Source organism: Maridesulfovibrio spiralis (SeqCode) (assembly GCF_048571135.1).
Taxonomy (GTDB): domain Bacteria; phylum Desulfobacterota; class Desulfovibrionia; order Desulfovibrionales; family Desulfovibrionaceae; genus Maridesulfovibrio; species Maridesulfovibrio spiralis.
Genome location: NZ_CP182344.1, coordinates 1,777,884 through 1,835,554, shown reverse-complemented (window position 1 = coordinate 1,835,554; position 57,671 = coordinate 1,777,884). Strand labels below are relative to the sequence as shown.

General features: G+C 50.4%; 48 protein-coding genes (2 of these 48 cut by a window edge). 28 read left to right on the top strand and 20 right to left on the bottom strand.

All coding sequences use genetic code 11. The annotated features are described in order from the left end of the window. From ACNI29_RS08285 to ACNI29_RS08195, 19 genes are all read left to right on the top strand, one after another. Positions 1-170: the 3' end of a glycosyltransferase family 4 protein gene (locus tag ACNI29_RS08285; RefSeq protein WP_419781732.1), read on the top strand. It extends 1,009 nt beyond the left edge of the window; the window shows 170 of its 1,179 coding nt (coding positions 1,010-1,179); its start codon lies off the left edge, out of view; its stop codon occupies positions 168-170. Further along, positions 163-1,122, top strand: a complete 960-nt coding sequence (locus ACNI29_RS08280; protein ID WP_419781731.1) for an NAD-dependent epimerase/dehydratase family protein — start codon at positions 163-165, stop codon at positions 1,120-1,122. The genes ACNI29_RS08285 and ACNI29_RS08280 overlap by 8 nt, the downstream gene beginning before the upstream one ends. Before the next feature lie 3 nt (positions 1,123-1,125). Next, positions 1,126-2,841: an ABC transporter ATP-binding protein/permease gene (locus tag ACNI29_RS08275; protein ID WP_419781730.1), complete on the top strand. Its 1,716-nt coding sequence runs from the start codon at positions 1,126-1,128 to the stop codon at positions 2,839-2,841. Between the two features lie 12 nt (positions 2,842-2,853). Then, positions 2,854-3,846, top strand: coding sequence for a UDP-N-acetylglucosamine 4,6-dehydratase (inverting) (gene pseB, locus ACNI29_RS08270; RefSeq protein ID WP_419781729.1), 993 nt, complete (start codon positions 2,854-2,856; stop codon positions 3,844-3,846). Positions 3,847-3,855: 9 nt separating this feature from the next. Further along, entirely contained in the window at positions 3,856-5,001 is a 1,146-nt protein-coding gene (gene pseC, locus ACNI29_RS08265; RefSeq protein ID WP_419781728.1) for a UDP-4-amino-4,6-dideoxy-N-acetyl-beta-L-altrosamine transaminase, read from the top strand. 3 nt (positions 5,002-5,004) lie between these two features. Then, positions 5,005-5,700 carry a pseudaminic acid cytidylyltransferase gene (gene pseF, locus ACNI29_RS08260; RefSeq protein WP_419781727.1) on the top strand — a complete coding sequence of 232 codons (696 nt, stop codon included), beginning with the start codon at positions 5,005-5,007 and terminating at the stop codon, positions 5,698-5,700. Next, positions 5,690-6,751: a UDP-2,4-diacetamido-2,4,6-trideoxy-beta-L-altropyranose hydrolase gene (gene pseG, locus ACNI29_RS08255; protein ID WP_419781726.1), complete on the top strand. Its 1,062-nt coding sequence runs from the start codon at positions 5,690-5,692 to the stop codon at positions 6,749-6,751. Before pseF ends, pseG begins: the two co-directional genes overlap by 11 nt. A gap of 11 nt (positions 6,752-6,762) precedes the next feature. Further along, positions 6,763-7,344 carry a formyl transferase gene (locus tag ACNI29_RS08250; RefSeq protein WP_419781725.1) on the top strand — a complete coding sequence of 194 codons (582 nt, stop codon included), beginning with the start codon at positions 6,763-6,765 and terminating at the stop codon, positions 7,342-7,344. 3 nt (positions 7,345-7,347) lie between these two features. Continuing rightward, a complete protein-coding gene (gene pseI / locus ACNI29_RS08245) occupies positions 7,348-8,397 on the top strand; it encodes a pseudaminic acid synthase (RefSeq protein WP_419781724.1) in 1,050 nt (349 codons plus the stop codon). A 24-nt stretch (positions 8,398-8,421) separates the two neighbouring features. After that, a complete protein-coding gene (locus tag ACNI29_RS08240) occupies positions 8,422-9,843 on the top strand; it encodes a capsular polysaccharide export protein, LipB/KpsS family (RefSeq protein WP_419781723.1) in 1,422 nt (473 codons plus the stop codon). Continuing rightward, entirely contained in the window at positions 9,840-10,706 is an 867-nt protein-coding gene (locus ACNI29_RS08235; RefSeq protein WP_419781722.1) for a polysaccharide deacetylase family protein, read from the top strand. Before ACNI29_RS08240 ends, ACNI29_RS08235 begins: the two co-directional genes overlap by 4 nt. A 91-nt stretch (positions 10,707-10,797) precedes the next feature. Then, entirely contained in the window at positions 10,798-11,913 is a 1,116-nt protein-coding gene (locus ACNI29_RS08230; RefSeq protein ID WP_419781721.1) for a radical SAM protein, read from the top strand. Between the two features lie 70 nt (positions 11,914-11,983). Further along, positions 11,984-13,021 (top strand): lipid II:glycine glycyltransferase FemX, encoded by a 1,038-nt coding sequence (locus ACNI29_RS08225; RefSeq protein WP_419781720.1) that lies wholly within the window; start codon positions 11,984-11,986, stop codon positions 13,019-13,021. 42 nt (positions 13,022-13,063) lie between these two features. After that, entirely contained in the window at positions 13,064-14,161 is a 1,098-nt protein-coding gene (locus ACNI29_RS08220) for a DegT/DnrJ/EryC1/StrS family aminotransferase (RefSeq protein WP_419781719.1), read from the top strand. A 24-nt stretch (positions 14,162-14,185) separates the two neighbouring features. Beyond that, positions 14,186-14,722, top strand: coding sequence for an acyltransferase (locus ACNI29_RS08215; protein WP_419781718.1), 537 nt, complete (start codon positions 14,186-14,188; stop codon positions 14,720-14,722). Positions 14,723-14,726: 4 nt separating this feature from the next. Further along, a complete protein-coding gene (locus ACNI29_RS08210) occupies positions 14,727-15,884 on the top strand; it encodes a glycosyltransferase (RefSeq protein WP_419781717.1) in 1,158 nt (385 codons plus the stop codon). Positions 15,885-15,988: 104 nt separating this feature from the next. After that, positions 15,989-16,603 carry an acyltransferase gene (locus ACNI29_RS08205; RefSeq protein ID WP_419781716.1) on the top strand — a complete coding sequence of 205 codons (615 nt, stop codon included), beginning with the start codon at positions 15,989-15,991 and terminating at the stop codon, positions 16,601-16,603. A gap of 4 nt (positions 16,604-16,607) precedes the next feature. Next, positions 16,608-17,600 (top strand): Gfo/Idh/MocA family oxidoreductase, encoded by a 993-nt coding sequence (locus ACNI29_RS08200; protein WP_419781715.1) that lies wholly within the window; start codon positions 16,608-16,610, stop codon positions 17,598-17,600. Continuing rightward, on the top strand, positions 17,588-18,571 hold the full coding sequence (locus ACNI29_RS08195) for a dTDP-glucose 4,6-dehydratase (RefSeq protein WP_419781714.1): 984 nt from the start codon (positions 17,588-17,590) through the stop codon (positions 18,569-18,571). The genes ACNI29_RS08200 and ACNI29_RS08195 overlap by 13 nt, the downstream gene beginning before the upstream one ends. A 51-nt stretch (positions 18,572-18,622) precedes the next feature. Here ACNI29_RS08195 and ACNI29_RS08190 read toward each other — a convergent pair whose 3' ends face one another. Then, positions 18,623-18,841 (bottom strand): YtxH domain-containing protein, encoded by a 219-nt coding sequence (locus ACNI29_RS08190; RefSeq protein ID WP_419781713.1) that lies wholly within the window; start codon positions 18,839-18,841, stop codon positions 18,623-18,625. A 151-nt stretch (positions 18,842-18,992) separates the two neighbouring features. Continuing rightward, complete coding sequence (locus ACNI29_RS08185; protein WP_419781712.1) at positions 18,993-22,706, bottom strand: DUF748 domain-containing protein; 3,714 nt, start codon at positions 22,704-22,706, stop codon at positions 18,993-18,995. Between the two features lie 149 nt (positions 22,707-22,855). Here ACNI29_RS08185 and ACNI29_RS08180 point away from each other — a divergent pair, with 149 nt between their 5' ends. The 4 genes from ACNI29_RS08180 to ACNI29_RS08165 all read left to right on the top strand — a co-directional run bounded on the left by ACNI29_RS08180 (position 22,856) and on the right by ACNI29_RS08165 (position 28,571). Beyond that, a complete protein-coding gene (locus ACNI29_RS08180; RefSeq protein ID WP_419781711.1) occupies positions 22,856-23,467 on the top strand; it encodes a DUF4390 domain-containing protein in 612 nt (203 codons plus the stop codon). A 13-nt stretch (positions 23,468-23,480) separates the two neighbouring features. Next, positions 23,481-25,673 (top strand): sensor histidine kinase, encoded by a 2,193-nt coding sequence (locus ACNI29_RS08175; protein WP_419781710.1) that lies wholly within the window; start codon positions 23,481-23,483, stop codon positions 25,671-25,673. 108 nt (positions 25,674-25,781) lie between these two features. Then, entirely contained in the window at positions 25,782-27,173 is a 1,392-nt protein-coding gene (locus tag ACNI29_RS08170) for an HD domain-containing phosphohydrolase (protein ID WP_419781709.1), read from the top strand. Positions 27,174-27,185: 12 nt separating this feature from the next. Next, positions 27,186-28,571: a sigma-54-dependent transcriptional regulator gene (locus tag ACNI29_RS08165; RefSeq protein ID WP_419781708.1), complete on the top strand. Its 1,386-nt coding sequence runs from the start codon at positions 27,186-27,188 to the stop codon at positions 28,569-28,571. On the opposite strand, the gene ACNI29_RS08160 is transcribed toward ACNI29_RS08165, so the two are convergent. The 3 genes from ACNI29_RS08160 to ACNI29_RS08150 form a co-directional block, all read right to left on the bottom strand. Further along, positions 28,568-29,266 carry a carbonic anhydrase gene (locus ACNI29_RS08160; protein ID WP_419781707.1) on the bottom strand — a complete coding sequence of 233 codons (699 nt, stop codon included), beginning with the start codon at positions 29,264-29,266 and terminating at the stop codon, positions 28,568-28,570. The genes ACNI29_RS08165 and ACNI29_RS08160 overlap by 4 nt on opposite strands. A gap of 240 nt (positions 29,267-29,506) precedes the next feature. Next, complete coding sequence (locus ACNI29_RS08155) at positions 29,507-30,652, bottom strand: lysylphosphatidylglycerol synthase transmembrane domain-containing protein (RefSeq protein ID WP_419781706.1); 1,146 nt, start codon at positions 30,650-30,652, stop codon at positions 29,507-29,509. Between the two features lie 2 nt (positions 30,653-30,654). Beyond that, positions 30,655-33,363, bottom strand: coding sequence for a bifunctional acetate--CoA ligase family protein/GNAT family N-acetyltransferase (locus ACNI29_RS08150; RefSeq protein WP_419781705.1), 2,709 nt, complete (start codon positions 33,361-33,363; stop codon positions 30,655-30,657). 223 nt (positions 33,364-33,586) lie between these two features. Here ACNI29_RS08150 and acs point away from each other — a divergent pair, with 223 nt between their 5' ends. The 3 genes from acs (at position 33,587) to ACNI29_RS08135 (ending at position 38,670) form a co-directional block, all read left to right on the top strand. Then, on the top strand, positions 33,587-35,569 hold the full coding sequence (gene acs, locus ACNI29_RS08145) for an acetate--CoA ligase (protein WP_419781704.1): 1,983 nt from the start codon (positions 33,587-33,589) through the stop codon (positions 35,567-35,569). A 2-nt stretch (positions 35,570-35,571) separates the two neighbouring features. Beyond that, positions 35,572-36,021 (top strand): pyridoxamine 5'-phosphate oxidase family protein, encoded by a 450-nt coding sequence (locus ACNI29_RS08140; protein ID WP_419781703.1) that lies wholly within the window; start codon positions 35,572-35,574, stop codon positions 36,019-36,021. Positions 36,022-36,135: 114 nt separating this feature from the next. Further along, positions 36,136-38,670 (top strand): cache domain-containing protein, encoded by a 2,535-nt coding sequence (locus tag ACNI29_RS08135; protein WP_419781702.1) that lies wholly within the window; start codon positions 36,136-36,138, stop codon positions 38,668-38,670. On the opposite strand, the gene ACNI29_RS08130 is transcribed toward ACNI29_RS08135, so the two are convergent. The 4 genes from ACNI29_RS08130 to ACNI29_RS08115 form a co-directional block, all read right to left on the bottom strand. After that, positions 38,667-39,431 (bottom strand): hypothetical protein, encoded by a 765-nt coding sequence (locus ACNI29_RS08130; protein WP_419781701.1) that lies wholly within the window; start codon positions 39,429-39,431, stop codon positions 38,667-38,669. The genes ACNI29_RS08135 and ACNI29_RS08130 overlap by 4 nt on opposite strands. A 67-nt stretch (positions 39,432-39,498) precedes the next feature. After that, on the bottom strand, positions 39,499-40,236 hold the full coding sequence (locus ACNI29_RS08125) for an adenosylcobinamide-GDP ribazoletransferase (RefSeq protein WP_419781700.1): 738 nt from the start codon (positions 40,234-40,236) through the stop codon (positions 39,499-39,501). A 284-nt stretch (positions 40,237-40,520) separates the two neighbouring features. After that, positions 40,521-41,318 (bottom strand): SAM hydrolase/SAM-dependent halogenase family protein, encoded by a 798-nt coding sequence (locus ACNI29_RS08120; protein WP_419781699.1) that lies wholly within the window; start codon positions 41,316-41,318, stop codon positions 40,521-40,523. A 5-nt stretch (positions 41,319-41,323) separates the two neighbouring features. Then, on the bottom strand, positions 41,324-42,202 hold the full coding sequence (locus ACNI29_RS08115; protein ID WP_419781698.1) for a YitT family protein: 879 nt from the start codon (positions 42,200-42,202) through the stop codon (positions 41,324-41,326). Between the two features lie 250 nt (positions 42,203-42,452). On the opposite strand from ACNI29_RS08115, the gene argS reads away from it, so the two are divergent. Together argS and ACNI29_RS08105 are read left to right on the top strand one after the other, a co-directional pair. Beyond that, the gene (gene argS, locus ACNI29_RS08110; protein WP_419781697.1) at positions 42,453-44,096 is read left to right on the top strand and encodes an arginine--tRNA ligase; all 1,644 of its coding nucleotides are present in this window, start codon (positions 42,453-42,455) and stop codon (positions 44,094-44,096) included. Positions 44,097-44,117: 21 nt separating this feature from the next. After that, entirely contained in the window at positions 44,118-44,840 is a 723-nt protein-coding gene (locus tag ACNI29_RS08105) for an SPOR domain-containing protein (RefSeq protein ID WP_419781696.1), read from the top strand. A 167-nt stretch (positions 44,841-45,007) separates the two neighbouring features. On the opposite strand, the gene ACNI29_RS08100 is transcribed toward ACNI29_RS08105, so the two are convergent. From ACNI29_RS08100 to ACNI29_RS08050, 11 genes are all read right to left on the bottom strand, one after another. After that, entirely contained in the window at positions 45,008-45,382 is a 375-nt protein-coding gene (locus tag ACNI29_RS08100) for a helix-turn-helix transcriptional regulator (protein ID WP_419781695.1), read from the bottom strand. Further along, positions 45,339-45,635: a type II toxin-antitoxin system RelE family toxin gene (locus ACNI29_RS08095; protein WP_419781694.1), complete on the bottom strand. Its 297-nt coding sequence runs from the start codon at positions 45,633-45,635 to the stop codon at positions 45,339-45,341. The genes ACNI29_RS08100 and ACNI29_RS08095 overlap by 44 nt, the downstream gene beginning before the upstream one ends. A gap of 58 nt (positions 45,636-45,693) precedes the next feature. After that, positions 45,694-46,530 carry a DMT family transporter gene (locus ACNI29_RS08090; protein WP_419781693.1) on the bottom strand — a complete coding sequence of 279 codons (837 nt, stop codon included), beginning with the start codon at positions 46,528-46,530 and terminating at the stop codon, positions 45,694-45,696. A gap of 266 nt (positions 46,531-46,796) precedes the next feature. Then, the gene (locus ACNI29_RS08085; RefSeq protein ID WP_419781692.1) at positions 46,797-48,599 is read right to left on the bottom strand and encodes an ATP-binding protein; all 1,803 of its coding nucleotides are present in this window, start codon (positions 48,597-48,599) and stop codon (positions 46,797-46,799) included. Positions 48,600-48,765: 166 nt separating this feature from the next. Then, entirely contained in the window at positions 48,766-49,458 is a 693-nt protein-coding gene (locus ACNI29_RS08080) for a response regulator (protein WP_419781691.1), read from the bottom strand. 70 nt (positions 49,459-49,528) lie between these two features. Continuing rightward, positions 49,529-51,343, bottom strand: coding sequence for a methyl-accepting chemotaxis protein (locus tag ACNI29_RS08075; protein WP_419781690.1), 1,815 nt, complete (start codon positions 51,341-51,343; stop codon positions 49,529-49,531). A 41-nt stretch (positions 51,344-51,384) separates the two neighbouring features. Continuing rightward, complete coding sequence (locus ACNI29_RS08070; RefSeq protein ID WP_419781689.1) at positions 51,385-52,572, bottom strand: SpoIIE family protein phosphatase; 1,188 nt, start codon at positions 52,570-52,572, stop codon at positions 51,385-51,387. 4 nt (positions 52,573-52,576) lie between these two features. After that, positions 52,577-53,593, bottom strand: a complete 1,017-nt coding sequence (locus ACNI29_RS08065; RefSeq protein WP_419781688.1) for a chemotaxis response regulator protein-glutamate methylesterase — start codon at positions 53,591-53,593, stop codon at positions 52,577-52,579. Next, complete coding sequence (locus tag ACNI29_RS08060; RefSeq protein WP_419781687.1) at positions 53,590-56,412, bottom strand: response regulator; 2,823 nt, start codon at positions 56,410-56,412, stop codon at positions 53,590-53,592. The genes ACNI29_RS08065 and ACNI29_RS08060 overlap by 4 nt, the downstream gene beginning before the upstream one ends. Before the next feature lie 10 nt (positions 56,413-56,422). Continuing rightward, on the bottom strand, positions 56,423-57,079 hold the full coding sequence (locus tag ACNI29_RS08055) for a chemotaxis protein CheW (protein WP_419781686.1): 657 nt from the start codon (positions 57,077-57,079) through the stop codon (positions 56,423-56,425). Next, a protein-coding gene (locus ACNI29_RS08050) for a CheR family methyltransferase (RefSeq protein WP_419781685.1) crosses the window boundary here: on the bottom strand, positions 57,079-57,671 show its 3' end. It continues 700 nt past the right edge of the window; only the last 593 of its 1,293 coding nucleotides appear in the window; its start codon lies off the right edge, out of view; its stop codon occupies positions 57,079-57,081. Before ACNI29_RS08050 ends, ACNI29_RS08055 begins: the two co-directional genes overlap by 1 nt.

The following is a 57,671-nucleotide window of genomic DNA, read 5'->3' as shown; positions in this document are numbered from 1 at the left end:
ACATCCAAAAAGAGCTGCTGGTAGCCGACAGCGCCGATGTGCCTTCCATCGCCGCCCTTGTTCGCAGGCTGGACTCAACAGAGCCCGCCCCTTTGCGTGAGGAAGGAAAGAATTACTACAACATGAACAACAGCTATAAAAACATTCGCGAGTCTCTTTTCAATGAATAATGCCAAGATACTTATCACCGGCGGCGCAGGTGCCATCGGGTTGAATTTAATACAGCGGATGATCAAGGCCGGAGTCGGCGAGATCATGGTTATCGACAACCTTTCTTCCGGCTACAAAAACTACCTGCCGGATGACAGTCGCATTACTTTTATTAAAGCCGATATCGGGGAAATTGATTCCTACGGCAAGGAAATGGACGAGTTCAAACCGGACTACGTTTTCCATCTGGCGGCCCATTTCGCCAACCAGAATTCCGTGGACCATCCCTTCAAGGATGTGCAGGCCAATATCATCGGGACCATGAACCTGCTGGAAATCTGCAAAAAGAATAAGGGACTGAAGAAATTCGTCTACACCTCTTCCTCATGCGTATACGGCAACGCCGCCATCATGAGCGAGGATGACTACATCTATCCCCACGAAACACCATACGCCATCAACAAATACACTGCCGAACTGTACGTGAAGTACTACGCTTCCATGTACCAGCTTCCCGCAGTCTCCATCCGGGTCTTCAACACCTACGGTCCCTATGAGCCGCATGGTCCCTACCGCAATGTAATCCCCAATTTCATTGTCCGAGCCATCAAGGGCGAACCGCTTTACATCACCGGGGACGGCACTGAAACCCGCGATTTCACCTTTGTGGGCAACACGGCACAGCTGCTGACCCTTGCCGCGCTTTCCGAAGTTGCGGACGGCGATATTTTCAACGGCGGAACAGGCAAACCGACCCAGATCATTGACCTGGCAAAGATGATCATCGAATACACCGGATCATCGTCTGAAATCGTGTTCAAGGAAAGACGCAACTGGGACGCGGTTAAAGACCGCCTCTCCGATATTTCCAAATCATGGAAAGTACTCGGCTACGAGCCGGAAGTCCCGCTTGCGGAGGGTCTGAAGACCACTGTGGACTGGTACATGAATGATTACGAGATTGAAGATTAAACGATGTACAAAACAATTCTGGCGATACTGACTCCGACACAAAAAAAAGGCCTCGTAAGCCTCGTTTTTGTGTCCATAGTCATTTCCTGCATTGAAACTGTAGGGATTTCAGCAATCCTGCCGTTCATTACTCTGGCTAACGATTTCACCCTTGCCCAGAGCAATGAATATTATGCCTATGTCTACAACCTGCTCGGGTTTGGCAGCGAAAAAGAATTTGTTGTCATTTTCGGACTGGCGCTGGTTTCATTCTACCTTGTCAGGGGATTGATAAACCTGGGATACATCTACCTGATCCAGAACTTCGCCCAAGGGGTTTTCCACAGCCTTTCCACAAAGCTGTTTTCCAACTACATGCATATCAAATATCAGGATATGCTGAAGCGTAACACTTCCGACCTGACCAAGAACCTCGTTTCCGAGGCCCAGTATGCAGGGGGATATTACTATTCTCTGCTGCTGTTCATCTCCGAGATATTCGTTGCCAGCTTCCTGTACGCCACCCTGCTTTTCGTGGACTACAAGATCACGCTGGCCATCACCCTTTTTCTGGGCTGCATGGTTCTTTTTCTGGTTAAAACTATTTCTACACTGATCAAGAAAGAAGGCCTTAAACGCAACGAATACCAGCATGTTTTCTACCGCATAATCAACGAGTCATTCGGTAACCTGAAGTTCATCAAGCTGCTTTCCTGCGAAGAACCATCCGTCAAAGGACTGGACGATGCCGGGAAGGGCTTTGCCCGGGCAATGGTCATGAATGCCACCTACAATACAGTCCCGCGCCTTTCCCTTGAATGCATCGGATTTTCGCTGCTAATCGCGGCTATTGTCTGCGCCATCCATTACGACATGCAGGTGCAGCAGATCATCCCCATCCTTTCACTCTACGCGCTGGCCATGTACCGGTTGCTGCCTTCGGTGAATAGGATGCTCAGCAGCTTCAATAACATGCTTTATTACAATAAAACGCTGGAACTCATCCACGCGGATTACCAGATAGATACCCACAAGCTCGGCTCCGGGCCGCTGGAATTTGATAAAGAAATCTCACTGTGCAAGCTCGGATTCAAGTACGGTGAAGATGAAAAAGAAGTGCTTGCCAACATCGACCTGACCATCCCTAAAGGCGAGAAAACCGCCCTTATCGGGGAAAGCGGAGCCGGGAAAAGCACTCTTGCGGACATAATTATCGGCATGTACACCTCCTTTTCCGGCGATTTCACAGTCGATGGAACCGGGCTGACCGAAGCGAACATGCTCAGCTGGAGAAAGAAGATCGGCTACATTCCGCAGTCCATTTATCTTTTCGACTCCAGTGTGGCCGAAAATGTTGTCTTCGGACGCGAGTATGACGAAGCCGCTCTTAAGGATGCTCTGGATAAAGCCGAACTGACCCCGTTTCTGGAAAAGAACCAAGGACTGGAAACCCCGGTCGGCGAGGACGGTTCACACCTTTCCGGTGGTCAGAAGCAGCGCATAGCAATAGCCCGCGCCCTGTACGGCAACCCGGACCTGCTGGTCCTTGATGAAGCCACTTCCGCCTTGGACAAAGATACCGAGGAAAGGATCATGCAACATATTTTTAAAGTGAGCGAGGGCAGAACCCTGCTCATTATTGCACACCGTCTCTCAACCATCGAGCGGTGCGACAAAGTATATAAAATTGAAGACCGGGGCATCAGCCTTGTTGAAGATAAAACCAGCCTCAAAGGTTAAGAGGAGAATATAATGTTTAATGGAAAAACTATTCTGATTACTGGCGGAACAGGCTCTTTCGGGCACAAATGCACTGAAATGATCCTTAAAAACTATTCTCCCCAGAGATTGATCATCTACAGCCGCGACGAATACAAACAATATGAAATGTCACGCAAATTCTCCGACAAGGAATTTCCCTGCATGCGTTATTTCATCGGTGACGTGCGCGACAAGGAAAGGCTCTACCGCGCTTTTCGCGGTGTTGATTTCGTAATCCACGCCGCTGCCATGAAGCAGGTTCCCGCTTCCGAGTACAACCCTTTTGAAGCGATCAAAACCAACGTTCTCGGCGCGCAGAACATCATCAACACCGCCATTGACGTAGGTGTAAAAAAAGTCATCGCCCTGAGCACCGACAAAGCGGTCAGCCCCGTTAACCTCTACGGCGCGACCAAACTCTGCTCCGATAAACTCTTTGTAGCCGGTAACCTCTACGCAGGTTCCGGTGACACCAAATTCAGCGTCGTCCGCTACGGTAACGTTGTGGGCAGCCGCGGCAGTGTTATCCCGCTCTTCCTCAAGCAGCGCGAAAGCGGAACCCTGACCATCACCGATCCGCGCATGACCCGCTTCTGGACCACCCTTGAAGATGCGGTACAGTTTGTTCTGGACGGCTTTGAGAAAATGGTCGGCGGTGAAATTTTCGTTCAGAAAATTCCGAGCATGAAGATCACCGATCTGGCATCAGCCATGGGACCGGATTGTGAACAGAAGGTCATCGGTATCCGTCCCGGCGAAAAGCTGCACGAGATGATGATTTCCATTGATGACGCCCGTAACACCGCGGAATTCGACGGCTACTACGTTATCAAGCCGGACACCGGATTCATGACCAAGCAGGCGGACATGATCGGCGGCGAACCCGTTGCCGAAGATTTTGTCTACACTTCCGACAGCAACGTCGACTGGGTGGATGAAGCAGGTCTGATCGAAATGGTTTCAACCCTGAAAATCGATAAATAGGCACTTTCCATGGGCGCATCCAAGAACATTCCATATGGCCGCCAGTGCATAGACGGACAGGATCTCAAAGCTGTGACAGATGCTTTGACTTCCGGCTGGCTGACCACAGGTCCCAAAGTAGCGGAATTTGAACAAACTGTGGCTGAAATGTCCGGAGCAGCTCATGGCGTGGCTGTCAACAGCGGCACAGCAGCCCTGCATGCGGCCATGTACGCATTTGATATCAAGGAAGGGGATGAGGTTATCGTCCCCCCCATGACCTTTGCGGCCTCCGCCAACTGTGTAGCCTACATGAAAGCGACCCCGGTCTTCGCCGATGTCGACCCTGAGACACTGCTCATCGACCCGGCAGAGGTGGAGAAAAAGATCACTCCCAGGACCAGGGGAATCATCGCGGTTGATTATGCCGGACAGCCCTGCGATTACGCTGCGTTACGTAAAATTGCCGACAAGCACGGAATTTTTCTGGCAGCAGACGGTTGCCATTCCATCGGCGGCAGCCTGCACGACAAAAAAGTCGGTACGCTGGCAGACATCACCCTGTACAGCTTCCATCCGGTCAAGCACATGACTACCGGGGAAGGCGGCATGGCCGTGACCGATAACGCCGAATACGACAAGCGCATGCGCATTTTCCGCAATCACGGCATCACCGCTGATTTCAGGCAGCGCGACGGCTGGTTCTATGAAATGCAGGACCTCGGCTTCAACTACCGCATCACCGATTTCCAGTGCGCACTGGGCTTGAGCCAGCTTTCCAGACTCCCGGAATGGATTGCCAGAAGGCGTGAAATAGCCGCAATGTATGATCGTGAATTCGCAGAGATGGAAGGACTTTCCCCCCTTGGCAAGCAGGACGGAGCAAAGCACGCCTACCATCTTTACGTGATCAACCTGCAAGGCGAAAACCGCAGCGAGAAGCGTAAACAGGTCTTCAACTACCTGCGTGAACACGACCTCGGCGTACAGGTCCATTACATCCCGGTCCATCTGCACCCCTACTACAAAGACAACTTCGGAACCCATGAAGGGCTATGCCCCGTTGCCGAGGAAGCATACAAGGGACTGATTTCCCTGCCCATGTTCCCGCTCATGGAAGACGAAGATGTTAAGTACGTGGTTGAAACGGTAAAGAAAGCATTGGCTGAGGTTTAAGCCATGAATATCGCGATCATTCCGGCCAGAGGCGGCAGCAAACGCATCAAGAACAAGAATATTAAGGAATTCGCGGGCAAGCCGATTCTTTACTATTCCATTGCCGCCGCCCTTGAAAGCGGACTGTTCGATAAAGTCATTGTCTCCACAGACTCTGACTCAATCGCCACCGTTGCAGAGGAATGCGGGGCAACTGTCCCTTTCCGCCGCCCTGAAGAGCTTTCCGACGACCACACCCCCACAGCCCCGGTGCTGCTGCATGCAATTGAGTGGGCGATCGATAAGGGCATGGACGTGCAGAACGGTTGCTGCATCTACCCCACCGCGCCCTTTGTGCGCTCCTCCGACCTGCAAAAAGGGCTGGAGCTGCTGCAGGAAAACAATGCCCATTCCACATTCTCTGTGACCAGTTTTCCTTTTCCCATTCAACGGGCGTTGAAGATCAATGATCGCGGATACACTGAAATGTTCTGGCCTGAACATGAGAATACCCGTTCACAGGATCTCCCCGAAGCCTATCATGATGCCGGACAGTTCTACTGGGTAAACTGCGACAGGTTCCGCAAGAATCCGCAGCTCTATTCCAGCGAAACACTTCCGGTTATCCTCCCCCGCAATCTGGTGCAGGATATTGATACCCTCGAAGACTGGGAAACCGCCGAACTAAAATTTGAAATTTTAAAGAAAAGTGCCCGATAACAAGACTGCATCAACACTGAAAACCCTGCTGATTCGTGCAGACGCAAACTCCAGCATCGGCATAGGTCATGTCATGCGCTGTCTGGCTTTGGCCGAGGAATGGATCTCCGGAGGCGGGGATGCAATCCTTGCAGGCAACATTTCGAATCCGGCCCTGCTGGAAACGGTCGCTAAATTTGGTTTGAAGTTCGTACCTATCGAGACTTCCTACCCCGATTCCAAGCTGGATGCTGAGCAGCTGATAAAAATCGCGGGAACTCTCGCCGCTGGCAGCTGGATCGTTCTGGACGGCTACTTTCTCGATGCCGGGTATCAAAATACAATCAGAAAAGCGCACCCGAATACGCTGGTAATGGATGATTACAATCATCTGGATGAGTATACCTGCGCAGTCCTGCTCAACCAGAACCTCGGCTCCGAAAGCATCAAGTACAAAATTAATCCCGATGCCCGGATTCTTGCCGGAGTGCAGTACACAATGCTGCGCAACGAATTCCGCATGGCTGCCCGAAACAAGCCCGAAACTACGGAAAATAAATTCAATATCCTGATCAGCATGGGCGGTGCGGACGCCAAAAACAGTACCGCCACCATCCTGAAAGCGTTGGAAGAAGTCCCGGCAGACATCAGGGTCAAAGTTATTGCCGGTCCGGCCAATCCCCATCTTGATAACCTGTACGAGCTTGCCGAAACTTCTGTCCATAACATTGAAATCAAATCCAACGTCAGTAACATGGCTGAACTCATCGCCGCCAGTGATCTGTTTATCGGGGCCGGAGGCTCTTCCTGCTGGGAAGTCTGCTGTATCGGCAGGCCGCTGATCATCATCACCACCGCCGACAACCAGCTCCGAATCGCCGAGCAATTGCAGGCGGCAGGAGCTGCTCTTTATCTTGGCGGAGATGAATCCGTTGAACAAATACAGATCACAAACGCAGTAAAAAACATCATCAAAGACTCCGAAAAGCAGCAAACCCTTGCACAGAATGGACATAAACTGGTCGACGGAAACGGCGTTTCCCGGATCATAAATTTTTTAAACAGAGCTTAAAAGGCATCGTCATGGCGCATAAAATACTATTTCTCGGCTACGATAAAAGCCGTACCTGCCTGATTAAAGAGCTGGAAAAACATGGCTGCACAGTAGACCAGACCGCGCTAAAACTTGATTGGGATAAAGACTACAATGACTACAACCTGATCATTTCATTCGGTTACAGCCACATAATTCCTGTTGGATTTCTGGAGAAGCACCCCCGGAAAACAATCAACCTGCACATCTCTTATCTGCCGTTCAACCGCGGGGCGCATCCTAATTTCTGGGCATTTTATGACGGAACTCCCCACGGAGTGACTATCCACGAAGTTGATCAGGGAGTGGACACAGGCGATATTATCTATCAAAAAAAGGTTTCTTTTACTGATGAAAAGAACTTCGCTGAAACTTATGCCCGGTTGATTTCCGAGATCGAACAGCTTTTCATTGAAAACATTCCCGCTTTATTGGCAGGAAACTACACCCCCGCCCAACAGCAGGGCGAGGGAACCTATCATAAATTATCCGACCTGCCGGAGTTTGACGGCGGTTGGGAAGCGGATATTGAAGCGACAATTTCAGCATTAAAAATGAGCAAAGGCAGGTAGAAAATGAGCACTATTTCTATTAACGGACGCCTCATTGGGCCGGACCATCCCGTATATATCATTGCCGAAATGTCGGCCAACCATAACCAGAATTTTGATGCCGCAGTGGAACTCATCCACATCGCCAAAGAATGCGGGGTCGATGCCATCAAGTTGCAGACCTACACCCCGGACACCCTGACCCTGAACTGCGACAACGAATATTTCAAAATCGGCAAGGGAACCCTCTGGGAAGGGCGCACCCTGCATGATCTCTACGGCGAAGCCATGACCCCCTGGGAATGGCAGCCGAAGCTCATGAAGATCGCCAATGAGCTGGGACTGGACCTGTTTTCCACTCCTTTTGATGCTACTGCGGTGGACTTTCTGGAAGAAATGGACGTTCCTGTGCACAAGATCGCTTCCTTTGAAATCGTCGATATCCCGCTGATCAAGAAGATTGCCGCCACCGGGAAACCGGTTATCATGTCCACCGGGATGTCCACTTTATCAGAGATTGACGAGGCTGTTTCCGCTTTCCGCAAAGCGGGCGGTAAAGAACTGCTGCTGCTCAAGTGCACCAGTGCTTACCCCGCGCCGCCAGAATCCATGAACCTGAAAACAATCCAGAACATGCAGCAGACTTTCGGCCTGCCCTGCGGTCTTTCCGACCATTCCATGGGCATTGAAATTCCGGTAGCGGCTGTGGCTCTGGGCGCATGCGTCATTGAAAAGCACTTCATCAAAGCCCGCTCAGACGGCGGACCGGACAGTGCTTTTTCACTGGAAGCACCGGAACTGAAAGCAATGGTCGAAGCCATCCGCAACACAGAAAAAGCGTTGGGCAGGGTCAACTACCAGATCACTGAAAAGGAAAACGCCGGGAAAATTTTCCGTAAATCTATTTTCATCAGCACAGATGCTGCCGAAGGGGATGCGGTCAGCGCGGAAAATATCCGCTGCGTCCGTCCGGGATACGGACTTCATACCCGCCACTATGAAGAATTGATCGGCAGGAAATTCAGGAAAGCCGTAAAAGCAGGAACCCCGCTCTCTTGGGATCTCGTCATTTAGCAGCAGATGCAGAAGGATAAATCAATGAACAAGCCGACAATTTTATTTCTCAGCCGCGCCAGATGTGATGCTTTCTTTATTGAAATCATCAACAATCTCAAGCAGGACTACAACATCGTCGTTGCCGTTACCGATGAAAACAGAGCACTTTATGCTGCGGTTGAAGGCATTGCCCTTGAAGACTGGCATGACGAAGCGATCAACAAAGCGGAGATTGAAAAGCTGACCGCCGGACAGTTGGAACAGGTAAAAGAGATTGAAAAGACCCTCGGCATGAACTGCTACAATTTCAATATCAACTACTTCCTGTATGAAAAATTCGTTAACCGCTACGCCAACGACCATAAAAACAAAGCCGCAAACGCGATAACTCCGCAACGTCTGTTACTCGACTACAACCTGCTGGACGCTATCATCAAGAAGCATAACGTCAAATATGCCTTTTTCGAAACCGTCGATCTGCTGAACACCACAATTCTTACCGCAATGGCCAAGCAGGGAATTATCAGGCAGGCCTTTGCCCACGAAATCAACCCCATCGGTGGTGAAATGCGGGTCAGGATAGTCTCGGGCCAGTACAGAAGAAGTACTAAGCTGGAACAGATCCTGAAGAATGACCAGATCAGTGCAGAAAGCATGAAATGGGCTGAACAGGCTGTGGCCAAGTACAGGACAGAAAAGCCCCAGACCGGATATGATGCCTATCACGCCAAGATGGGCGAAAAAATGCTGCCCTACAGCCCGAAGGAGTTTATCAGCAAGATCAAAAGATCTCTACATGGGGAATCCCTTTTTCCCGCTCTCATCAGGCTGAAAAACCGTCTGCTTTCAAAAAAATATTTTTCAAATGAACTGCCTGAAGGAAAAATTGTTTCCTATTTCCTACAGCTGACACCGGAAGCGACCATGTGTTCGCAGGTTCCTGAATTTGCCAATCAGGAACACATGCTGGAACAGATAGCCATCCACGGAAAGTACGGCTACACCGTTGTAATCAAGGAACATCCGGCAGGGTTCGGCAACAGGCCGCCTTCTTTTTACCGTGAACTCGTAAACCTGCCCAACGTGGTTATGCTGGCTCCTTCTTTTCCTACCCGCGAAGTAATACTGCGCAGTGAGGCAGTTGTGGTTGCCACCGGAACGTCTCCCGGCCTAGAAAGCATTGCCACCAACGTTCCGGTTATCTGTCTGGGCAATCCTTATTTCAACCTGTGCAAAAACACGGTCAGCATCGAGCATCCCCGTCAGGTCTGGGATGTAATAGAATCCATCAAGGCCGATTCGGCGGAAACAGTCAGATTCGTAGCCGGGCTGCATCAGGCTTCCTACGAATATTCCAACTACGTTTCCAAAGAAGAATTCATGGTCCGCAAAAACTGCGGGGAGCTGGTCGCCAAGGGACTGGCTGATGAAATTGCACTATACGAATCCGGGGAACTGAAATGATCTGGGGACCGCTCCTGAGACCATATAAAAACCGCTACGCCGCTAGGCTGATGCGCGAGTTGGTGCACCGCACCGATCCTGCCGGATATTTCGCAGGCTACATGTCCAAGCAGCAGAATCCACTGGGGCGGGCCGCCTACACCCTGACCTTCGACTTTGACTTTGAAAAGGACATTGAAGCATTTCCCTACCTGCTGGATATGCTCAAAAAATATGACATTCAGGCCGGGCTGGCGGTTATCGGAAAATTTGTGGAAAAGTACCCTGATATCCACAAACGGGCTGTGGATGAAGGGCATGAAATCATCAACCACACTTACACCCACCCGGATAACCCGCACTGGGCACCGGACCGTTTTTTCAACAGGCTCAGCTACGCAGAGCAGAAGGAAGAAGCTGCTAAAGCGCACGAAGTTTTCTCCCGGATTCTAAATGTGGAATGTATCGGGTTCAGGACTCCGCATTACGGAAACCTTCATACCGACAGCGTCTACCCCATCCTTGCCGAACTGGGCTACAAGTACAGCAGCTCCACCGCTGCCTGCGGTTACAAGGGCTACGCCGCCCCGTCACTGCATTCCCACGGCATCACCGAGATACCTACAGGATGCAGCCTCAACTTCCCGCTGGCCATTTTCGATTCATGGAATATGCTGCGCAAAAAGAATCCCTTTCTCGGTGACGACGAGCTGTTCAAAAAAGAATTCTCGGACACAATCAAAGTTGTGGCGGAAAAGGAACTCTACCTGACCCACTACTTTGACCCTTACGATATAATAAACAACAATAAATTAGAGCATATACTTTCAACTCTGGCCTCGAACCAGATTAGCACCATCAACTATCGGGACCTCTTCAAATAAAGGGCTCGTTGACAGTTTGTTCAGTTTTATCTAACAAAGAAGTGAAGAAAAATAGGCCGTATAAGCTTATAAGGATGTAGAAGGAGCCGGGATGAAAGCCATTTTTAAAGACAGCTTTTCCATATTCATCAGGAAAGATTCAGCCTTGGAACAGCTGCTTTATGTATACAATTCCAAGTTCAGGTTTAAGAAGTTGATGAATATTTTTTCATCAAAATTAAACCGTTACATAAAGTATACAGGCCGCCTGCCCTATTACCCCACACAGGTTTCCATTGAACCGACCACAGCCTGTAACTACCGCTGTCCTTCCTGTTTCCACGGAATCGAAGGCGGTAAGGAACACCTGAAAAAACGTGACCGCTTCATGGACTTCGATAAATACAAGAAATTTATCGACGAGATTCATGAACACGTCTGGATGATCTCCCTTACCGGATGCGGGGAAAGCTTTCTGCACCCCAACATCTATGAAATGCTCGGCTATGCCTCGGAAAAGGGTCTGGCCGTTACCCTTGAACACAACGGCAGCGTCTTCGACCCGCAAAAGCTGGCCGATACCGAACTCAACAAAGTTCACTTTGGTGTCGATTGCACCACTCAAGACAGCTATTCCAAGTACAGAATCGGTGGCAACATTGAAAAAGTGCTTGAGAAAGTAACCCGCTACTGCGAGATACTGGAATCCCGTGAAGAGCGTCCGGCGGTCCATCTGCGCTTTCTGGTCAACAGATACACCGAAGACGATGCCGGAAAGCTTGAGGAGATGTTCAGCAGATTTGATTTCGTCAAGATTTACTACGATGCTTTCATCATCCCTTCCCCGGACTTGAAAACACTCATGGAATTACCCTCCACCACGACTCTGGATAATTTCGAAGAGTGGCATCCCCGCAAAATGGGCCAGTACAATATTTATAGATACGACAAAGAGACTGACTCAATGCGTGACATGAACCTGCTTAACGCGCCCGCAGGAACCTGCCCCGGAGTTTACGGGGGAGCCATGCTTAACACCGACGGTTCCATCTATCCCTGCTGTGTTGCGCACTCGGCCATGCCGCAGGAGCTTTGCTACGGGAACGCTTTTGAGCAGGGCTTCTTCGAAACGTGGAACAGCAAAAAAGCGCGCACCTTCCGCAGCAACTACAAAAAGAACAAGGGCAGCTACGGTTTCTGTAAGAACTGCCCAAGCGGGCGCAGCTGATCAGCAGCTTTAAATTCGCCACACGCTCAGGAAATAAATTTCCCTCTCATATAAAAGAACATACGCCAGAATGAATACAAATATTACTTTCAGCAAAGAACGCCCCGCAGACTGGGACTCATGGAACAATGCGGTATGCAGCAGCTCTCCCTACTACCAAAGCTCCGGCTATGCCCATGTGCTGTACACCAAGGAAAAGACCGAGCCTTATTACATCCGGCTGCTGATCAGGGGACGGGTTGCCGGACAGGCACTGCTGCTCAAAAGATATTACTACGATCAGGTCAAACAGAAGAAGAAAGTACCTTTCCCTTACTTCGAGTCCGTGCACGGTCCTGTGTTTGCTCCGGATGTGAGTGACGCCGATATTGCAAAGGTCTTCAAGTACATAAATATGCTGGCCCTGAAACACGTGGCTACGCATGTAAGACTGATCCCACCATATTTCCCCGGCGACCGAATCATGCCCGAAGCTGAGATTAAATCCTGCGGCTATACGGTCCAAAAATGGGGCACATATTTTCTCGATCTGGAACGATCCGCAGAAGACATCTTCAAAAGCTTCTCCTGCAAGGTAAGAAACACAATCAGGAAGGCGGACAAAAAAGGAGCCTGCGTCAAAAAAATTGAACGCTGGGATGAGTATTGCGATCTATACGTTCCCACTTTCAACATGATCAAAGAAACCACTGCCGCCAACCGTTTCGCAGCCTGCCCTGAGGACTGGACCGAGAATGTCGCACAGGGGGCGCACTATTACCTGACCATGAAAGACGGCCAGCCTTTGGCCTGCCTCGGGGTACAGACCCTAAGCAAGGGAGCGCACGCTTTCGGCTACGGCATTGCCCCGGAAGCCATGAAGCAGGGGATTCCCGCTCAGGACGCACTGCATTGGGCGGCTATTAATGATGCCTGTCGTTTGGGTTTGAAATATTTTGACTTCGCCGGAGTGAACCCCGCGCCCGGCACGCCGAAAGAAGAAGGGATACGGTTCTTCAAAAAGAAATGGGGCGGTGATTACCGCGAATATCCCATCTGCATCAAGGACCTCATTCCTTTCAGGCAGGATGTTTCTAAGTACATAAAACGAATTTTAAGCGGAACTTAAGCAATCAACACCCCTGCGGGTTCAACAGAAAAGGGAAAAGAAATGAGCACAGATAGAATTCCTTTGATTAAACCTTACGTCAGCCTGGATGAAGTCCAGAGCCAGTTCGAAGCGATCTTCGAGTCCGGTTGGTTCACCAAGGGCCGCAATGTCGCGGGCTTCAGGGAAGACATCTCCGCTTATACCGGGGCCAAGCACAGCTTCACCACCACCTCCGCCACCACAGCCCTTTACGCCTGCCTGAAACTGCTCGGAATCGGCGCAGGGGATGAGGTTCTCGTTTCAGACTTTTCCTTTCCGGCAACAGCCAACGTTGTTGAAGATGCCGGAGCAACTCCGGTTTTCGCTGATGTTTCCCTTGAAACATACAACATGACCGCCGCTGAATCGCGGGCCAAAATCAGCGCAAAGACCAAAGCCGTTATTTTTGTGGATGCCTTCGGCAACCCTTCCGGCCTTGATGAAATCAAAGCAATCTGCGCCGAACATGGTCTACCCCTGATTGAAGATGCGGCCTGCGCCATCGGCAGCTCTCTGGACGGAATCAAATGCGGCAACATTTCCGACCTTTCATGCTTCAGCTTCCATCCCCGCAAGCTGCTCAACTGCGGTGAGGGCGGTGCAATCACCACCAATAATCCCGAGTATGCGGAGAAGCTGGAAATCCTGCTTAACCACGGCGCAAGAATCGCCGACGGACAGTTTGATTTTGTGGAGTCCGGCTACAACTTCCGCATGACCGAGATTCAGGCCGCCATGGGCATTGCCCAGCTCAAGAAACTGGATTCCATCGTCAGCTCCCGCAACGAAATCAAAGCCGCCTACGATGAAAAACTGATGCCTCTGGGATTCATCCCCCAGAAGGTAAACAAGAATGTAATTACAAACTGCCAGTCATTAGTGTACAGGGTTCCTGAAGGATGTAACCGCGACGCTCTGGTTTCCGCCCTTGCGAAACGAAATATCGAGTCGACAATAGGCACATACTGCCTCAGCGGCCTGACCTACTACCGGGAGAAATACGACGCCGTGAACCCCGGCTCAGAAAAGCTGCAGCAGACCACCATCACTCTGCCCTGCTACGACGGCGTCGATGCACTGTTCGTGGCAGATAACGTCGCGGACATCATTAACTCCTGATCAAAAAGCATCTAAGAGGTCAATATGTTTGATTTTACTCCCAAACAATTCAAAAGCGAAGGCCCCGGAACCCCCGACCTGTCTTTGCTCAAGTCCTGCGGTGAAAATGTCATCATTGAAGACGGCGTGCGCATTTTCCACCCCGAGAATATTTCCATCGGCGATAATGTCTACATCGGGCACGATACAATCCTTAAGGGTTACTATAAATCCGACATCGTTATCGGCAGCAACGTCTGGATCGGACAGCAGTGCTTCATCATCGGTGCAGGCGGCCTGACCATCGGCGATTACGTAGGCATCGGCCCGCAGGTAAAAATCCATCCCTGCGAACACACCCATGACGATCCCACCCTGCCGACCTCTTTTCAGCCGCTCTTTTTCGATCCCATCGTCATTGAAGAAGACGTGAACATCGGCATCGGTGCCATGATCATGCACGGCGTGACCCTGAAAAATGGAACCCTAGTGGGCGCCAATGCCGTTGTTAAAAAGAATTTCCCGGAATACTCGATAATCGGCGGAGTACCGGCCAAACTTATCCGCAGCAGGGAAAGGTAAGCAAATGCCTAAGCAGAAAGACTATGACATCGGAATAATAGGGGACTTGGCCCTTGTTGATTTCAACACTGCCAAATCACTGGCGGAGTTGGGTGTAAAAGTCGTAGTTTTCAGGAAAAAATCCGCTGCCGGACAGGAAATTGTGGATGATTTTTATCAGGAAAAACATCTGGGATTCGAAATCTACAATTACAGCAATCCCGTGGATTTTTTCAAAAAGGCATGTACTTGCGCTGCGCTTTTCAGCTTCACCGGAGCGGTGCTCGGTCCTTTAAAGACCATCTACCCGCTCAGCCTGCTGCCCGCATTCCCCCCAGTGGTAAACATCGCCACCGGATCGGATATGCTTGAATTCGTGGCCGAAAAAAGCATTAAAGCTTTTCTGTTCCGGATGCACCTGCGTCTTTCGGCCATGAACTGGATTGTTGATTATCCCCACAGCCTGAAAAACGCGGTGAAGTTTAAAATACCCCGGGTATACCTGATGCCGTTCCCTGCGTTCAGACTACCGGAGGAAAGGCTTGATCTCCCGGCCCAGGACGGAACAATCAATTTTTTCCATCCCTCTCATCTGGACTGGCAGGCCACAGATAACAAAAATGAGCGTTATTCTTCCAAAGGCAACGACAGGTTCATCAGGGCCTTCATCCGCGCTGTTAAAAGCGGCCTGAACGCCAAGTGTACCCTCCTATACAGGGGGGCGGATAAAGATCTGGCCAAGAAAATGATTCAGGAATCCGGCGTGGCAGACAGCTTTATCCTTAAAGATGCGCTTTCAAGGGATGAACTTTTCGAAGAATTCGCACACTGCCACGTTGTGGTGGACCAGTTCGACGTCGGCGGACTGGGCGGGATTGCCATTGAAGCCATGGCAGCAGGGCGTCCCGTTATGATGTATGTGAATGAGAACTGTTCCAGACTGCAATACGGAGGAGACACCCCTCCGGTCATCAACTGCTGGAGCGAAGACGAAATATATGACTGTTTAATGGGCTGCGCGGAGGCATCATTTATCAATGAAAAATCCGAACAGTCATACAGTTGGGTGCACAGGCAGCACCGCACAGACGTGGTTTATGATAAAATTTTATTTTACATTTACTTATTGACAGGAAAAAAATTTAAAGACTACGGATGGGAAATTAACGCCTACAAGAACTGATTAATCAAAAATTTCCGCTATGCATTTTGAAGTTTTTACTACACAGGAATTAATTTATCTTTGCATTAGCATTACAGACAACAAGCAATAGATCGGTAAAATTAATGGAACAAAATTTTTATCAGCATGAAAGTGCGGACGTAGATCCATCTGCCAGTGTCGGGGACAATACTTATCTCTGGCAGAATGTGCAGGTCAGGGCAAAGGCCAAAGTCGGCTCTGAATGTATCATAGGCAAAGGCGCCTTTATTGATTTCGGGGCCGTTGTAGGCAACAGGGTCAAAGTCCAGAACTACGCCAATATTTTCCGTGGGGTAACTATCGAAGACGGAGTTTTCATCGGACCTTCCGTCTGTTTTACCAATGATATGTTTCCCCGTGCAGTCACCCCGGACGGGAGGTTGCAGGACTACCGGGACTGGAAATGCTACGAGACCCGGGTCAAGGAAGGTGCGGGAATCGGTGCAGGCTCGATCATCGTTTGCAATACCACCATCGGCAAATGGGCCATCATCGGCTCTGGAAGCGTAGTGACCAAGGATATCCCTGACTACGCCCTTGCATACGGCAACCCTGCACGCATCAAAGGGTTTGTCTGCCCATGCGGAACAAAATTACCGGAGCGGAACAATCTCATTGAAGAAGAAAATGTTATCTGCCCGGAATGTAATAAAGAAATAACTCTTCCGGCCTGCCCGGAACTAATTAAAAAGGATTAACAAAATGAAAACAGCAGTTATCGGAACAGGCATGATGGGCCAACATCATGTCCGTTTATATTCTGACATTAAAGATTCTGAACTTGTAGGTGTATGCGACCAGAATGTTGAGCAGACCGAACGCCTCTGCGGGCTTTACGGCGGTACTCCTTACACTGACTACCGTGAAATGCTCGATAAAGAGAAGCCGGATGCAGTAACCATCGCCCTGCCCACTTACCTGCACCGTCAGGCCACCATGGACTGCCTCGCCGCCGGTATCGATGTTCTGGTTGAAAAACCCATCGCCAAGACCGTTGAAGAAGCGCAGGAAATGATCGCTGAAGCCAAGCGCCTGAACAGAGTTCTGCAGGTCGGACACATTGAAAGGTTCAACCCCGCAGTCACCCAGCTTAAAGAAAGACTCGAAGCTGGCGAACTCGGAAAGATTTTCACTATCCACTCCCGTCGCCAGTCGCCCTATCCGGGACGTATCACCGACGTAGGTGTGGCAAGCGACCTCGCTACCCACGAACTGGACATGATGCGTAACATCGCCCAGTCTGAAGTTTCCAGCATGACTGCTGATGTTTCCAAAGTAATGAACACTGACAACGAAGACATCGTTCTCGGCCTGCTCCGCTTTGAGAACAGCATTCTCGGTATCCTCGATGTTAACTGGGTTACTCCCACCAAGGTTCGAGAAGTAAGCGTTACCGGTGAGAACGGTATGTTCACTGTGGACTACCTGAACCAGAATCTCACTTTTCATGCCAACTACGCCGCAGAACAAAGCGAAAGAACCGAATGGTTCAAAACCAAATTCGGTGTTTCCGAAGGCGATTTCACCCGCTTCAGAGTTGAGAAAAAAGAGCCTCTGCGCGTTGAAATCGAATCCTTCATGCAGTGCTGCCGCGACAAATCCACCCCGCTCGTTACCGGCGAAGACGGAATGGAAGCCCTCGCACTGGCACTGAAGATAGTCGAATGCGGTAACCACAACAAATGCAAAAGGTAATTCAAATGCGTCCTGAAATTAAAGGAAGCACTATTCTGGTCACAGGTGGCGCCGGTTTTATCGGCAGCCACCTGGTTGACCGTTTGCTTGATATGCAGGCCAAAGAGGTCATCATCATCGACAACCTCTTCCTCGGTTCCGAGGAAAATTTGGAAGACGCCTTGAAAAGGGGAGCGAAGCTCTACCGCGACGATGCGGAATTCGCCACTTCCCTTGAGTATATTTTCGAGCGCCACGACATCGACATCGTCTTCAACTGCGCCACCAAGGCCCTCAACTACTCTTTCATGAACCCCTCCAATTCGTTTGAAACGAACACCCGGGTGGTCATGAACCTTCTGGAATTCCAGAGAAAGAAGGCCTTCAAAACCTTATGCCATTTTTCAACCTCCGAGGTTTACGGCACAGCTGTTTATGAGCCAATGGATGAAGAGCATCCCCGCAACCCGACCACCCTCTACGCAGCAGGGAAGGCCGCAGCAGACCTCGCCGTGGAAACCTACGTGCGCATGTACGATCTCGACGCTTTCATCGTGCGCCCGTTCAATAACTACGGTCCCCGCCAGAACTACAAAGGCGAACTGGCCGGAGTTATCCCCATCACTGTTTTCAGAGTACTGAACGACATTCCCCTTGAAATTCACGGCACAGGCGAACAAAGCCGCGATTTCATCTACGTGACCGACACAGTGGACGCGATCATGAACGTCTACGGCAAACTTCCCAAAGGCGAATCAATCAACATCTCCACTGACAACCAGATCAGCATCAAGGAAGTGATTGAAACCATCGCCACGGAAATGAAGTACGAAGGTGAGATTCTTTCCAAGCCGTCCCGCTGTTCAGATGTTCTCTGCCACAACGCCAGCAACGAGAAGCTCAAGGGTATGATTGAATACAACCTGACTTCCTTTGCAGAAGGCCTCAAGAAATCCATCGACTGGTATGTCGATAATATTAAGCGCGGATAAAATAAGGGCGTACACGGAAACACCGTGTACGCCCTTTATTCTTGCCTGATTTTACTTATCCAAAGCTTCACGAGCCTTGTCCAAAGCATCTCTGGCCTGATCCTTGGCCTGATCACCCATCTCATCCATCTTATCTTTTGCCTGTTCCATGGCCTGATCAAACTGCTTGCCGAGCTTCTCGCCCGCGCCGTCAGTATCTTCACATCCGGAAACAACCGCCATCATAGCGACAAGACAAAGCACATAAATAATTTTTTTCATCCACGTCATAAGAACCTCCAAAATTATCACACAAAACTTACATCCAAAACGGCGAAGCCCTAATAAAAGTTTTTGAAGAGTCCAGAGAAACTTTTTACAAAAAGTTTCTCTGGCCCCCGGAGGGACCCGCGGTAGCGCCGCCGGAGGCATCCAAATAAAATTACTGTAAGCCGATCTCAACACGCGGGCCGCTTCCTTTTCCAGTGGCGGACATGCCTTTGAGGAAAACGCGTCCTGCATCAATCCCGGAGTGATCCACCAGAATAGTGCGCACCGTTTCCGCCCTGCGCCTTGCCAGATCAGCCAACTGGGTATCGGTAATCGTGATATTATCCCGCAAAGCCTTTTCCATATCCGGCACAGGCTGGGCCACCACAATACCGAGGAAGTTTGTCGGTCTTTCAAAGGTCGCATCCTTATAAGCCGCTTCCAGATACTCGGGATACTCTTCCCCGCTGATGACTACATCCTCAACTGAAGCCGGAGCATTTTCATCACCCTCAAGCTCAAGGAATTTAGGCATGGCAACCTGCCTGCGGAACTCGGCTTCTTCCATGGCCGGAATATCTTCCGGTGCGCTGAAGCCGCTGATCTCAAGTTTCAATCCCGGACGATCGGTCATGGCCTTGGCCACAGACTCGATCTTGGACTGCTCGCCTTCCTTGAAGCCATCTTTGCCCGGTTCAAAGGCCATTACATCCATATCCTCGCCACCGCCTACAAGAGCACCGATCAAGGCAAAAGGCGAAGTAACCGCCTTGACCAGCAGGTTGACTATGGCCCTTCCAATAACACGTCCAAGCTTAAACTGCGGATCGGAAAGATCACCTTCAACCGGGATATCCAAACGGATATTCCCGCTGCTGTCCTTGAGCAGGGCCAGCCCGAGACCGATGGGAATGTTGGGTGCATCCGGGTTATCGACCTTCTCGCCCACCTCAAACTGATAAATATCGAAGACGTTGTCCACAGCAAGAAATTTACCGCGTAGCTTAACACCAACATCAGAACTGAGCATCCCGGTGCTGACCGGATAGGCAATGAACTTTTCAGTGTAAGGCGAAAGCTGGGTCATATCCAAATTTGCCAGCGAAACATTGATATCAGTATCCGCACCGTCCGCTGTTGGCTGCAGATACCCTTCTGCTACCAACGGAGACTGTTTATCAAGAGTTGCGTTGAATGAAAGATCCGTGCGCTGACCACGCGGAAGTTCCAACCCGCGCACAGCGGAACGCATCTTGGAAATATCCAGTTCAAAGGCCGGTGACACAACGTAATCCCTGAAACTGACTGTACCGTTAGTCATAAAAATCTTATCTATGAAGATATTATTGTCTTTCTTTTCCTCTTCAGTAGGAGAGTTCAACTCGGCAATCCCAAGGGCTGGCGTAGTACCATTCTGCTGCGCAGCTTCGGCCTTTTTAGCGGCCTCCTCAGCCTGTTCTTCAACAATCTCTTCATTTACAGGCTCGGCACGTTCACCGGTCAGCATGCGGCCGATATTAAAGGTTCCGTCTTTTTCACGTTCAAGATTGGCCTTGGGATTCAGGACTGCAATGGAACCTACCTTAACCTTGAACGGGGCAGAACGAAAATCTATGCCTCGCACAGCCAGATCATCCAGATGAAAAAACTGCTTGTTACCTTGATTGTCGCGAATGAGCAGATCTTTTAACTGCACCTTGCCCGTATATCCTGCCGAAGGCTCTTTCTCAGCGGAAAAATCCCAATCTCCATTCACATCAAGATGTCCGCGGGCAATATTCAGCTGCATTTGAGGAGGCAGATAACCGTTGAAATCACGCAGCCGAAGCTTGCGGACCTGTACACGTCCCTTTCCCTGCAGGGATTGCGGCCCGGCCTGTCCATTGACATTGATGTAGCCCCGCTTGTTGACAACAGCAGAAAAGTTCAGCTTCAGGGGCTTTTTTTCAGGAAAGGTAAGCCCGTCCACACCTACCTTGATATCGCTGATGCTGGTGACGGTCTTCTTTGTAGCCGCCCGGTCTGTGAATTCAAGACCGGAATCAGCAATCCTGAACCTGTTCAGAGCGATCTTCCAAGGCTCAGCTTCAGAGTCATCTGACTCTGCAGATTCCTCCGACTTTGCGGACTGCCCTGCGGGAATACCGACTTTTCCGGCTTTAGTATTCTGCTGATGTTTCTCCAGCTGCTTAATAAGGTCGATGCCTTTCTTGTCACGCATGAGATTAATCAACAATTTGTTGAGATCAATGGAATCAATGACCACGGACTTTTCCGTGATATCCACAGTGCCGTTGCTGACCGCAAATCCGTCCAGGCCGATCAGAGTCTTGCCACCGCCTTTGGGCTGCAAATCAAGCCCGGTAACATTGACCCGGATATTATCCAGACGCATTGTCCCGTTGTTTGCTGCGAACTGAAAATCACTGCCCAGTCCAACCTTGCCTCCGGCAACATCAAGCGGCAGAGGTTCATCCAGATAGGCATGATAATCGGGAATATTCAGATCCTCGACCAAGGCCGAACCGTTAACAGCGAGAGGAATGACTGTCATTGCGCCCTGCCCGCTGATGATTTCCGTGGAATTCGATCCCACGCGAAAATCCCACGTTCCGGCGGCGTTCTCCGCAGTAGTGACATTCCCGGCATGAACCATGATCGGCCCGATTTTCTTGGTGAACCCTTTACCGAAAGCATTGTCACTGAAATCAACCTGCCCGCCATTGAGCTTAAAATCCTTGATCAATGCCGCCAGAGCCGGACCGGATTCAGCCTTCGATCCATCTTCAGTTTTTTTGGATTCCTCCCCGGCTTCAATGGACGGGGCGAGATAATCAAGCAGGTCGGGACTGCCGTCTTCTTTGATCCCAACCTTGAGGTATGGATCATCCAGCCTGATGGAGGAGATCTTGACCAGACGCTGCAGAATCCGCATCTCGTCTACATCCACTGCGAGTTCTTTGAACTTTAACAGGGACGGTCCTTTTAGAGCTGCGAGATTAAAATTTGAAACGCTTGCCTTACCGCTGATGGTAACTCTGGGCAGCAGAGCATCACCGCGCTCAAAGGCAAGAACCAGATTCGTGCTCAGACTACCGCTTTTAAGCTCGGTGGTTTTATAGATCGGCAGGTACGGCCAGTATTCTGCAAGCTGGGCATCCTTGATTGAAAAATCGAACTGGGTCTTCATACTCTGGTTAAACGGCAGGGTATGGCCTGTCAGGGCAAAAGGAGTGCCGTTGATGATCATTTCAAGACTGGGCTGAACCTTCTTTGCATTATCACGCAGGAGCGATGAGGTGAAAGGAATAAACAGTTCAATGTCGGAAACCACGTGATTCACATCACGGACTTTATCGTGAAGCTTAAAGGTTCCGTTGCTGACAATCAGATCACGAATGATGAAAGGGAACAGGTCCTTTTTCTCTTTCGGGGTTTCTTCCAGCCCGTCTTCTTCCACATCCCCTTCCGGAATGAGGTCGGAAATACTGCTTCCGCCCCTGAAGATGGACAAATCCACCAGAGGCTCGACAAGATTTATTTCATCAAGAATCAGGGAAAGGCGAAAAATTGAAAAAGAATCGAGATTAAGGTCAAACTGCTTAAATGCAAACAGACTACCTTCGCCCTCTTTTTTGCCGATCTCAAATCCGTAAACAGAAAGATTCAGCGAAAAAGGATTGAACTCGACTTTTTCCAGCTGTACCGGCCTATTCAACAATGGCGGAAGCTGGGAGAGTGCAACTTTTTTAATCGTAAAGGGAATAAGTAGGAAGCCGACAAGAGTATAGGATATGAGCACTGCGGACATGACCACCCCAACCTTGCCCGGACGGTTCAAACCTTTCCACTGCTCGAGTATTTTTTTGAACATAGAATTCTTCATACCTCCGCTTATAATTCGGATTCCTTAGTAATACATTATTATCTACTGAAAATACAGTTCCGTATCAATTAGATACTCCAGCAATCAGAGTGTTGAACAAATGATTGGCGGCTGGTAGGTTAGCTTAGGAAAAGGGAGGGGATTTTCTAATGAAAGCGGAAACATCTACAAATGAACAATACCTTTTTACCCGGCCTTGGCTTCACGTCCGGCAGGTGATTCTGGTATGCCTTTTCCTGCTGATTTTTTTTCTTCCCCCGACAGTGCAGGCCAGCTCGCTTAAGCTTAAAAACATGGTCCTCGACAATCAGGCCGGATCAATCATGGCCCGCTTCGGCATTGAGCTGAATGCCGACACACAGGTTGAGGAAGCATTGCTGGACGGAATCAAGCTTAAATTAATCTGCAAAGCCTCACTATTTGAGCACAAAAGTATGTGGATGGATTCTGAAGTGGCGGGCAAAACATACTCCAACAAACTCTACTTCGATTCCCTTTCAAAACAATTCGTGCTGGAGAAGCAGGGCAGCGAAAAAATAATAAAAAACAAGAGCCTAAGCATCCTTCTCCGGGAAGAATGGAACAGTATCATCCTTGATCTTGGGCCGTGGTCGACTCTCCAGCGCGGTGAACGTTACAACCTGCGTCTGAAAGTACAACTCGACCGGACCGAAGTTCCGGCATGGCTTAAAAACACGCTCTTTTTCTGGTCATGGGATATAATCCCCGCCGCCACTTACCAACTGGATTTTACTTACTGAGTTCAAGACTGCCATGACTGAACAGAACATAAAAATAAGTGTCCCGGACACCAAAGAACGCAAACGCAGACAGCGCGAATATTACATAGCTTTCTTCTGTCTGCTGGTATTTGTGGGCTTAAGCTTTGTCCAGCTGAAATACATCGGGGTCAACTCCTATCTTTTCGTGGGCCTGTTCAACCTGAACTTCATCCTGCTGCTCATTGTCCTCTTTATCGTGGTCCGCAACGGGGTAAAGCTGCTTCTGGAACGACGGCGCAGGGTTCTGGGCTCCAAGTTGCGAACGCGCCTGGTCCTTTCGTTCATGTCCCTGTCCCTTGTACCGACCCTGCTCATGTTTTTCATGGCTATGCAGTTCGTGCAGATATCTGTGGATTACTGGTTCAAAAATCAGGTTGAAGAATCCATGGTCCAATCACTTGAGCTGGGTAGGGCCTTTTACGCATCCGCGCAGGAAGGACTGGAGCGCCGGGGTGAAAACATCCTTGAAACCATCAAGGAAAGCCGCTACGCATGGGGCGGAAAATCCATGAATATCTTTCTCGGCAAGAAACTTGGGGAATACGACCTCGGGTTACTCGGTGTTGTCCGCCCGGACCGCACAAAAATAAATTGGTATTCCCAAGGTTCGTGGGACAAGGCGTGGTCGGAGATCAATGCCAAAGTCGACTGGGACGACATGCAGAAAAATCCCCGTTTCTGGTCCACCATCCATCCCATGCCCGGCAATGATATGGTAATCGGTATCCTTCCCGTTGATGAAGGTAAAACCGGTTTCCTGATCATCGGGGAAAATATCGGACAGGGACTGCTTTACAAGCTGGACCGGGTTGTGCGAGGGCTTGATGAGTACAAACAACTCAAGACCCTGAAATACCCGCTCAAAATGAGCCTTTATCTCACCTTGGGTGTCACAACATTGTTGATTATCCTCGGCTCCATCTGGTTCGGATTTCGGCTTTCAAAAGAGCTTTCCGCCCCTATTCAGGCTCTGGCCGCAGGATCGCAACGCATTGCCCGTGGTGATCTTTCAGTTCGTCTTGAAGACCGCTCCGATGACGAACTGGGCTTCATGGTCCAGTCTTTCAACCGCATGGCCGAAGACCTTGAAGACAGCCAGAAAAGCCTGAAAACCGCCAACGAAAGACTGGCTCAGCAGAATCAGGAACTGGAGCGCAGGGGCCGTTATATGGAGGCGGTGCTCAACAACATCACCGCCGGGGTAATCTCGCTTAATGAAGAAGGGAAAATCAGCACCGTAAACTCGGCGATTGAAGAAATGCTGGGCATTGAAGCCCGTTTTGTACACGGTAAAGATCCGCTGGCACTGCTCCCGGAAGGGGATCTGGCCTCACTCATTGCCGAAGCGCGCTCCCACATGGCTACCAGCCCCTTTTCCCAATGGCAGCGGCAGCTTTCCCTGACCGTGGAAGGCAGGCACAGGAAATTTCTGGTCAACGTTGTGGCTCTTAAATCCGGAGAATCAAGTGCCGGTATCGTAGCTGTATTCGAAGACATTACCGAACTGGAAAAAATGCAACGTATTGCGGCATGGCGCGAAGTTGCCAGACGTATCGCCCATGAGATAAAGAACCCGCTGACCCCGATCAAGCTTTCCGCGCAACGTTTGCAGCGCAAGTTCGGACCGGAAATCGAAGATAACGTTTTCCGTGAATCCACCGAACTGATTACCTCACAGGTGGAGCACCTACAACAGATGGTTCAGGAATTCTCGGCCTACGCAAAACTGCCTGAAGTGCGCCTCGTACCGGACAACATTACCCCGCTGCTGGAAGAAGTAGTCAAACTCTACCGCAACAGCCACAGCAACATTGAATGGACCCTGGACTTCGACGGCGAACTGCCGCAGCAGGAAATAGACCGCGAAGCCATGCGCCGAACACTGATAAACCTGCTGACCAACGCGGCAGAAGCTCTTGAAGGTTGCAAGAATCCGAAAGTAGCCATCACCGCCATGCACGATGCCACGCTCGGCTGGCTGCGCATTGAAGTACAGGATAACGGTCCCGGACTTACCGCCGATGAACGCTCCCGAATGTTCGAACCGTACTTCTCCAGCAAAAAAAGCGGGACCGGTCTGGGTCTTACCATCGTCAAATCAATTGTCACCGACCACCGTGGATTTATCAGGGTTAAGCCCGCAGAACCCCACGGAACAATATTCGTACTGGAATTGCCTACCTAATTTATTTGCCGTTCTGCTTGCCTGACACTTATAATCTTGTTTAGTATAATAACGTATAACCAAAGCAGCAGACTTCACTTTTTACCGACCTGAACTAACGGATTGCAAATGATTTCCTACGCAGAAAACAACAATGAAAACAAACGCCCTGCACGCATAATGGTTGTGGAGGATGAGGCTATTGTTTCCCTGGATATACAAGGCCGCCTGAAAGCCCTTGGTTACGACATAGCAGGAACAGCATCCTCCGGGGAAAAAGCTGTGATGACGACCTCGGAAATGAAACCCGACCTGATACTTATGGATATCATGCTGGAAGGGGAAATGGACGGCATAGATACCGCATCTGTGATCAACAAAACGCAGGATATCCCGATAGTCTACCTCACTGCCTATGCCGACAACGACACTTTAAGCCGGGCTAAAATAACCGAGCCTTTCGGATACATCATCAAACCATTCGAAGACCGGGAACTAAACCTGACCATCGAAATGGCCCTTTACAAACACCGGGCAGAAAGCACGCTGAATGAAAACCGACGCTGGCTGAAGACCACCTTCGACAGTATTGATGACGCGGTTATCACAACAGACAGCCACGGACGGATCAAATCCATGAACAGGGCCGCCTGCTCACTTATGGGTAATCATGTTGATTGCTTCTACGGCCATGAATTTCAGGAAACTGTCAATATTATTGAATCTGAAACAGATGAATCCATAAACCTCTTTTCGGAAACCGGAGAAGAACCCTGCGTCGGAGATACCGTTCTAAGAGGCCCGCAAAACACAACCCCGGTTTCAGTCAATATTTCCTCTATTGAAGAGAAAGGTCATGTCATCGGTAAAGTTGTGGTGCTGCGGGATATTTCCGAACTGAAAAAAAGTGAAGCAGCCCTCAAAGAAAGCCTCAAGCAAATGAACCGCATTTTTGATGAAACTGTTGCCTCGCTGACTGCAATGTCAGAGAAACGCGATCCCTACACATCGGGGCATCAGCAGCGTGTTGCGGAACTGGCCTGCCGCATCGCCCAGAGAATGGGACTTTCGGAAGAAGCGATTCACAGTATCAAGATTGCGGGTATCCTGCATGATGTAGGCAAAATTTCCATCCCTGCAGAAATCCTTTCCAAGCCGACACGGTTGACCGACCTCGAAATGAACCTGATGAAAACACATTCCGAGGCCGGATATGAAATCCTCAAGGGAATTTCATTTCCATGGCCCGTAGCCCGGATAGTTCTGCAACACCATGAACGGCTGGACGGAACCGGATACCCCAACGGGCTCAGCGGCAACGACATTCTGAAAGAAGCACGGATTATCTCCGTAGCCGATGTCGTGGAAGCAATGAGTTCGCACCGTCCCTACCGCGCTGCACTGGGATTGCCCAAAGCCATGGCCGAAATTGCACGGGGCCGGGGAATTTCTTATGATCCCGAAGTAGTAGACGCCTGCACAGAACTGATTGAAGAAAGTAATTTTTCTTTTGAAAAATAAACGGGACAATAAATGAGCAAAAATATTTTGATTGTGGATGACGAGGACGGCATCAGATATTCCCTGCGCGGAATTCTGGAAGATGAAGGATTTGATGTAGGCGAGGCGGAAAGCGGGGAGCAGGCCCTCGCCCACCTTTCTGACGATCAGCCGGACCTTGTTTTTCTGGACATTTGGCTTCCGGGTATGGACGGCCTTGAAGTTCTGGAACGCATCAAAAAAGAATGGGACTGGCTTCCGGTAGTCATGATTTCCGGTCACGGAAATATTGAAACGGCAGTCTCAGCCATTAAAAAAGGTGCTTTCGACTTCATCGAGAAACCCCTGTCCCTTGAAAAAGTCGTCATTACCGCTGAAAAAGCCGTTGAATTCTCCAGGCTGCAATCTGAAAACAAGGCCCTGCGCACCCGCATCGCCACCGAACAGCCGGCCAAACTTACCGGGGAATCCGAATCCATCGAATCAATGCGAGAGGTTATCGGACAGGTAGCCCCAACAGACGCATGGGTGCTCATCACCGGAGAAAACGGAACAGGCAAGGAAATTGTCGCCCGCTCAATCCATTCCCGCAGCCAGCGCGCTGATAATCCGCTGGTGGCGGTCAACTGTGCGGCAATCCCGGAAGAACTGATCGAATCGGAACTTTTCGGCCATGAAAAAGGCGCATTCACCGGAGCAGAAAAAGCTCAGGAAGGTAAATTCGAACTGGCTGACAATGGGACTCTCTTCCTTGATGAAATAGGTGATATGAGTCTGAAAACGCAGGCTAAAATATTACGAATACTTCAGGAACAGCGTTTTGAAAGAGTCGGTGGAAGAAAAACCATCAATGTAGATGTGCGGGTAATTGCAGCTACCAACAAAGATCTTTCCCAGGAAATCAAAAACGGCAATTTCCGTGAAGACCTCTATTACAGGCTCAAGGTCTTCCCTCTGGAAGTACCCCCTCTACGGGATCGTGCAGAAGATATCCCCATGCTCATCAGCGAATTCATTACCAGATTGACCCGTCAGCACAGTTTCAAACCCCTGTCCTTTACCGATCAGGCCCTTAAGGTTCTAACCCGCTATTCATGGCCCGGAAACGTTCGGGAACTGAAAAATTTTGTAGAAAGAATGCTGATCATGTTTGGCGGGAAAGAAGTGGGACCGGACAAACTGCCGCCGGAAATAGCGAACGGACCGCACAACGAAACCGAAGATCAGAAGCAACTGCCTTTGCCGCTTCCCGAAGGTGAAGTTAATTTCAAGAAAGCGCGTGCTGATTTTGAAGCCCAGTTCCTTGAAGCCAAACTTCGTGAATACAAAGGAAATGTCTCCAAGCTGGCCGAAGCCGTCGGTCTGGAGAGAAGTTCCCTGTACCGCAAACTCAAGGCATATGAAATTCAGGTGGATTAAGGACCGAGCCAGTGCACCGCTCCGGAATCGGTATCATAAATTGCGCCCATTATCCGGGCCTTGCCGGAACGTACTTTTTCCAGAACCGCCGGACATTGGCTCAACACATCACGCATAACCTGCCGAACATTGGTTTCAGCCACTTTGTCCACCAACTCCCTTCCCTTAAGCGAAGGGTAAAGCACACGGGTCATCTTGATAGCAGGTTCAAGCTTGCCCAGCAGCTGGACCAGATGTCCTTTCAGCTCGACTTTATCAATGGCAGCCTTGATCAGGGTGGAACGGGTATGTCCCATGACCACCAGCAACGGTGTTTCAAGGGCCAGCATGGAATATTCAACCGAAGCCAGAGTATCAGATCCGACTACATTTCCTGCCAGACGCACAGTAAAAAGATCACCAAGCCCACGGTCAAAAATAAGCACCGGGTCCACCCGTGAATCAGAAGCTGTAATCACTGTAGCAAAAGGATTCTGGCCCTGCAGAGCCAACACCTTGCGCTGATGTGAGGTCTGATTCGGATAGACACTGCTGCCCTTAACAAACCGCAGGTTACCTTCCATAAGCAGTACCAGAGAATTATCTGCACTCTTCACTGTTGAATCAGGCGCGGAAGTACCGTTAAAAGCAGCACAGGGCGAGGCTGCAAAAGTTAGCAGGAGTGCAGTAATGATAAAGATAGACAGATTCTTCAATGGATGCTCCGCAGTTTGCAAGTAGTTGGACTCGATAAACAGACCATACATAGCGCAACCGTGTTTACGCAAGGGGGACGAAAAAATTACTTCGCCGGGACAGCTAAAGTTTTTTCCCGCCAGACCGATCAGATGGGCAAGACATCAATCGGGAGGGTGTCAGGAACCGGGCCAAGACCCGCAAGTTCCATAAAACCATGTCCGGCCTTCACTACCACACAGAACGGCCCGACATGGTTTTTATTTTTTTATGCGCATGAGAAAGAGCAAACCGCTGAGACTGAACAGGGTGCTCCAGATTCTGTACATCAAAAAAATAGAAGCACCGGCGGTAACTGATCCGCATGAGCCAAGAGAAAGCAGGGTTTCAAAAGCTGCCTCGTTGACTCCCAGTCCGGCTGCCGGAGCGGGAATGACTCCAGCCAGAAAAGAAAGCGGAGCCGCAAAAAAGACCTCATTAAAAATCGGCTGCACCGGAAGATTCTGAATCTGCGACAGCAGGTAAATGGAATATATCAACGTAAGATGCTGCAGCATGGTCAGCCCCACAATCTTCAGCACGGCAGGAACAGAACTGCGGAAAATCAGTATTGCGGAAATGACCTCACCTATTTTTTCCCCCAGTTTTGAACCGGCAAAGAATTTCCGGTAAATGAACCCGCTCTCCAGAAATTCAGGGGCCGCAAGAGGTGCAGCAAGGGAAACAAGGGCTGCTCCCAAAATAATAGGCCCTACTTCCAAAGCGATAAAACCTTTGCCGTAAACACACAGAATCCCGGCGAGCACAGGAAAAACAAGTCCGGCCAGAAACCCGGTTAAGCGACTCCGAGCAAGAGCAATAAACCCCAGTAACGCACTGAGCCAGAGCAGACAGAGTATGCCCAGCGCCGGAACAGCAATCAGGCGCAGCTCCACGGAATGCTCCACCAGCGTCCAGTTGAAGGCCATCCCCAGCCCCCCGAGCAGAAACAGACCCATGATCCCGATAATACGATCGACAATGATCGCCGCCCCGACTTTTGCACCCTGCCCGGTGACGCGGGTGGTGTAGAAATAGCGGGCCACATCGCCGCTGGCTGCTCCCAGCACACACTGGGTAAAAAAATACATAATTGCGGAAATCCCCAAACTGTCTTTCAACGAAAGATCAAGACCTGCACCTTTAAGCAGAGCCACATAACGCGGAGCGGCAAGAGCCATGCCCGCTGCAACCACCAGACAGGCCGCGATAAGAACCGGAATTTTCTCAGCCGGAACCATCAGGTATTCAGGACGTATTCCACCTGACTGAACCAGCCAGAAAAGAAGTCCCCCGGCAAGGAGGACTTTCAGTGCGTTTGAAACAAACCCGCGACGACGGCCTGTTACGGGATCGGGATAATTCAATTCTACTCCGTTTTGTCTGCCAGTTTGGTGCAGTCCAGTCTCATTTCCACGAGATCCTCTTCGTAATTTTCACCAATCTCAAAACCGAATTTACGGGAAAGCCCCTGCATGGCTTTATTCTCAAAAAGAGTCTGCCCGACCAGCCAGTGAGTACCGCGATCCTTGGTATAGCTGATTATCTTATGAAAAAGCATGGACCCCAACCCGGTTCCTTTGAGGTCTGAACGGACCACAATGGCGAACTCGGCTTCGGAGTTATCCGGCTTGGTGGAAGTGCGGACAACGCCGAGTGTTTCCGGCTTGCCCTCTTCATTGGCAGCGGTGGCGATAAAGGCCATTTCCCGGTCATAGTTGATCTGGGTGAAACGGGACATGTCCTTGTGGTCGAAATCCCTGCGGACCACTCCGAAAAAGCGCATACGCATGTCTTCATCAGAAACACGAGCCAGAAATTCATAGTGCGCCGGTTCATCCTCCGGCCTGATTGGACGCAGGGTGACCTGACGTCCATCACGGAGCACCACGCACTCTTCCAGCTCACGCGGGTAGGGCCGGATAGCCAACTGCGGGCAATCCTCCCGGCATTCAGCAACCAGAATCTTAGCCCCGAGAGCCAATACCCCGGTTTCGTCCCCGTAGAGAGGGTTGATATCCAGATGCACTATTTGGGGAATGTCGATAAAAAGCTGCGAAACCTGTATCAAGGTCAAACAAAGATCCTCAATATCTGCGGGAGGCTGGGTAGGCGTACCGGAAAGCAGGCGCGAAATGCGTGTTCTGCTGATCAGCTCACGGGCAAGACTCATGTTCAGGGGAACCATGGCCACAGCCTGGTCTCGCACCACCTCACGGGTCATGCCGCCGTGCCCGAAATGAATGATCGGCCCGAAAGTGGAATCTGCAGATGCGGAGATAAAAAGTTCGTGCGCGCCCAACCTACGACCCATTTTCTGAACCGTGAATCCCTCAATATAGGCGTCGGGACGCTGACGGTTGACACGAGTCAGCATGGTCGCCGCAGCTTCCCAGACCTTTTCTGTGCTTTCAAGGTCCAGCACCACCCCGCCCACATCGTAAGGCTGGTTGATCTGCGGAGAGCGTATTTTTAGCGCTACCGGGCAACCTATCTCGTCAGCAGCAATGACCGCCTCACGGGCGGAAACCGCGACCTTCGTTTCAACCACAGGCAGACCGTAGGCCGCAAGGACTACGCGCGCTTCTGGCTCATTAAGTTCCTGCCGTCCTTCGGAAAGAGCCTTATGTACTGTATCGCGCGCGGTGGTTGTATCCGGGAAAAAGTCAGTTGGCAGAGAATCAGGAGTTTCGGTGAGCAGCTCCTGGTTACGCTGGTATTCGGCCATATACATGAAAGCCCGCACCGCCTGATCCGCACTTTCATAGGTCGGAATACCGTGGTGGGAAAAAATCTTGCGGGACCCGCGGGACATGCCGGAACCTAGCCATGCGGTAAGCACCATGCGCCGGACCCTTTTGAGTCCTTTGGCAAGGACCTCGGCCACTTCAGCACTGGAAACTCCGGCAAAAGGAACATGGACCACCAGCACTGCGTCCACGCCTTTATCCTTGATCAACACTTTAAGGGCATCAAGATACTTCTGCCCAAGGGTATCAAATTTTATGGTCACCGGATTGGCCCCGCTCCAATGCCCATCAAAAATTGTATCCAGCTTTTCTACTGTTTCCGGGGAAAGCTCAGCCAGCTTCCCGCCACGGCGCAGTAATCCATCAGCAGCGGCAAGTCCGGCACTCGTGCCGTTTACGATGATTGCCAGCCTGTTGCCACGCACCGGCTGACGCAGACTTGCAAGAGTCTGGGCCGCGTCAAACATGCCGTCAATGGTCTGCACCCGCAGCATCCCGGCCCGGCGGAAAGCAACGTCATAAACCTCATCAGCGCGGGCAATCATGGCGTTATCCAGACGGGCCAACTCCTGAGTGACATGCTGCATAGCCTGTCCCGGTCGAATTGCCAGAACCGGCTTGTTACGAGAAGCCGCCCGGGCCGCAGACATGAAGTCGCGGGCATCATGGATGGATTCAATATAGAGCAGAATTGAACGTGTCTGGGCATCAGAACCAAGATAATCGAGCACATCACCGAAAGTAAGATCAATACGGCTGCCCAGTGAAACCACATAGGAAAAACCGATATCATTAGTAGCTGCCCAGTCGAGAACCGTAGGGATAAAGCTGTCCGATTGGGAAACAAAAGCTATCTTGCCCGCCTTAGCCGGAAGCGGCGCAAGGCTGGCATTCAAATTCAGGGCCGGAACAATAAAACCAAGACTTTTAGGCCCTAGAATACGCATCTGCGGGGAATTAGCTGCTTTAAGCAGATCCGCACGCAGCCTGACCCTTTCCTTTTTGGGGATGGCACTGAATCCCGGACCGATCAGGGCACAGGCTTTGACCCCGATCTCGCTGAGTTTAGCCAGTAGTGGAGGACAATCTTGAAGCGGAAGACAAATCACTGCCAAATCAGGGACCTTAGGCAGGGCTTCAACATTTTTATAGGTCAAAACACCGGCAATGGCTTCAGCATCGGTACATACCGGCATAACCGGACCGAGAAAGCCTCCTCCCATCAGGTTGCGCATAACGATATTCCCTGCATTATCAGGGTCATTGGTTGCGCCGATAACGGCAACTGATCCGGGCTGAAAAAGGTATTCCAGATTAATAACGCTCATGAAGGCCTCTTGTTAAAGTTCCGATGCTTATCCGTGCACAAACCTATACATACCTGCTGAACAGCACGCATATCAAGCATAAAGCTAAGCGCTTAATATGAAATTATCCCCTTCTGCCTCCGAGATGGTTCCGACAAAGCTGTTCAACCCGGCTGAAACAGCGTATATATGCAATCGTAGTGCACACAACCCAGCATAATTTTTATGAGCCGGAGCCGGAAATATGAGTGAGAATACAATTGAGAACCTGAGCAGAGAAGAACGCACTTTTCACCCCTCGCAGGAACAGGAATTACTAAATCAGGCCAACCTGACCCCGGAAAAATATGAACAGGCCTGCCGGATGGCCGATAATGACAATGAAGCTTTCTGGGCCGAACGGGCAAGAAAACTGCTCCACTGGACACGGGACTTCGACAGCACACTTGAATCAGATACTGAAAAAAAAGAATATAAATGGTTCACAGGAGGCAGGCTCAATGCTTCCTACAATTGCCTTGACCGCCATCTGGAAAACGGCAGGCGCAATAAAGCAGCGCTGATCTGGCAGGGAGAACCGGAAGAAGAAGTCCGCGTTTTCACCTACCACATGCTCCACCGGAAGGTCTGCCGTTTTGCCAATGTGCTCAAAAAGATGGGCATTTCCAAAGGTGACCGGGTAGCTATCTACCTACCCATGGTCCCGGAACTGGTCATTTCAATGCTCGCCTGCGCCCGCATCGGTGCAATCCATTCAGTAATTTTCGCAGGATTTTCAGCTGTCAGCCTGCAGAACCGGATAATTGACTGCGACGCCAAAATTTTAATCGCAGCCGATGGAGTGCTGCGCGGGGGCAAAACCATTCCCCTGAAGCGCAATGTTGATGAAGCCCTTTTCGAATGCCCCTCTGTTGAGCAGGTCATCATGGTCAAGCGTACCGGGGATGAAATTGACTTCATCGAAGGCCGCGACACGTGGTGGCATGAAGAAACCGGGGCCAGTGACATCGAAGATTACTGCAAACCGGAATCCATGCGTTCCGATGATCCGCTTTTCATCCTGCATACCTCCGGAGCCACTGGTAAGGCCAAAGGCGTTGTGCATACGACCGGCCCCTATCTGACCATCACCGCCCATACCACAAAATGGGTATTCGACCTGAAAGATGATGATGTTCACTGGTGCACTGCCGACATCGGCTGGATAACCGGACACAGCTACACCGTTTACGGACCGCTGGCACTGGGCGGAACAACCCTGCTTTTTGAAGGGGTCCCGACCTTTCCTCGCCCGGACCGTTACTGGAAAATCATCAATCGCTACGGGGCCAATATATTCTACACCACTCCCACGGCCATCCGAGCACTGATGCGCGAAGGTTCGCAATGGACTGAAAAATATAATCTTTCCACCCTGCGTATCCTCGGATCTGTGGGCGAACCCATTAACCCGGAAGTCTGGGTCTGGTTCCAAGAGCATGTAGGTAAAGGCAAGCTGCCCCTGCTGGATACATGGTGGCAGACCGAAACCGGAGGAATTCTCATTTCTCCGTTGCCCTATGTGAGCAAGCTCAAACCCGGATCAACCGGAAAACCTTTGCCGGGCATCAGTGCCAAAATAGTGCGCAGTGACGGCAGTGACGCCTCAACCGACGAAGGCGGGCATCTTTTAATAACCAAGCCGTGGCCGGGCATGCTTACCAACATCCACAATGACCGGGAAAGATATGGACGGACCTACTTTGAACGTTTCCCCGGCAATTATGAAACCGGGGATGGAGCCAGAATTGACGCAGAAGGAGACTTTTGGATCATGGGCCGCCTTGATGATGTAATCAATGTTTCCGGACACCGTTTGGGCACAACCGAGATTGAATCCGCACTCATCGCCCACCCTGATGTGACAGAAGCCGCAGTGGTCGGCATCCCTCATGAAATAAAAGGCCAGACTGTTTACGCATACGTTACCCTGCGCAGCGGCCTTGACGAAGACGATGATATGCGCTCCACCCTGCGAGAATGGGTCAGCAAGGAAATCGGCCCCATCGCCGTACCGGAAAACATCCAGTTTTCCGAAGGACTGCCCAAAACTCGCTCCGGTAAAATCATGCGCCGCATCCTGCGCCGTATCGCTGTAGGAGAAAACGACCTCGGGGATACCAGCACCCTCTCTGACGCCTCAGTGATCGCCGGCCTTATAGAAGGACAGAAGGAGCTTTTTGAATAGCCATGAATGAAAGGAAAAAATTAAAAGCCTGTCTGGACCTGATAAACAGCTGCAACATCCTCGTCCTCGCCACTCAAGGTGGGGACGGGGTCCACACCTCGCTTATGGCCTACGCCGCATCTGATGACGGTTCCGAAATATACATGGTCAGCAGCAGAAACAGCAGAAAATGGCAAAACATCACCCGGAATCGGCAGGTTAGCCTACTCATCGACAACCGGGAAGATAAACTCGACAACAAGCGGCATGAAATAAAAGCACTGACAGTGAAAGGATCTTTTGTTCCTTTGGATACCCCAGCTGAACGAAGCGCGGTACTGGACCGCATTGCCGAGGCAGTCCCTGCAATTGCCTCCGAATTTTCCGGGGATGACAGTGCAATCATACGCATAAAGACAGAATCCCTGCTGCTTTTGGATGGCCCTAGAGACAGTTACTACTGCGAAGTTTAAACATAGCATCAGCAACTAAGAGCCTCTGATCTAAAATAAATTTACCGCTTCATCCAAATATGATAAGATCGTACTGAAAATACCGGAACTCCATAATTCTGATCAGGGGGGCGGATGTTCAAGTCGATGAAAGCAATCCTGCTTTTCTTTGTAGCCGGGCTGGTCATAGCGGCCACAGCCGGGCTGACTTACTTTGCCCAACGCGCAGTCACCAAATCGGTCATGGATTCCGAATTCCAGCACGCGCAAGCTATTGTTGACGCCGCTTATCTGGAAGTAAACAATGAATATCAAAGTATTATTTTTGCAGAAAAAGCTACCATTGAAAGCCGCAAGAAGCAGCTGCGCAACATTGTCGGTATCGCAATTGATCTGATCCAGCTGAATTATGGCAAGTTCAAACAGGGACTTATTTCCGAGGACGAAGCCAAACGGCAAAGCATCGAAGAGCTCAAAAGTATGCGCTACGACAAAGGTAGCGGATACATATGGGTAAACGATGACTCCAGACCCATCCCCCGCATGGTCATGCACCCGACAATCCCCGAACTGGATGGTAAAATTCTTGATGATCCCGGATTCGTCGGAGGTCGCAACGGCAAAGAAAATATATTTGTCGCCTTCCGGGACACCTGTGAAATTCATGGTTCAGGTTATCTGGAATATCTTTGGCCCAAACCCCTCAGTGACGGTTTAAGCAAGGAACAGCCTAAACTTTCCTATGTAGAAATGTTTGAAGAATGGGGTTGGGTTATAGGTTCAGGGGTTTATATCGACGATATTGAAAAAGATGTGAACAAAAGAGTTCAGGCCGTGCTTGATCAACTGCGGCTCTCTTTCAAAAAAATCAAAGTCGGCAAAAACGGGTATATTTTTCTTTTTTCCAGTGAGCCGAGACTCATCATCCATCCAAGCTACGAAGACATCCCCCTGCAGAACCTGCTTAACCAGGAAACCGGCAACCCCATATTTCTGGAAATGATTGATGCGGCCCACGAAAACGGTGTCATGGAATACGTTTGGGATAAGCCTCCGCACCACAAAGGGGACTTCTCCTTCCGCAAAAGGGCCTATATCAAATATTTCGAACCGCTGGACTGGTACATCTGTTCGTCAGCTTACATGGATGATCTGGAACAACCCGGACTTGCGTTACGGAACAAAATCCTCATGCTCTCTATCGGCGTACTGGCCTTGGCGTTGATTTTTGCCACCATTCTTTCAGGTATTATTGCCCAACCGCTCATGAAACTTACTGTTGCCGCAAGGGCCATCCGCGAAGGCGGCATGACCGCATCTGAGATTCCGCAGGAAGGGCCCACGGAAATCAAGGAGCTCGGTACAGTTATTAATCAAATGCTGGATTCCATTAAATCCGGTATCCGGGAAAAGGAAAAACTGCTTGCAGCACTTGAAGACGGAAACCGCAGCCTTAGCGCAAGCAATTACCAGCTGGAAATAAAAATACAGGAACACGCCAAGATAGAAAAAGAGCTGCTGAAATTACGCAACCACCAAAAGAATATAATAGATTCCATGCCTTCAATCCTTGTGGGCATAAACAGGGGTGGACACATAACCCTCTGGAACAAAAAAGCTATTGAAAATACGGGACTTACCCACGAGGAAGTCAATGGCAAACTGCTTGCCGAGGTTTTCCCGATACTTGAAAAAGAAATTGAAAACGCAAAAGCCACCATCCTGTCGGGTAAAACCAAGCAGAGAATTAGAGTTCCACGCATTGTAGGCGATGTAACCCGTTATGAAAACATCACCATCTATCCGCTCATTAATAATGGCTATGACGGAGCGGTTATCCGCCTCGATGACGTCACATCCAATGTACGCATTGAAGAAATGATGATCCAAACTGAAAAAATGATGTCCGTTGGCGGTCTGGCCGCTGGAATGGCCCATGAAATCAACAATCCTCTGGGCGGTATTTTACAAGGGACTCAAAACATCGAACGCAGGCTGACTCCCGGCATGTCCAAGAATGAGCAAACGGCCCGGCAGCTTGATGTTTCAATGGAGAAAATAAACGAATACATTGAGAAACGCGGTATCAGTAAGATCCTGTCAGGTGTCCGTGAATCTGCATCGCGCGCAGCGGAAATCATCACCAATATGCTCAATTTCAGTCGCAAAACAGATGTGCACCGTACATCATGCAAACTCAATGAGATAGCAGACAACGCGATTGCCCTTGCAGAACAGGATTATGACTTGAAGAAGAAATATGACTTCAGGCAGATTGAAATCAGCAAAAACTACGTCGAGCCACTGCCCTACGTAGTCTGCGCTCCCACCGAAATTGAACAGGTTCTGCTCAACCTGCTCGGCAATGCGGCTCATGCCATGAGCGATAACAATACAGAAAATCCGAAAATTAAAATCACGATCCAGCAGGAAGGCGAATACGTGGCTGTTTCCATTGCCGACAATGGTCCCGGAATGGAAGAAAATGTGCGTAAGCGGGTATTCGAACCTTTCTTCACCACTAAACCCAAAGGGGTCGGAACTGGCCTGGGGCTTTCGGTTTCTTATTTCATCATTACCGAAAACCACCATGGTAGTTTCAGCATCCAAGCAACTCCGGGTAACGGCTCAAAGTTTACCTTTAAATTACCCGTTGCTTCCGTCCGCTAGGAAGAGGACTTAACGCCGCATTCCCTATAAATAACCCCGCCAAGGGTGGAAGCAATTGAATTGCAAAAATACTCCAGAAAATCAGTACCCATATCCGGGTTGTAGCGATCTTCTGAAGAGTCATGGATGGCTAAAAGACCCAGCAGTTTCCCGGAAGAATATTTATCCCGCAAACCGAAAGCGAAACAGGAACCGCCCAGATCAGGACTCATATCAGGGTCGCCAAAAAATATATCCGGACGCATCATCCTTGAAATTGGCCCCAGAAAAACACGGTTAGGACCATCACTTAAGGTCGCATCGATATAACGCATACAACCTTTCATATAGAAAGTGGGAATTGCATCCCCAAGGCCGCCGCCGCAAATTTCACGATCCAGAACAATCACCGCCCGCCCCAGACCAAGCTCATAAGCTATGCCGCTGAGCATGTCCGGCAATCCATCCAATGACCTTAATTCATTGACATGCTGCAGGGCCTTACCGAATTTATTGAAAAGCTGGAAATCGGAACTGTGTACACTGTAGGCTTCCCGGAGCTTGGCTTCCAGAACAGAAATACGCTCATTTTTCTGTGCAAGGTCTGCACGCTTGCCCAGCAATTCATCTTCCTGCGACAAACAGCCGTCACGGGCATAAGCATAATTTTCATAAATGTTCTGAGCGATAGAATCAGCCTCTGCCTGTTTTCCCTCAGTGAGCAACTTCTTCAGCAGATCAAGCTGTTCGCCGAACTTCTTTAGTGTGAACAGGTTATCCATTTAGTTTCCTGTGCTTTAAAATTACGTCAACGCAGCCAGCCTCTTCTTAATCTTTTAATCAGTCATATCAATTCAGTGCACAGAATGCCAGCAGTCCGGCAAATTCCGCTAAAACCACTGCCGCACCCAGAAAATCACCATTCACGCCGCTGACCCGTTCGGCCAGCCGGTACAAAAATAAAATCCCCGCCGCAGCAAGCAGATAGGACAATCCCTGCACCGCTGGACTGACCGCGAAAACGCCAACCCCAACAGTAGTAAACGCAGCCACTGCAATGGAAAAACGATCCGCCCCCTGCATGGACAGGCTACCCTGCCCCGGCCTTGCCAGAGGTCTACCGACCATGGCCATCACGGCATTACCCAATCTGCCGAGCACAAAAATCCAGACCACCGCTCCATAGGCCCCGGCCCTGTATAAATAGTAAAAGCAGACAGCCTGTCCCAACACCGCCAGCACCAGAGCCAACACCCCGAATACACCGGAGCAGCTGTCTTTGATAATCTTCCAGAAACGATCAGGATCAGGATAAGGTCCTGCGCCGTCCGCAATGTCTGCAAAACCGTCAAAGTGCAGCCCACGGGTCAGGTAAACCGAAGCCGCAACCGTAAGCCATGCCTGAATCCAAAACTTGTCCGCAAAAAGCCCCATCCAGAAAGGAAGGACAATCACCAATCCCATCACCAGACCGCTTAAGGGCATCCATTTAACTGTACGGCCGATATCCTCGGCTTCAATTTCCATGACCGGACCAATACGGGTCATGAAACCCAAAGTGATCAAAATATCACGTATAATTTTCAATTTTTTTGCCTCCGGCGCCTTTAGGGACCAGACTTGATACGCTTCGCGTTTTGATAAAAAGATTTCGCCTCCGGCGGCTTAAACCCTTTTGCAAAAGGGTTTAAGAATCCCAAAACCTTTCATTAAGCTTCGCTGGATATTCATTCAAAGGCATGTACTTTACACTGCTTGCGCAGCATAACTAAAACGTCTTTGAAAGAGAGGGGATGGGGTCTGGGGAAGGGGAGAGAAAATATTTGGACGTTAGCAAAGTTTTCTCTCCCCTTCCCCAGCCGCCGGAGGCATCAAAATTTAAGAGTTAAAACATCACCCGGTTCAAGGCCCAGCATTTCGGAAGCTGCGCCACGATTGAGAGCCAGTTCGTAGTAGCCCTGACTTCCGGCCAGCAATCCGGAGGCTCCGGCTTCAAGCTCGGCGTAGCAGCAGACCCGTTTCACGCAACTGGCATCATTGCCTGAAAGGAGCTGCTCTTCCGGGATGGTCATACGCTCGGGTAAGGTCTGGGTATCCGGGATGTTCAAAACAAGATTCCCGAAACGGTCTTTATGCAGGATAGTCGCCTCCACACCGTCTTCCAACCAGACAGGTTTGTTGATCCCGGTACGGACTATTTCTCGCAGGGGTAATTTAGGACCTAGAGAACTTAAGGATGTTCCACAAGCGAGGGATGCTGCCAGCGGCGCAAAGATATCCCGTCCATGAAAGGTTGCTGAACTGTGGATCTTTGCCGCCGCCTCACTGAGATCGGTTACAATCATAGTACCGGCGAAACGGGTTTCGGCCAGCTCAAGCACTCCGTTATCCGGGGCGATAACGATGCGCTGCCCGAATTCGGCGGCGATGATTCTCCGCGCACTGCCTACTCCGGGATCAATGACCGTGACAAATACCGTATCCGGGGGAAAATGCTCCATGGCAGCGGCAAGGAAAAACGCACCCTGTGAGATACAAAACGGTTCCACGCCGTGGCTGACATCAATGATACGGGAATCAGGGGCCAGTCCAACCAGCACCCCCTTCATCTGCCCCACATAAGGATCAGCAAGACCGAAATCTGTTAAAAGAGCGATTGTTCTGTCCATAGTGACTACCTCGGCACGGAAAAACCTTTCCCGAGCACGCTGAAGGTTGATTCAATTATGACAAAAGCCGCCGGATCTATGGTGAAGACTGTCGCTTCAAGTCGTTTAATCCTGAAAGAATCCACTACGGTCAGGATTACCGTCTTTTCCTGTCTTGTGTAGCCACCCTTGGCATTGAGCAAAGTGGTTCCCCGACCCATTTTAGCCATGATCGCCCCGGCGACATCTTCAGGAAAAGTAGTAATGATCAAGACCATTTTACGCTGGTTGAATAGACGCTGCACCCCGTCGATGGCTGCTGAAGCAACATATATCATTGCCAACGAATAAAGAACATCGTTGAGATTAAGCCAAATTGTGCCGACTCCCAGCACTGCGGCATTGAATGCCATGGAAAACTGCCCGACTTTTATACCCAATTTTTCACGAGCCAGAATCTGCAAAATACCGATCCCGCCGCTGCACCCCAACGAACGCAGAGATATCCCTGAACCGAGACCTAACACCACACCGCCGGCAAGCACAGCCAGCCATTTATCAGTAAATTGAATCGTCCATGGAACCAGTTCAATAAAGGAACTAAGTGATATCAAACCATATAAACTGTAAAAAAAGAACTTTTTACTGATACAAAACCAACCGATTATGAAGACCGGAATATTAAGCAGAAAAATCCAAAGCCCGGAACTGAGCTGTGGAAAAATATAATAAAAAAGCAGTCCCAACCCTGAAATTCCACTGGGCAGAAAAGCATTGGGGATAATAATTGCCTTGATGGCTGCGGCAGCAATAAAACCACCGACAGTTAGCAGAAAAAGATTCCAAGGAATGGTATAACTGATTTTCTGAAAACGGTTTATGACTGTATCAAATTCTGTATCCAATTTATAATCTCCTTTGTATGGAGCCATATTTTGCTGTATTAGATTAAAAAGGCAATGTAGATCCGTTTTTTCACAAACTCAATTAAGATTCGTGTTATAGATATTTTTGTAACCCCCAACAGAGCACTTGGAAGCTGTAAAGAAAGATGATAAGCGAAGCATGCGCAAAGCTACGAACAGCCCGCTGAAAGTAAAAAATTAATTGCACGGGGCTGTCTGATATAATTCTATTAAGGAGATTTCTTCCGCCATGAAAGCGAAACAACACCTTGAAAAAGTACTCGGTTCCATTCTCGAAACCAAAGGCTGGGAATGGCCGGAGAAGGCCGTTATCGAGCCTCCCAAAGATAAAAAATTCGGCGACATGTCCGCAAACATCGCCATGATGCTCTCCAAACAGGCTAAAATGAATCCTCGAGCAATTGCTGAAACGATTCAGACCGAACTTGCAGGAGACAAATACATCGAGAAAATTGATATTGCCGGCCCCGGATTCCTCAACTTCACCTTTTCCTCTGCTTTCTGGCAGGCACTCGTTCCCGAAGTGCTGAGTAAAGGTGCGGAGTACGGTCGCAGTGAAATCGGCAAGGGCACCAAAATTCAGGTGGAATACGTTTCCGCCAACCCCACCGGACCGCTGCACATCGGCCACGGCCGCGGCGCTGCTCTCGGTGACTGCCTTGTGCGCATCCTCGAATTCACCGGATATGACGTTGAAGCTGAATACTACGTCAACGATGCCGGGCGCCAGATGCTCATTCTCGGCACCTCCATCTGGGTTCGCCTGCAGCAGTCCCAGGGCCGCGACATTGCAGATCCCGAAGATTTTTACAAAGGCGAATACATCAAAGACCTCGCTGCCGAAGTGCTGGAACGCAACCCCGGCATCCTCGATATGGCTGAAGAGGAAGCCATCGCCATCTGCCGTGAATACGGTAAAGATGAAATCCTCGAAGGTATCAAGAAAGACCTCGCAGCATTTGATGTACGCCACGACGTATGGTTCTCCGAAAAAAGCCTCGTTTCCGCCGGTAAGGTTGATGAAACCTTCGCTGACCTGAAAGCACGCGGCATGGCTTACGAAGAAGACGGCGCGCTCTGGTTCAAATCCACCGAACTCGGTGACGACAAAGACCGCGTACTGCGCAAGTCCAACGGTGACCTGACCTATTTCGCTTCCGACATCGCTTACCACGATGACAAATATAAGCGCGGTTTCGACATTGTCGTCGACATCTGGGGTGCTGACCACCACGGGTACATTCCACGCATGCAGGCCGCTGTTGAAGCTCTCGGCAAAAAAGGACAGCTTGATGTAATCCTCGTACAGCTGGTTAACCTGCTGCGCGGCGGTGAACAGATCGCAATGTCCACCCGTGCCGGTAAATTTGAAACCCTCGAAGACGTGGTTAACGAAGTAGGCCGCGACGCATCCCGCTTCATGTTTCTCTCCAGAAAGAGTGACAGCCACCTCGACTTCGACCTCGAATTGGTCAAACAGAAGACCATGGATAACCCGGTCTACTACGTACAGTACGCCCACGCGCGTATCTGCTCCGTAATGCGCAAAGCTGCTGATCAGGGTCTCGCTGTTCCCGCAGTGGACGCTGCACCTCTTGCCAGCCTGACCAACGCGGAAGAACTGAACCTCATGAAGCTCATGGACCAGTTCGCAGACGTAGCTGAAAACGCAGGCCGCAACATGAGCCCCCACGTAATCAGCTACTACCTGCGCGATCTGGCCAGCGCACTGCACAGATTCTACTCCATGCACCACATCCTTTCCGCAGAGGAAGATGTCATCGCTGCAAGGCTGGTTCTGTTGCAGGCCGTTGCCCGGACGCTCGCCAACGGCCTAAGCCTGCTTGGTGTGTCCGCGCCCGAACGCATGTAAATATTCAACGGAGTTTCCACCATGGCTGCGCCCAAAAAAAAGAAGAAGACCGCTCCCGGTCAGGAAAAGACATTCACTTTTACCTTTACCATGCCTGAAATCATCGGGCTGTGTGCCGGGGCTGTCGGTGCCCTGTGCGCCTTCTTTGTGCTGGGCATCCTGCTTGGACGTGGATACCAGCCAGAGAAAGACGTACCCGAAATAGCCATGATGCTGCCCAGCCAGTCGCATAACGGTTCCGGGGAAGTTAAAGGCGGAGTGCTTAAACCCGAAGAACTGGACTACATCGACCAGCTCAAGAAAAAACCGGAATCCGCAGTTCAGCCGCAGGAACAAAAGGCCGAGCCGAAAAAGGAAGTAGCCAAGAAGCCTGAAATAAAAGCTGAGCCCGTAAAGGCAGCAGCGACTGCAGTGAAAGGTGTGGAAAAGCCCGCCGCAGTTCAGCAGACAGAGCCTGAACCGCCGGTGGAAATCGATGATCCTGTTGAGGTTGATGAACCAAAATACAACTACATATATCAGGCCGCATCATTTGGTGATAACGCAAGGGCACAGGTCTTTGCAGACAAACTCACCGCCAGCGGCCTAAACTCCTACGTGGAAGCAGGAAAAGGCGGCAACCGTACATGGTACCGCGTCTTTGTCCGTCATACCGGGACACCGGATTCCACCAACGCAATGAAAAAAACGCTCGCCAAGTTCGGCATCAAAAAGCCGCTTTTGAAGAGCAAGAAAGCTATCTAATAAGAAAGCCCGGAAGTTCAAACTTCCGGGCTTTTTTAATACCTATTCCCTCCGGGGGCGCTACCGCGGGTCCCTCCGGGGTCTTAAAACCTTTTTGCTAAAAGGGTTCAAGACTCCCAAAAACTTTTAATAGGGCTTTGTTGGTTGCAGTTGCATAGCCGCTTTACCTACAAAAAGACCTTATAATCAGTTACCAGCACATCAGCCAGCCTCTTCGCCATTTCAATTGAAATTGACCGCTTACCATTCTCTATCTCAGAAATATGATGTTGCTTGATACTCAATTTTTCTGCCAGCTGCGCCTGTGTGAGTTCCTCACGCAAGCGCAAACCACGCAAAGTGACTCCCTTATGATGATCGGGAAAAACGTCATCAAAAGAATACAGTTCTTCGCCTTCTTCATTAACCTCACGCATGGGAATTTCTGAAAGCTCAAACAATCCCGTGAGGAGCTTATGGAGCTTGGCTGCATCCTTCTCCGGGACCCTAAGACAAAACTCAGCAATTCCTTTTGTAGTCTGCTTTTTCATGAGTTCCAACATAACGCACCTCGACTATCTTAACTGTCTGGTCCACGACCTTCCAAACCGCCACATAACGTGGTTTTCCCTTATTCAAATGGCAATGGTAACAATCCATTTTACCTTTAAGTTTTCCGTAATTCGGCCATGAAGACCTTACAGGCCCTGAAACTGAAATTTCATCCAAAAGTGCAACAAAAACAGATTGCATGTCTTCAGGTAATTTTGTTGCCTGCTTACGCACTTTTGCCGTTAACTTTATATCCCATGCCATACAAATAAAATACCTATATTTGGTATATTGTCAATTTCAAATAAACGGAACTAAAAACTTAGTCTCCCTTCCTTAGTAACGGCAACACGCCACGCGCAGTCACCGCTCCAATTACCACCAACCCGCCGATTATCGCCCATTTACCGGGGATTTCACCGTAGCCGACAGCCACTAGGATCGGGTTGAAGATCGGCTCAAGGGTCATGATCAGGATGGCTTCCAGCGCGCCAAGACGTTTGATGGCCCATGTATAAAGAGCGAGGGATATTCCCTGCTGAAAAATTCCGAGATAGATGAGCCCCATCCAGCTTTCGGCTGATGGCAGAGCACTGAACATAAAAGGCAGGCCGCAAAACACGGTCAGCACATGCCCCATGATCACGGACTCCACCGGGGATGCTGATTTCTGGGCCCGCATGCAGAGCGTAAAAATGGCGTAAGACATCCCGGTGACAACGGCGATTATATTTCCCCAGAGCCCGGTGGGAGAGAGTTTATCGACGAAAAACAAAACCATGCCACCCACAGTAACAGCGATGAAAATCCAATCGCTGCGGCTGGTTTTCTCCTTAAGAAACCACGGAGCCAGTAAAGCTACATATACCGGAGCAGTGTAAGCCAGAAGGATGGCATTGGCCGAGGTTGTCAGCTTGGTTGCAGCAACATTGGTAATCAAAAGACCGGCATACCCGACAGCAGCCCCAAGTTGAACGAGAGAGAATCCGAATTTCAAACGGCCCCGGAACAGGACTGCCAGCGTCAAGGCTGCAAGAGCACTGCGCACCCCGGTAATGGCCATGGGATTCCATTCCACCAGCTTGATAGCCAGCCCGCCGGAACTCCATATCAAGGCCGTCGCGGCCATAAGAAGAACTGCTTTGGTTTTATCGCTCAAACCGGACCTCCCTAAATTTCCATAAAATCTAAACTTGCACAGCCCTCATTGTCATCAATATAATGTCGTAAACAAAAAACGGCCGCCTCAAGTAAGAGACAGCCGTTAAAGAAACACAATCTTGAATCCGAAGCGGCGAAGCCCCGACAAAAGTTTTTGAAGAGTCCAGAGAATCTTTTTACAAAAAGTTCCTCTGGTCCCGCTGAAAGCGCCGCTGGAGGCATAATCCTTCCATCAAAAAGCGCGCTAGCGCATCTACAAACATTTTAAACAGCTTTCTGCACAGCATCGGCCTGCAAAAGCGACAGGCTGAAGATGAAAGCAGTACCCTGCCTGCGTCCTTTGGGCGGACACTGCACAGCTATCTCACCTCCGTGATTGGAGACGATATGCCTCGATATAGCCAGACCCAGCCCTGTGGAACCGAACTCATTACGGCGGAATTTTTCAACAGAATAAAAACGCTCGAATATGCGTGTCTGATCCGCAGTGGGAATCCCCGGTCCTTCATCAATTACGGAAAGCTGCAAACAACCATTTACAACTTCGTGCTCAACATAGATGGGATTGTCTTCAGGACCGTATTTGATAGCATTTTCCAGCAAATTCCTGAACAGCTGCATGAGCTGCCCTGAATCAGCTTCAACGCTGAAATCCCCTTTATCAAAACTGCGCTTGAGTTCCACATTACGCTTACCTGCAAGCCCGGAACAGGCTTCCCATGCTTCACGCAGGACATCACTGGGATCAATGGGCAGCAGGTCAACCTTCTCATGCCCACTTTCCAATCGGGACAGGTTGAGCAGATCATCCACAATCTTACACATGTGATTGGCATTCTTTTCAATGGTAGCCAGAAAATTCTTCTGCACATTTTCCGGCGGGGGAGGATCGGAAAGCAGGGTTTCGGCGTAACCTTTCACAGAGGTGAGCGGTGTCCGCAATTCATGGGAAACATTGGCTACGAAATCCTGACGCACGGTTTCCAAACGCTTGATCTCGCTGATGTCGTGAAAAACGGCAATAGCTCCCGGTCCCTGCCCCGGTTCCGAGGTATGCGGGGAGCGGACAATGTTTACGTCATAGACCCGTCCGTTGGGCAAAACGACCTGTACGGCTTTTGCCTCCGGTCCTTCCGGGGAAACCAGCTCCTGGCAGGCATCATAAAGATCAGGACTGGGAACAATTTCCAATGGAGTACGTCCTATATCATTCTGTATACCGGGAAAAACATCACTCAAGGCGCGGTTTACACTCTGAATACGGCAATTTCCATCCAGAACCATGACCCCGTCCCACATGCCGTTCAGCACGGCCTGAATCTTGTTTTTCTGCCCGGTAATAATACTGACATGATCATCAATGCGCTCCGCCATCCAGTTAATGGAATTAGCAAGAGGCAAAAACTCCTTGTCCGGAAATGTTCTGATCCTTCGCTTGTAATTACCCTGCCCCACCGCCTCAGCAGTGCGCACCATGGACTCAACAGAAGAAGTAAGCTGCATGGTCACAAAACGGATAACCCCGTAGCAGACCAAAGCAACAATAGGCAAAGCCCAGAAAAAGACCTTCAGGATCATTCCCATCCTTTCCTCAAGGCCACTCAGAGATTTATGGATTACCAGATACCCGGCCGGGGACAGCACTGATTTATCCACTTTGATAGCTGCCAGCATCTGTTCCCCATCCTGAGAATCATTAATTACGCTGACTCCGGGATTGCCATCCTTCGCATTGAGTATTTCCGCTTTATTCAAGGACAAATTATTACCAATAGACCATGCCGGGACAACTTCCACCTTGCCATCAACTGAGATGAACCCGACTTCAGTACCCAACATACCGGAGACAAACGAAACACGCCCTTTGATTTCGCTATCATAACTCTTGGAATATAATCGTTTGCTCAGCCTGATCTTTTCCAGAACACTGCTATGCGCATCTGCAACCAGATCCGCCTTCAATAAATGATAAGCAAAACCAAGAGGCAGACTGATGCAGATCGCAGCCGTTAAACAAACCGCAAGGAACAACTTGTTTTTAATTGAAAACTTGAGTTCTTTATTCATAATCAGTCGTCAATTCATATAGTTACAAAATAACATGCTGCAGACTTAACACAAAACCAGCACCCCAAGATGACTATCAGGTAAGGATTACTTTAAAAGGCGCAACAAAACCCTCCGGACGAACCGGAAAAGGGTAGCGCACTAAAAGTCACGAATTATGGGAAACTTAGGCGTTCTTGAAGCGATATCCAACGCCGCGAACTGTCTCAATATAGTCCGCATAGGGACCAAGCTTCTGACGCAATCTGCGGATGTGGGTATCAACTGTTCTGGAGTAACCTTCAAAATGGGTATCCCAAACAGTATCAAGCAGGTGATCGCGGGTGCGGACCTTGCCTTCATGCTGCAAAAGCTCGGAAAAGAGCTTAAACTCGGTGGCGGTAAGGGCCACAAGATCTCCATCGCACTCTACGGTGTGGGCTTCAAAATCCACGGACAGACCTTCACGACTCCATTTACCGGGGCGGCGCGGTTCGGGCACTTCAGTGCTTCGGCGCAGTACGGCTTTGACCCTGAGCACCAGCTCGCGGGGACTGAACGGCTTGACGATATAATCGTCCACACCAAGCTCAAGACCGACAACACGGTCAACTTCTTCGCCTTTAGCGGTAAGCATGACCACAGGGATGTGCTGGGTAGCGACTTCCTGTTTCAGCCTGCGACAGACTTCAAGGCCGTCAATACCGGGCAGCATGAGGTCCAGCAGGATCAGGTCCGGGTGTTCATTTCTCGCTTGGTCAAGGGCCTTATGCCCGTCCATGGCGGTTACAACCTCATAACCGGAAGAGGTCAGGTTGTATTTCAGCAACTCGATAGTATCATTATGGTCTTCCACGACCAGTATTTTTTCAACTGACACAATGTTCTCCTTTTGGTCGGACCTTACCTGTAACAATGGTACTAATTAAGGCGAAGCCGTTACAACTCTGTTAATTGTCAGATTCCGGCTCTTTTTCTTCCTTTGAGATGAAAAAATCATCCTCTACGTCCTGAAAACCATCCACCGCCCCGGTGAGGGTCTGCACGGTGTAGTTCAGGCTCGCGACCGTTCTGTTGAACTCTTCAAGATATTCAGTTGTGCCTGCTGCGGATTCACTAAGGTCACCCATGGCATCGCTGATCTGCTCCGCACTATCGGCCTGATCACCCATGGACCGGGAAACATCATTGAAGCGTGGATTAAGGACTCTGACCTGATCAACGATCAATCCAAGATCGGAACTCATTTTTTCAACTTCATCCACGCTGGAACGTACTTCCTGATTAAAGGTTTCCATTTCCATTACCCCGGAGCTGACCGCAGCCTGCATGTCGCGCACCATCAGCTCAATGTCTTCTGCCGCGATCACGGTCTGGTCAGCCAGTCTGCGCATTTCGCGGGCGACTACGGAGAATCCCTGCCCGAACTGTCCCGCCTTTTCAGCCTCAATGGCCGCATTGAGCGAGAGCAGGTTGGTCTGGTCGGCGATTCTGGCAATGGTTGTCACAATGTGATTAATCCTGCTGGCCTTTTCATTGATAGCGGCAAGACGTGAAGAAACACTGTCAGTGGAATCCACCAACTTGATAAGGGATTGCTCGCGCTGCGCGATATTACCTTGCAGGGCTTCGGCCATGTGGGCTGATTCGCTAGCAGATTCAGCCACATCTGACATCACTTCCACCAGATCTTTGGAAGTTTTACTGATCAGCCTGCTGGTGGCGGTCACTTCATTGGTGGAAGCTGCCTGCCTGTTTACAGCAGCGTCGATATGTTCGGCAGTGGACCTGATTTTGTTTCCGGCAACAGAGACATTGTCACCGGAAGTCCGAACCTCGCCGATGAGATCAGAAAGACCGGAAACCATAGTCTCAAAAGAAGTTACGAGATTACCTATTTCGTTACCCGGACGGATAATCCTTCCGGCAAAAAATTTACCTTCAGCCTGATTTTTCATCTTGCGAATAGCAACACTACCGCTTTTCAAATCCCCTGCGGCGACATGCTTGGCAATTCCGGTTATCTGCGAAACAGGTCTGAAAATAAGGTTCAGACCGAAAAGCAGAAAACTGAGGGTCACGGCAATAAAGACAAAACCCATGAAGACAACTGCGCCGATAGCCTGATTAGACGCCGCATCCATCGCCGCCAGCGGAATAGCGGAAATCATGGCACATTCAATACGGCCCGGTTTACGGAAATAACCCATGTCATCCTGCACCGGATATCTGCTCTTCATGGATGGCGGGGCATCCTTGGGATCACCGTGGCAGACCATACAGGAAGGCTTGTTTAACTCACCTTCGGCAACAATGTAAGATTCTATCCCGTTGATGATACGGGTTTCCCCGATGAACGGCTTCTTGCCTTCCCGGGCCATGGTGTCCAGCTCTTCAATAATCCGTGCTTCATCACTGGTCGCCAGGTTTTTGAGATTGCGGGGCTTGGTGGAAGCTGTTTTAAATGTCAGCTCATGCCGATACTGGTCGGGAATACGGTTGAAGACACCGTTAGCCGTAAAGGAAGTTGACTGCAACTCGGTAACAAACATATTTTCCGGCAACATCTCAGTAGCCTTGGGACGGATCACAGCCCCGGTATGCTTGCGGACCGCCTTCATGGTGTGAAGCATGATTTCGGCCTTGGACCGGTACTGGTCCATCAATGTTTCGCGGGCATAGTCTGAAACCAACCACATGATGGCCACAGTCAGGGCGATGCAAAAAACCACACACCCGGTTATGAACTGTTTACGGATACTCATTCTCAGTCCTCTTTATTCCCGATTAACGGCAGGAATCCGCTTTAGGCAAAAACAAATTCCACCATGGAAAAATCATCTTCATAAAGCTCACCGCCCTGCAGTTCGCGAGTATAGGCTATAAGCTGGTCAATGGGCTCACCGAGTTCGCCGCCGGTACTTTTCATGAACCCGGAGTACTCTTCAAACTCCCACATCTTACCGTCTGAAACTTTCTTCAACTCGTAAACACCGTCACTGTATAAAAAGAAACGTGCTCCCGGCTCTACGGTCACACTATCGCTGGTGTAAGTCATGTCCGGCATACCGCCCACAATCATACCCGGAGTACGCAGCTGCTGTGTTTCACCGTCAACGATGAGCAGAGCCGGGGGATGTCCGCCGCTGGAATAGGTCAAAGTACGGTCGGATTTACGGTAAACCCCGTACCACATTGTAAAATAAAGGTTGTTCTGCTGGTCCATCTGGAACGAATCATTCAAGGATTTAAGGACCATGTCCGGCTTAAGAAAATCTGTATCCGGCAGTGTCTGGGAACGGAGCACGTTCATTGCCGAGACTGAAAGCAAAGCCGAACCGACCCCGTGATCACAGACGTCGAGCAGGTACATGGCGAAATGATCATCATCGAGCCAGTGGTAACCGAAAGAATCTCCGCCCAGAGAAGCTGAAGGAATAAACCGCCAGTCGGCCTGAATATCCCCTTCCTTAACCGGTTCCGGAAGGAGGGAAGTAACGTAATCAGCGGCAACAGCAAGCTCCTTGCGCATCTCATCCCTGCTTTTACGCAACTGCTCATAAGCCTCGTTCCTTTGCAGCAGGTTGATGTAACCTTTGGAGTGGTAGCGGATGCGGGCCAACAGTTCGATACGGTCCGGCAATTTGACCAGATAATCGTTAGCTCCGTTGGCAAAGGCCTCGGCCTTGGTGGTGGCCTCTTCCTTAGTGGAAAGCACGATCAGGGGGATATCCTTGAGCTTGGAGTTGACGCGCATGAATTTAACCATGGTCATGCCGTCAATATCAGGCATGACAAGATCCTGCAGGATCACTGTGGGCATCAACTCCTCGGCTGTGGGGATGGCCTTGGTCGGGTCGCTCACAAAATGGAAATCAATGTCATCTTCTCCTGCCAGCATGCGCCGCACGGCTTCCCCTACCATAGGCTGGTCATCTATAAGCAGAACATTGATCTTATGTTCAGTAAGCAACTGTTCTTTGACTTCGGTCATCTTCCTAACTCCTGAAACTTTTTTTAAAATGCCTTACAAGAAAATTGGGAATCTCCTCAATGGAGCGGACCTCACGCGCAGCACCCATTTTCACTGCCGCACCGGGCATGCCCCAAACCACGCTGGACTCCTTGTCCTGTGCCACAGTCATCCAACCGGAATTCCTGAGTTCCAGCATGCCCCTTGCACCGTCCGCTCCCATCCCGGTCAGCAACAACGCCGCCGAGTTGGAAGGAAAACCTGCGCAGCAAAGACTGTCAAAAAGGACATCAACTGAAGGTACGTAAAGATTCTCTCCGGGACCGTTGGTCAGCTCCACAGAGCCTCCGTGGGTCATGCGCATATGTCGGTCACCCGGTGCGATGACGACCATCCCCGGCTTCAGGATCTCCCCGGAACGGGCCAATCTCACTTTAAGCTCAGTCTGGCTGTCCAGCCACTGGGCCAGATTTTCGGAAAAATGACCATCCACATGCTGGGCAATGGCAATAGCAGCCGGAAAATCGGCAGGTAAAGCTCCCAAAAGAGAAGCCAATGCTGAAGGCCCCCCGGTGGAACTACCGATGGCCAGCAGCGGCGGGACTTCCCGCACTCTAGGCACGGGCTTCACTACTTCACGAATCCTGCTGCCACCCTGCAGCTTACCGATCACGGAAATTTTTGAGAGAAGATCCTCTCCGCCTTCAATCTCGCCGGTGGCATTAAGAACCGGAGTTGTTACCACATCCAACGCCCCGGCCCCCATTGCTTCGAAAACTTTGGTAGAATTACCCTCAATGCTGGATGTAACGATCAGGACCGGACAAGGGCATTTCTTCATTATGCCTTCTGTGGCCCCGGCTCCATCCAATACAGGCATGACCAGATCCATGAGCACAATGTCCGGCACGTTGGCGGAACATTTTTCTATACTCTTAGACCCGTTATGGGCAATCCAGACTACTTCATGCCCGGCGGAAGTAACCACCTTTTTGAGCACGTCCACTGCCGCAGCCTGATCATTTACAATTCCTATTCTCATTTTCCGGCCCCGCCTATAAGATCTTCAACAGCTGAAAGCAGGGTTTCATCATGAAAACTGCTCTTGGTTAGATAGTAGTCTGCTCCCGCTTCAAGACCGCGCAGCTTGTCTTCCTTGCGGTCCTTGTAGGAAACCATCATCACCGGAATGGATTTCAAATCAGGGTCATCCTTGATCCTGCGGGTCAACTCAAGACCGTTCATTCGCGGCATATCAACGTCCGTAACCACAAGATCATACTGCCCTGAAATAACCGCGTTAAGCCCATCCTGCCCATCCACAGCCGTATCAACATCATAACCGTGGTTTGCCAGCAGCTTGCGCTCAACCTCACGCACAGTAAGCGAATCATCGACCACCAGAATCTTCTGCACCGGACCGCTCACAGCGGATTCCATGCCCACCTTACTCAGCCTGCCGCCGGAAAGGAGATTATCAATGGAACGCACCAGATCCTCGGCATCCAGAATCAACACCGGGGAACCGTCAGGCATCATGGCAACGGAGTTAACATCCGGGACTTTGCCCAGACGGTGATCGAGCGGACGGACCACAAGGTCCTGCTCACCAAGAAAATCATCTACAACCAGACCGTATCTGTTCATGCGGTCGCTGATGACCACAACCTTGAGTCCGGTTTCATCGCCGGCTCTTGCGGTAACACCCAGAATCTGGGCAGCGGGAACCAGTCCCACATTTGCTCCGTCCAAAGACACATACTGGCGGTCCTCGGCCAGTTGCAGCTGTTCGGGAAGAATTGCGGCAATGCGGCTGATGCGGCTTAAAGGAATGGCGTAGGGCTGATCAGCTATTTTCACCAGCAGGGTGCGGATTACCGAGAGGGTCAGCGGAAGCTGCATGGAGAAAGACATGCCCTGTCCGGGTTCGGATTCAGCACGCACTGTGCCCCCTACTTCCTGAACCATGGCATGAACAACATCCAGCCCGACCCCGCGACCGGAGATTTCCGTAACCTTTCCAGCGGTGGAAAAACCGGGCAGAAACAGGAACTCCATCAGCTCCGCACGGCTCATCTCCTCAGCCATGCGTGCCGGGGCCAGCTTACGCTCCACAACCTTGGCCCGAATTCTTTCCGGGTCCAGTCCCTGACCGTCATCCCGCACTTCGATAAAAAGCATCCCGGCCCGGTGTCCGGCAGTGACTTTGACGGTTCCGGTGGACGTCTTTCCGGCGGCAATGCGCTCATCAGGCATCTCAATACCGTGGTCTACCGAATTTCGGATCAAATGGTTGAGTGGAGCTTCCAGCTTATCCAGAATATCGCGATCTACCGAGGTGCTTTCACCTTCTATGACAAAATCAACTTCCTTGCCCAGTGAGCGGGCCAGATCTCGGACCAGACGGGGAAAACCAAGTCCTCCGTCAGAAAAAGGCCGCATTCGGCTGGCGATAACCTCATGGTACAACCTGCCGGAAACATTATCCGTGCGGCGACGGAAAAGATCGAATTCGTTGATATGCTTGACCAGACGTACCTGACAATCCGTCAACGCATCCTTGAGTTGGTCGACCACATCCTCTGCTGTTTCGCCATGACGGACACGTTCGCAGGATTCTTCCAGAATCTTCATCAAATCCCGTTGTCCGGCCTTCAAACGCAAAAGTGATGAGGCAAATTCACCCAGCCTACCGGATTCCACAAGACTTTCCCCGGCAAGGGCCATAAGCCTGTTCAGGTTTCCAGCGGAAACACGGACCACGGAATCCTCTGGAGCACGCACTCCCTGAGACGGGGCGGGGCTTTCCTTGGCTGCTTTAGGAGCAGCAGCAACGGTGGCAGCCCCCTCTTGTGCCTGTTCGGCCTGCGGTTCCACAGAGCCTTGCGGCGCAGATTCAAGAACAGGTTCATTCACATCCAAAGCGGAAGGTGGAATTCCATGCGGACAGACTGCAGAACATACTTCAGCCGCAGCAGCTTCATCCCCACGCAATGCATTTTCCATAAGATCCATAAGCGGCTTGCGCTCGCTCAAAAATCCCTGAATGGCATCGGTCTCCAGTTTTGAAACATCGCTATAAATATCAGTGGCCGCAAGGAGCATATCGATCTGATCGGAATCAAGGACTATCTGTCCCTTCTGGCTGGCAACAAGCAGGTCTTCCATGGCGTGGGCAAGGGCCACGGCATCGTTCAGGCCCACAATACGGGCCGCACCTTTCATGGAATGCGCCGCACGCATGAGCGGTTCCACTTTATCGGGAGACTGGTCTTTCTCCAGCTCCAGCAGTCCGGTATTCAGGGCCTGCGCATGGCTCTCGGCTTCCATGCGGAAGAGATCAAGCATGGAAAGATCGGCAAGGGGAATATCTTCATTGAGGACGGACTCAGCTTCTGCTGCTACTGGATCTTCTGCTGCCGCCTCTTCCACTACAGGCTCATCCGATACAGGATCTTCAACAGGCTCACCGGACTCTATGCGCTCCAGCAGGGATTTGAATTCGTCAGTTCTTTCTTCGAGCCAGCCGTCCATCTCTGAGGCTTCAACTTCACCCAGCCCATGCATGAAACGCACGCCTTCCAACAAGGCTTCAATCACAGGCAGCACAAGCAGAACACCGGAACCGGAACAATGATCCAGCACGGTTTCTATGGATTCCGAAAGGTCGACCGCCTCCTGCAGTCCCACGATCTTACCCGCACCTTTCAACGCGTGGGTAGCATGGATAAGAGGCTGAACTTTTTCAGGGGAAACATCTTCAGCCAGTCCGGGAATGGATTCTTCCAGCACCCGGGTATGCTTCTCCGCCTCCATGCGAAATAGTTCCAGCATGGAATTATCTGTCCGGCTGTTGCCCATAATCTCCGCCTTACTTGATGATGCGGTTAAAAGCCTCGAAAAGAAGCTCGTCTTCCAGCAATGAAATTCGTTTATCGTCAATCTCAAACAAACCGCGTGTGTATGCGGCCGGAGACTTGGCAACCGTTGCCGGGGTATCCATCAGCACATCCGGGGAATAATGGTGAACCCCGAAAACTTCGTCCACCCCGAAAATCCAGCGACCGAAGCCACGGTCCACGCAGATAAACCTGCTGTAAACCCTGAACCCCTTTTCCTCGTCACTCAAATACTCTTCATCAAGACCAAGCAATTCCCGCACTGAAACAACAGGTATGATCTGCCCCTGCAGACTGGTAAGCCCCCGGAACATCCTACTGTTCCGATGAGGAACCGGGCGCACAGTGCGTTTTTCCAACACCGAAACAAAAACCTGCGATGAAAGAGCCAGCCATTCCCTTGAGATCCTGAAAACAACTGCACCGGAGGTTTCTGCCTGCTCCTCTTCCTTCACGATAGATACGGATTCGGTATTCTCGTCCAGATACCCTTCGGGCGGTTCACGATCCAGAAGAGACAACCCGGCACTTGTAAAATTCGGACAATAGTAACAGTGGGACCAGCGCTCAAGTTCAGGGCAGGACCTGTCACCGGCGTATCCAATTGTATTCCAGCAGGATTCAAGCATTATCCGGCCTCATTTCGTTTTTCAGCCCGGCGGGCCCTGTTGCGCATAATTTCAGCCTTACGCAGATCCCCCCTGTTTTCCAGCAACAGGGCAAGATGCACCAGCGATTCCATGTGGTCCGGCTCAAGATACAGGGCCTTGCCATAACATTCCTCAGCCATAGAAATATTTCCCCCGGCCTCATGCAGTAACCCGCTGAGATGAAAAAGTTCCGGGTCCGGCCCGGCATCATGCAGAAGCCCGTCACACATATTCAACGCTTCAACAATTCTGCCCCGGTCAGCCAGCTTTTTAATATCATTCACTGAAAGTCCGTCCGGTTCTTTCAGCACCCCCGGATCTTCTTTCACAGCAACAGAAAACTTAGACTCTTTGCACGGTGGCAGCCCGGAACGGTACAAATCCGTCTGAACGGCAGCAGGTTTGAATGTGCTTTCCGTTGCAGGCCGTCTGTTCGTGACCACTCCAGCTTCCGGCATGCAATCTTTTCGGGGACAGATTGGATTCCGCAGAAGCGCAGCAACCTTTCGCTTACCCTTGCGCAATGCGAATGTGCCCTGTTTCCTGACCGGGGTGAACCAATCATTAAAGA

Coding starts and splice junctions, on each gene's coding strand:
- ACNI29_RS08185 (WP_419781712.1), bottom strand. CDS start 22,706: ATGAAGAATTCTATGTTCAAAAAAATACTCGAGCAGTGGAAAGGTTTG.
- ACNI29_RS08200 (WP_419781715.1), top strand. CDS start 16,608: ATGAAAACAGCAGTTATCGGAACAGGCATGATGGGCCAACATCATGTC.
- ACNI29_RS08085 (WP_419781692.1), bottom strand. CDS start 48,599: ATGAATAAAGAACTCAAGTTTTCAATTAAAAACAAGTTGTTCCTTGCG.
- ACNI29_RS08095 (WP_419781694.1), bottom strand. CDS start 45,635: ATGGCATGGGATATAAAGTTAACGGCAAAAGTGCGTAAGCAGGCAACA.
- argS (WP_419781697.1), top strand. CDS start 42,453: ATGAAAGCGAAACAACACCTTGAAAAAGTACTCGGTTCCATTCTCGAA.
- ACNI29_RS08180 (WP_419781711.1), top strand. CDS start 22,856: ATGAAAGCGGAAACATCTACAAATGAACAATACCTTTTTACCCGGCCT.
- ACNI29_RS08275 (WP_419781730.1), top strand. CDS start 1,126: ATGTACAAAACAATTCTGGCGATACTGACTCCGACACAAAAAAAAGGC.
- ACNI29_RS08140 (WP_419781703.1), top strand. CDS start 35,572: ATGAATGAAAGGAAAAAATTAAAAGCCTGTCTGGACCTGATAAACAGC.
- ACNI29_RS08225 (WP_419781720.1), top strand. CDS start 11,984: ATGAATACAAATATTACTTTCAGCAAAGAACGCCCCGCAGACTGGGAC.
- ACNI29_RS08220 (WP_419781719.1), top strand. CDS start 13,064: ATGAGCACAGATAGAATTCCTTTGATTAAACCTTACGTCAGCCTGGAT.
- acs (WP_419781704.1), top strand. CDS start 33,587: ATGAGTGAGAATACAATTGAGAACCTGAGCAGAGAAGAACGCACTTTT.
- pseB (WP_419781729.1), top strand. CDS start 2,854: ATGTTTAATGGAAAAACTATTCTGATTACTGGCGGAACAGGCTCTTTC.
- ACNI29_RS08065 (WP_419781688.1), bottom strand. CDS start 53,593: ATGAGAATAGGAATTGTAAATGATCAGGCTGCGGCAGTGGACGTGCTC.
- ACNI29_RS08060 (WP_419781687.1), bottom strand. CDS start 56,412: ATGGGCAACAGCCGGACAGATAATTCCATGCTGGAACTATTTCGCATG.
- ACNI29_RS08070 (WP_419781689.1), bottom strand. CDS start 52,572: ATGACCGAAGTCAAAGAACAGTTGCTTACTGAACATAAGATCAATGTT.
- ACNI29_RS08175 (WP_419781710.1), top strand. CDS start 23,481: ATGACTGAACAGAACATAAAAATAAGTGTCCCGGACACCAAAGAACGC.
- ACNI29_RS08150 (WP_419781705.1), bottom strand. CDS start 33,363: ATGAGCGTTATTAATCTGGAATACCTTTTTCAGCCCGGATCAGTTGCC.
- ACNI29_RS08105 (WP_419781696.1), top strand. CDS start 44,118: ATGGCTGCGCCCAAAAAAAAGAAGAAGACCGCTCCCGGTCAGGAAAAG.
- ACNI29_RS08100 (WP_419781695.1), bottom strand. CDS start 45,382: ATGTTGGAACTCATGAAAAAGCAGACTACAAAAGGAATTGCTGAGTTT.
- ACNI29_RS08075 (WP_419781690.1), bottom strand. CDS start 51,343: ATGAGTATCCGTAAACAGTTCATAACCGGGTGTGTGGTTTTTTGCATC.
- ACNI29_RS08130 (WP_419781701.1), bottom strand. CDS start 39,431: ATGGATAACCTGTTCACACTAAAGAAGTTCGGCGAACAGCTTGATCTG.
- ACNI29_RS08235 (WP_419781722.1), top strand. CDS start 9,840: ATGATCTGGGGACCGCTCCTGAGACCATATAAAAACCGCTACGCCGCT.
- pseC (WP_419781728.1), top strand. CDS start 3,856: ATGGGCGCATCCAAGAACATTCCATATGGCCGCCAGTGCATAGACGGA.
- ACNI29_RS08215 (WP_419781718.1), top strand. CDS start 14,186: ATGTTTGATTTTACTCCCAAACAATTCAAAAGCGAAGGCCCCGGAACC.
- ACNI29_RS08230 (WP_419781721.1), top strand. CDS start 10,798: ATGAAAGCCATTTTTAAAGACAGCTTTTCCATATTCATCAGGAAAGAT.
- pseF (WP_419781727.1), top strand. CDS start 5,005: ATGAATATCGCGATCATTCCGGCCAGAGGCGGCAGCAAACGCATCAAG.
- ACNI29_RS08055 (WP_419781686.1), bottom strand. CDS start 57,079: ATGCTTGAATCCTGCTGGAATACAATTGGATACGCCGGTGACAGGTCC.
- ACNI29_RS08120 (WP_419781699.1), bottom strand. CDS start 41,318: ATGGACAGAACAATCGCTCTTTTAACAGATTTCGGTCTTGCTGATCCT.
- pseI (WP_419781724.1), top strand. CDS start 7,348: ATGAGCACTATTTCTATTAACGGACGCCTCATTGGGCCGGACCATCCC.
- ACNI29_RS08210 (WP_419781717.1), top strand. CDS start 14,727: ATGCCTAAGCAGAAAGACTATGACATCGGAATAATAGGGGACTTGGCC.
- ACNI29_RS08250 (WP_419781725.1), top strand. CDS start 6,763: ATGGCGCATAAAATACTATTTCTCGGCTACGATAAAAGCCGTACCTGC.
- ACNI29_RS08170 (WP_419781709.1), top strand. CDS start 25,782: ATGATTTCCTACGCAGAAAACAACAATGAAAACAAACGCCCTGCACGC.
- ACNI29_RS08240 (WP_419781723.1), top strand. CDS start 8,422: ATGAACAAGCCGACAATTTTATTTCTCAGCCGCGCCAGATGTGATGCT.
- ACNI29_RS08205 (WP_419781716.1), top strand. CDS start 15,989: ATGGAACAAAATTTTTATCAGCATGAAAGTGCGGACGTAGATCCATCT.
- ACNI29_RS08190 (WP_419781713.1), bottom strand. CDS start 18,841: ATGACGTGGATGAAAAAAATTATTTATGTGCTTTGTCTTGTCGCTATG.
- ACNI29_RS08165 (WP_419781708.1), top strand. CDS start 27,186: ATGAGCAAAAATATTTTGATTGTGGATGACGAGGACGGCATCAGATAT.
- ACNI29_RS08280 (WP_419781731.1), top strand. CDS start 163: ATGAATAATGCCAAGATACTTATCACCGGCGGCGCAGGTGCCATCGGG.
- ACNI29_RS08135 (WP_419781702.1), top strand. CDS start 36,136: ATGTTCAAGTCGATGAAAGCAATCCTGCTTTTCTTTGTAGCCGGGCTG.
- ACNI29_RS08195 (WP_419781714.1), top strand. CDS start 17,588: ATGCAAAAGGTAATTCAAATGCGTCCTGAAATTAAAGGAAGCACTATT.